The organism is Spirosoma knui, assembly GCF_054780635.1.
In genome coordinates this window covers 288358-346028 of sequence record NZ_BAAGVY010000002.1, presented here as the reverse complement: position 1 = coordinate 346028, position 57671 = coordinate 288358, and the positions used below count along the sequence as shown (strand labels likewise).

Below are 57671 nucleotides of genomic sequence, written 5' to 3'. Positions count from 1 at the left end.
CATACAGCCCATACGCATTGGCCGGAAAGGTTTTAACCGGGGCCGCTTCCGCATAACCATCCTCTAATGTGTTCTTTTGGGGAAAGGAGCCCTGATAAATATTGGCCCGCCACTTCCCGCCCGGCATAAGTTGATTACCCCAGTAGTAGGTCTGCGGTCTATTACCACCTAGGGCGGCCCATTCCCATTCGGCTTCTGTAGGCAGTCGTTTGCCAGCCCAGGTAGCGTACGCGGCAGCATCTTCATAACTGACCTGTACAACGGGTTCATCTTCGTGTCCTAGGATAGTGCTGTTAGGTCCTTTCGGATGCCGCCAATTAGCGCCCCCAACATAGTCCCACCACTGCAATGGATTGTTGAGCGACACCGGTTGAGCGGGTGGGGTAAACACGGCTGACCCCGGCACCAGTTGAGCGGGGGCGACACCTGGATAGTCCCGCGGATTCAGCGGGCGTTCGGCAACCGTTACGTAGCCGGTTTCGGCGACAAATTGAGCGAACTGCGCGTTGGTGACTTCGTGCTGATCCATCCAGAAGCCGTTCAACGTTACCGTGTGTACAGGGCTGGCATCCTCAAATGCATCCGTACCCATCGGGAAGGTGCCACCCGGTATCCACACCATGCCGGTTCTACTTGATTTTTGAGCCGCCGTGTCCGTAACGTTACGTTGACTCGTCACCAACACGGCTGATTTTGGACGTACTGCCCCCTGGTGTCCGCAACTCGTCATAGTAGCGCTGGGAGATTCGGACTGGTTGGCCGAGTGGCAGCCCCAGCAACCCAGGATGCTGCTAGTCAGAAGCCAACGAGCGGCCTGGCCAATTCCGGTCTTCCAGACGAATCCATCAAGAAGGTCATTGAACATACTATTACTTACGTTTGCGAATTACAGACCTGGAGTCATACGTGCCTATCCGACCGCAGGATTCCTGACTTTTAACTACCCTAAAAAGAACAAATACCTTATCTTTAACCGGCGCGTTTATTGAGTCAAGTTAACCTATATTGAGTAAATTTGACCCAATGTACGATAGAATCGCTCTAGCTACCAAAAAAAGACTCACTTTATGTCAAACGGGTCGCTGCCCAGCCAGGCTTTGTTGAATGGTCACGATTATTTTTTGCCGGCTGTATCCATTGATAACGTCATTTTTGGCTTTCACCAGAATGAACTGCGGGTGTTACTGCTACAGGCCAAAAGCAACCAGCAGTGGATGCTGCCCGGTTGGTTTGTTGGCAAAGACGAAGACCTGGACGAGGCAGCCGCCCGTATCCTTTGCGAGCGTACGGGCCTGAAGGATGTGTTCCTGCAGCAGTTTCAGGTTTTCGGCAGTGCCAAGCGGAACCGCAAGCAGCATCTGAAAGACGTACTCAAAACAATTGGGATCGAATTAACGGCGGACAGCTGGTTCATGCAACGCTTTATCACCGTTGGCTACTACGCGCTGGTTGACTCGGCCCGGGTAGTGCCCCAACCGGACGAAAGCTCTCTTACCTGTGCCTGGCAGGACGTGGGCAAGCTCCCTCCCATGCTGTTTGACCACGAATCTATTATTGCCAAAGCTTTACAGGCCCTGCGTTTGCAGCTTAACTACCAGCCGATTGGGTACAATCTGCTACCGAAGGAGTTTCCGCTGAAGAGCCTGCAAACGATTTACGAAGCCATTCTTGGCCGTAAGCTCGACCGGAGTAATTTTAATCGGAAAATTCTGTCCTACGGCATATTAGAACGGAAAGAAAAACACTATTCGGGAGCGGCTCACAAGGCACCTTTCTTATACTCCTTCAACGGGGAGACGTATTTTAAAGCTTTGCAGAACGGCCTGGAGAAAGATTTTTAGGCCCGCATTCCCTGGTATTTTACTCCGCCCCCCTCATTTTTGGGTAGAACCCCGTATTACCAAGTGACTTGGCAAGACAATTGTTCTCGGCGCTACGTCCCCATCCCGGTCCGCGAGTTGTTCGACCAATAGCCGGGCGGCCTGCTGCCCGATTTCATGCACGGGCTGCGCTACCGTTGTCAAGCCCGGTTCGATCAGAGCAGCCAGTGGGTCATTACTGAAACCCACAATCGCCACATCCTCTGGCACTCGTAAACCCCGACCTTTTATAACGGTCAGGGCCTCAATAGCCGTTGGGTCGTTGATGGCGAACAGCGCATCGGGCGGCTGGGGCAAATTCAGGAGATGATTGACGTAAATATTGGCTTTCTCAAGCGTGAGGTCATACGATATAATCAGGTCGGGTTCAGCTGGTAAGCCGTGTTTCTGCAGAGCGTCTTTATAGCCGTTCAACCGTGTTCGGCTGTTGGGCAACGTATTCGGACCGGCCAGGTGCGCAATCCGCCGACGCCCCGTCTGGATCAAATGCTCAACCGCTTCAAAGGCTCCGGCGTAATCGTCGACCACGACTTTCGGTACGTCCATATCTTCGCACACCCGGTTGAAGAAAACAACCGGAATTCCGTGCCGCTGAAACTGGCGGAAATGATCGAAGTTGCGGGTTTCCTTCGTATGCGATACAATCAGCCCATCGACCCGGCTGGCCAGTAACGCACGCGCGTTCGTAACCTCGGTTTCGTACGACTCGTTCGAGTGGCAGATCACTACGTTATACCCCGCTTCAGCCAGCGCTTCCTGGGCACCAATAATCACTTTAGGAAAAAAATACGAAATGAATTCAGGTACCATGATCCCAATGGTATGCGTCTGACTGGTCAATAACGAAATCGCAACCTGATTGCGCTGATAATTGAGCTGCTCAGCCAGTTCAAGTACCCTTCGTCGGGTCTCGGCATTGACATGCGGATGTCCGGTCAGGGCTCTCGACACCGTAGCATTCGATAAATTTAATTGCCGGGCGATGTCGATGATCGTCGTCTGATGCGATTTCATTTTTGTATTTTTCCTGTAAAAGACGAATAAACCCTAAAAATACTTTGAAAAGGTTACATAAAATTGGAAACGTTTCCAGAAAAAATTGGAAACGTTTCCAATAGAATAATTACAATAAATCTTGCTAAAAGCTGATAATTGATCTACATTCAAGCATATTGTATCGTACAGTCTGGATATACCCCATAAGGGCACTAAATAAGCCAGAACGGTTGCTTTAATTAGACTCTACGGAAACCAACCAAAAAAATTGCACTTTTCCCTTATTCCTTCTATGAAAAAAATCGTACAGATTCTTGTCTTCATGCAGTTGTTCTTCCTCGGGGCAGGAACAGATGCACGGGCGCAAGCGAACACAGTAAGCGGACGCGTCATTGGCTCTGACGGAGCCCCTTTACCGGGCGTTAGTGTCGTGTTGAAAAACACGCAGCGCGGCACAACCACAAATACGGAGGGCCGTTACTCACTACCCAATTTACCCGCCAACGCCGTGATTACGTTTTCGTTCATCGGCTACGTATCGCAGGATGTAACGGTCGGCAACCGCAGCAACATCGATGTAACGTTGCAGTCCGACGACCGTTCGCTGGGCGAAGTGGTAGTAGTTGGATATGGTACGCAGCGGAAAATTGAAACGACCGGCGCTATTGCATCGGTAAAATCGACCGAGCTGGTGCAAACGCCCGTTGCCAACGTAGCGCAGGGGTTACAGGCCCGCGTATCGGGCGTACAGGTAAGCCAGAATACGGGTGCACCCGGCGGCAACATCAGCGTCCGGATTCGAGGAACAAACTCCATCAACGGAAACTCAGAACCACTCTATGTCGTAGATGGAATTCAGATTTCGAATGGCTCGAGCAATAGCAGTGAAATCAACAGCGTCAGCCCGCTCTCGACCATTAACCCGAACGATATCGAATCGGTCGAAATCCTGAAGGATGCGTCGGCCTCCGCTATCTACGGCTCACGGGCGGCTAACGGCGTCGTACTGATCACGACCAAACGCGGTAAAACGGGCGCTACCCGCGTTACGTTGGATAGCTACTATGGCGTACAGAACGTAGCCAAAAAGCTGGATGTGCTCAATGCGGCTGAGTTTGCCCAGGTTGAAAACGAAACCTTCAAAAACAACTACTACGCGAATCCGTCGTCGCTGGGCGAAGGCACCGACTGGCAGAATATCATTTTCCGGCAGGCTCCCATTCAGAGCCACCAGCTATCAATCAATGGCGGTTCTGAGAAAACTCAGATGGCACTCTCGGCCAACTATTTCAACCAGGACGGTATTATCATTAACTCCAACTTCAAACGGTACTCCTTCCGTCTGAACGTCGATCACCGCATCAGCGACCGTGTAAAAGTCGGCACGAGTATTTTAGGGAGTTACGCCACCAATTCGGGTGTCACCACGGGTAACCAGAACATTGGCGATGCAGGCGTAGTGACGGGAACCGTGCTGGGCGCAGCCATTGGTGCCCCGCCAACTCTGAAACCCTACCGCGAAGACGGCACTATTTTCCCCTTCGGCGAGCAGGCAAACGGGCAGTACCGCGAGGTGATCAACCCACTAAACTACACGGCTATTCTGAACCAGACCGCCATTCGCCGGACGCTGGCCAATATCTACGGAGATGTCACGATCCTGAAAGGACTGACGTACCGCGCTTCATTTAATATCGACATGCAGAGTACCCTTCGCGACACGTATTCGCCCCGTTCGATCGTCAACAAGTCAGATTTAAACGACAATTCGGGTGCTGGTTCTAAAACGAATACCAACAACCTGGCGCTGCTCCACGAGAGCATTCTGACCTACAACACGACGTTCGCCAAAGATCATTCGCTGAAATTTACGGGCGTATTTGCCTCTCAATCCGAGAATTACAACCAGAACCAGATCAATGCTACAGGCTTCCCGAACGATGCGACGCAGAACGAAGCCCTGCAGCTGGCCCTGAACCGAACCGTAACCAGTAACCGCACGACCCAACGGCTCGATTCGTATCTGGGCCGGATCAATTACGGGTTTAAAGACCGGTATTTCCTAGATCTGACGGCGCGGGTCGATGGTTCGAGCCGGTTTGGGGCAAACCACAAATACGGGGTGTTCCCGGCGGTATCGGCTGGCTGGCGGATTATTGAAGAGCCCTTTATAAAATCGGTGAACTGGATTTCTGATCTGAAATTACGCGCCAGTTATGGGATCACCGGAAACGCAGCTGGTATCGATCCGTATCAATCACTGGCCACGGTTTCGGCTTCGGGCAGCGACTACAACATCAACCATACCTTCGTAACCGGAATCAATCCGTCGGGCATTGCCAACCCCGACCTGCGCTGGGAACGGTCGGCTCAAACCAACATCGGTCTGGACCTGGGCATCCTGAACAACCGCGTCAGCTTTATTGTGGATGTCTACAAAAAGACAACCCGCGACCTGCTCTACGTAAAAACGCTGCCGTTAAGCTCGGGCTACAGAGATATAACGGGTAACTTTGCCGCCCTCGAAAACAAAGGTCTTGAACTGGCCACCAATGCGCGGATTCTGGACGGGCCGCTGAAATGGAACGTATCGGCCAATGCTACGTTTAACCGCAACAAAGTGCTTGATCTGGATGGCGGCACCACGCAGGAGCGTTTCGTGACAACCTACACCGTCCTACAAGTTGGCAGTCCGCTGGGTCTGTTCAAAACCTATGTATTTGACGGTGTGAACCAGACCGGCGAAACCATTCTGCCGGGCTATGGGGGTACATTAGGCAGCCAGAAAGTAAAAGATCTAAACGGAGATGGCACCATTTCGGCGGCCGACCAGATTATTACGGGTAATCCAAATCCGAACTTCATTTACGGTTTCTCGACGAACCTGTCGTTCAAGAACTTCGATTTCAGTGCGTTTCTGTCGGGCTCGCAGGGTAACGACATCTACAACGCCAGCCGCCTGTCGTTTAGCCAGCCACTGGGCCAACGGAACATGCTGCAAGGTGTTGTGAATCGCTGGACACCAACCAATCCCAGCAACGAGTTTCCGGCTCCGGCGCAGGGTAGTCGTATGCCCATCAGCAACTACGTCGTGGAAGACGGTTCGTACCTGCGCTGTAAGAACGTAACGCTGGGCTATACGCTCCCACGGATCAAAGGCATCCAGAACATTCGGGTGTATGTGAGCGCCAACAACCTCTTCACGTTGACCAGCTACAGCGGCTTCGACCCCGAGGTGAATACCTACGCCGGTTCAAATACGCAGATTGGTATCGATAACCTGGTTTACCCACAAGCAAAGTCGTTCCTGGGCGGCTTGCAGATCACACTTTAATTGGCGAAAGAGTGAATGAGTGATTGAGCGAATAATCTCAGAAAAAATATTCGCTCAATCACTCATTCACGAAATCACTCAATACATTCATGAAAAAGACTCTCATCCCTATACTTGCAGCGCTGTGCCTGACTAGCTGCGAACTGGACGAAACCATTTATTCGTCGATATATACCGAAGCGTTCTACAAAACGGCGGCCGATGCCGAAAAAGGCCTGATTGCGGCCTATGATCCACTGGCCGATATGTACAGTGGTCCGGCCATGACGTTGGTCCCTGATTTCAGCGACGACCAAACGTATCCACGGGGCGTAGTGGGACGGAACACGCTGACGCTTTTCTCGTATGATGTCAACTACACCGTTCAGAAAAGTAACGGACGGGCCAATGAATCGCCCCAGCAAATCTGGACGTCGAGTTACGACGGCATCGAAAAAGCGAACTGGCTTATTGCCAAAGTGCCAGCCGCGAACATGGACGAAACGCGGAAGAAACAGATCATTGGTGAAGCTTATTTTCTACGGGCGTTCTATCAGTGGGCACTGGCCAAAAATTTCGGTGATGTCGCCATCAAAATAACACCCAGCTACTCGGAAGCCGACGCGGTTGTTGGTAAAAGCCCCAAAGCTGACGTCTACAAGCAAATCTACGCCGACCTCGATCAGGCCTTTGCGGCCGGATTGCCTTCGTATCCAGCCGTTGACAAAGGACGCCCATCGAAAGAAGTGGTAAACGCGCTGTATGCCAAAGCGGCTTTGTATAACGAAGACTGGGCCAAAGCTCTCGAAAAAGCGCAGGCGGTGATTACATCGGGCAAATATTCGTTGATGCCTGATGTACGTAACGTCTACAAATACGATCAGGAAGATGCGGCCCGTATCGAGAACATGTGGGCGTATGAAGTCGATCCGATTTCGCCCGGCCGCAGTCACCAGTTGGTCGGCCTATGCGGCCCCGCCGGTAGTGCCGGTGTCGAATACGCCCGCACGAGCTTTGGGTCGATGTTCGCTTATATGTCGTTCTTCAAATCGTTTGATCCGACCGACAAACGGCGTCAGCTACTCGATACGAACTACGTGGACAGAAGTGGCAAACTTGTTCCGCAACGAAACATCACGCCCATCACGCCTGATGGAGTACTGATCAAGAAGTATCAGGACCCGAACTCAACGCAGGGGAATATATCCAACATCCCCATCCTGCGGCTGGCCGACGTGTATCTGATCGCGGCTGAAGCCGAAGCCCGGTTAAATGGCGCAACGCCAGCCGCGTACGGCTACATCAACGTCGTACGGAAACGGGCCGGACTGCCAGATTTGCAAACCGGCCTGAGCAAAGACGCATTTATTGACGCCGTGATTCAGGAACGCGCCTGGGAATTCTTCGCCGAAGGTGACCGCTGGTACGACCTGACCCGCACGGGCAAATACCTGACCGTCATCCCCAAAGCGGTGAACAGCGTGTATCCATCACGTCCTGTAACGGCCAAAAATAAATATTTCCCCATTCCGCAGGACGAGCTAAACGCCAACCTGAAAATGGAACAAAACCCGGACTGGAAATAAAGAGCGAAAGAGTGAATGAGTGATTAACTACATCTACTAATTGCTCATTCACCGCTCCGGCGGCCCGGTCTTTCGCTCATTCACTCTTTACCATGCGCACTTGGCTCATACTTGCTGGCTGTTTCCTTCTTGGCTTTTCGGGCCGGTTGCTGGCGTTTGCCGATGATCCGGCACGCATCCGGGAGTTCCACATTCGCGAGAATGACACTACGTCGTACACACTCAAACTAGCCCTCAACGAAGCAGGTGAACCTGAATTTTTCTTTCGGAATATTTTCACGCCGGTTTGTCTGACCGGCGAGTGTAAGCCGGTGTATATCAATTTCTACTGGGACTTACTGGGCAACTACCTCCGCTATGATTTTCCGCCGGGGAAGGTGCTCACCAAAATGGACCATAAAGAGTTCAAGCCCGAAGACTACGAAAAGATACAGACGATTCTTCGGAACAGCAGTTCCCTGCTGAAAGACGTAAGCATGGAGGATCTGGTCGGGAAAGGCACCGAAAATCTGGCCGATTCGGTCGATGCGAAGGCGGGTGCTACGCTGAAAACCGTTAAAAATGAGGTGATCGACGGAGCCGTGTACACCTGTTATACGCTTTGGCACATTGCCCACGGCTACGTCGTGAATGAGATTCGGCGCATCACCGAAACCTACCAGAACGATACGTTACTACACCGGTTTCTGGGCAGCACCAACCACGATTATCAGTACTGGGCCATGGACCGGGCGATTACACCCGACGGCGAGATTTACCCCGGTTTTCTGCCCGATATATTGAATATCATTCAGGGGAAAAACCTGTTTACGGCCCGCTACGCCCTGCAAAAGCTAGGCGACAATTTTTTTCAGGCCGAGGCCCGACAGATGTGGTTGTGGGATACGTATCAGCAAGCCAGCTACCCATTCCAGACGGCGATCCTGAAAAAACTGACGACTATCCCGTTTCGCCCGGCGCTGACCGAAGCGATTGCGCTGCAACTGCCAAAAACGAATCAGGAACAGTCGACTTTACTGCTAAAACTGCTGGCCCAACAGCCGAAGCTCTCCGATAAAGCCCAGGTGCAGCTAGCCAGTCACCTCAACCGTTCAGACTCGGAGCAGGGCCAGGCGATATACCAGTTGTTAGCTAAGCAGAAACCAAGAAATCAGGAAGTTGTGGCGCAGTTAAAAACATTTGAACGTAACGCTACTCAAAATAATAAGTAATATGAAAACACTATTCAGCGTATTGGTTTGCCTGCTGATGAGCCTGACTCTATCAGCCCAGGACCACGTGTTCGTCGAAACAGAATCCTTCGAGAACAAAGGCGGCTGGGTGATCGACCAGCAGTCCTTCGTCGTACAGGGCTCGTCGTACATCATGGCGCACGGTATGGGCCGCCCCGTCAAGGACGCAACGACCATTGTGAAATTCCCCAAAAAAGGTAAGTACCAGATTTGGGTACGTACTAAAGACTGGGCACCGTTTCCGAAAGGGCCGGGTAAGTTTCAGGTGAAGCTCGACAACCGTCCGTTGCCGATGGTTTTCGGCGAAAGCGGCTCCGACGAGTGGAAATGGTACAACGGGGGCGAAATCAACGTAACGAACGAACAGATGGCACTCGCGCTGCACGACCTGACGGGTTTCAACGGCCGCTGCGACGCGATTCTGTTCACGAATGTGCCCAAATTTATGCCCCCCAACAAGCTGGAAGACCTCAACGCATTCCGCAACAAAGTACTGAACCTAACCGGCAAAACCGCCGAAGCGGGTCAGTTCGACCTGGTCGTGGTTGGTGGTGGTATTGCCGGTACGTGTGCGGCCATTTCGGGTGCCCGTATGGGCCTGAAAGTGGCGCTCATTCAGGACCGCCCGGTGCTGGGGGGTAACAACAGCTCCGAAATCCGCGTGCATTTGATGGGTGATACCGATAAAAACCATTACCCGAAACTCGGACGTATCGTGCGCGAAATGGACAACGGCGACCCCGGCAACGGCAACCCCGACGCCAAAGAATACGGCGATGCCCGCAAAACGAACATCGTGAAAGCTGAACGAAACATTACGCTGTTTCTTAATACGCACGTCTACAAAGTCGAGAAAGCAGCCGAAAAAATCGTGGCTGTTATCGGGCGCGACATCATAACTAACAAAGAAACCCGTTTCGAGGGCACCTACTTCTCCGACTGCACCGGCGACGGGACGCTGGGCCATCTGGCCGGGGCTGAATACCGCTTTGGGCGCGAAAGCAAAGCCGAAACAGGCGAGTCGCTGGCGGCCGAAAAAGCCGATCAGTTTACGCTGGGTACGTCGAATCTGTGGGCATCGCTGGAGCGCGACACCGTATCGTCGTTCCCCGAAACGCCCTGGGCTATTCCGTTTTCGGAGGAGTACCACATCGACGAACCCAAGGCGGATTGGCAGTGGGAAACGGGGTTCGGCAATTTCAACACCATCACCGACGCCGAAAAAATCCGCGACCATAACCTGCGCGCTATTTTTGGGAACTGGTCGTACCTGAAAAACAACAAGAAAGAAAAATACGCCAGGCGTGAACTGGCGTGGGTGGCCTACATCGGCGGCAAACGCGAATCGCGCCGGATCATCGGCGATCATATTCTCACGCAGATGGACATTCAGGAAGGCAAACAATATCCCGACGGAACCGCTACCGCCACCTGGACCATCGACCTGCATTTCCCCGACGCCAAAAACAGCAAATACTTTGAAGGACAGGAGTTTTTCGCGGGTACGAAGCACATCAAAGTGGCCCCGTATACGATTCCGTACCGCTGTTTGTACTCCAAAAATATTTCGAACCTGTTCATGGCAGGACGTAACATCAGCACCACGCACGTCGCGTTCGGCAGCACCCGCGTGATGCGGACCTGCGGCATGATGGGCGAAGTGGTAGGATTTGCCGCCTACGTAGCGAAGAAAAACAATACGTCGCCACGGGGGGTGTACGAGTCGCACCTGCCCGAATTGATGGGGATTATTAAAGATGAACCCGCCACAGCAAAACCATAGTCTGTTTCTCCTGGTCTGCCTGCCGTTTTTGTTCCTGTCAGCCGGAACAAAAACGGCAGTGGACGATCCGTTGATCAGTTTGTTGGGAGAAGCGCAGGGAACAACGTATCATATCAAATACCGCGACGAGCAGCAACGGAACCTCAAAGCGGAGGTGGATTCGGTACTGGCCCAAATTGATAAATGCCTGTCGCTTTACCGGGCCGATTCGGAGATTTCGCAGTTTAATCGGAGCCTGAAGCATCGGTTTCGGTCGCCTTATTTTTATCCAGTCTTAAGGAAGTCGGCCGTGGTGTTTCGGAACACGGACGGGGCCTTCGACCCGACCGTTTTGCCGCTCGTAGAAGCTTACGGATTTGGCGCAAACCGCACTGGACAGCTCGAACTGACGAACATCGATTCCATGATTCGACTCGTTGATTTTCGGAACATTACGTTCGATTCGACGAGCATACAGAAAACAAATCCGAACGTCAGAATTGATTTGAATGGCATCGCGCAGGGGTATTCGGTGGACGTGGTTGCGGAGCTATTGGAGTCGAAAGAGATTCAGCACTACATGGTCGAGATCGGCGGGGAGATTCGGACGAAAGGACAAAAAGGCGGGGGGCAATTCTGGACGGTCGGCATCACAAACCCGTTACGTCCCGAACAGCTTTATGTGACGATAAAACTGACGGGGCCGACCGAAGGCCGGGCCGTGACAACGGCGGGAAATTACCGAAATCACTACGTAGCGAATGGGCAGACGTTCAGCCACATCATTAACCCCAAAACGGGCCTGATGGAGCAAAGCGAGTTACTGAGCGTGACCGTTTTTGCCCCGGATGCCATCACGGCTGACGGCTACGACACGGCATTCATGGTGATGGGGCTCGAAAAAACAAAGCAATTTCTCGCACACCATACCGAGTTAGATGCGTACCTGCTGTATACCGACGCCGATGGAAAACTCCAGTCGTTCGCAACCGAAGGCGTAAAGAACTTATGAAAAACAACACGTTTCTTTTTATTGGTTTACTCATCAGCTCAGGCATTTGTCTCGGGCAAACCCCTCAGCTTGCGAACGACCATGTAAAGCTCGTCTGGGCAAAAACGGCGCAGGGCTTTGCCGTAAAACAAGTTCAGGTGAAGCAGGGCAGCCGCTGGCAAACGCTGGGAACGCCCTCGGGCGAACATACGCTGCTGTATTCGGCCGATAAGCCGTCTACCACGCCCGACACGACGTTCAACGACATCACCGGAGAGCCGTTTCCCGGCCCCAAATACCATTACCAGCGCGAACAATGGAATGAATGCACCAATCCGATTGCGCTCAATAAAGCCGGAAAAGCCATTCACTTTTTCCCGGCAACGGTTCAGACAACCGGCAAAACCAACGTAACGTTTCGGCAGGAAACCGACGTAGCTACCATCAGCACCACCTGGTCGCTGGACCCGACATTCCCGACGGACGTAGTCGTTAGCCAACAGCTCACGGCCAAGAAACAAGGCTATTTTTCGCTGGCCACGCCATCCATCGCCACAATCGCCGAATCGCAGTTGAGCTGGGCAACCGTACCGGGCTATTTCCAGGGCAATACGTTCCAGACCAATTTCGCACTTGCCTACGCCTATGGGCACGGCATCCCAACCCTTCCCGCCATTTATCGCGAACGGAGTGCCAGTACGTTGTCGCCGATGGTGAGCACCCGTAACGGTTTGACTTTATCGGTAATTCCGCAACCCGGCCTGGGCCGCGATCCGTGGAAATCCGACAAACTCACCCAGACCGATTGGGAGCTTGGGTTATCGCACATGAACCGCAAAGCCCAACTGTCGCCGACCTTGTATTTCCCAATTCTGGGCGAAGCAAAATCGGCGCTGAAAGCCGGGGAAACCGTAAGCTATACGTTCCAGTACAGCCTCACGAATGGCGACTGGTTCAAGGCGCTGAACCACGCGGTATATGATGTGTACCGGTTTAAAGAATCGCTGGCCATCCGGCAGAATAAACAGTCGCTGACCGACCGGCTCGAAAAAATGCACCACTACCTCACCGACCCGAAAACATCGCTGTGGAACGTTGAGGAATTTGAAGGCCGGAAAATTGGGGCGCAATCCTACCTGGGGGGCGTTGTCGGCTCCAATAAAGACGCCATGAAGAACTCGGACTATGGTGCAATGTGGATGCTCGCGGCATCGACGAACGATCCGCTGCTGACCCAGAACGTGTTGCCCTACGCCTTAAATTTCAAACTGGTCCAGCAGCAAACGACACCGGGCTTTTTTGAAGGGGCTGTTCGGGGGCAGTATTACCTGGCGAAATCCAAAAAGTTTGTCGAGGAGTGGGGCGACGTAATGGAGCCAATCGGCGTTACGTATTACACCCTGCTCGATGTGGGTAATATGCTGCTCTTCGAGCCGAATAATGCCGAACTGAAACAGCGGCTAAAACTTGGCGCGGAACGGTTATTGAGCTGGCAGAAACCCGATGGTAGCTGGGCCGTTGCCTACGACCATACCAGCAATGCGGAAATTTTCAGGGACATTCAGGATGTTCGCCCTACGTTCTACGGAATGATCGTTGCCTATCGCCTGCTGAACGATCCGAAGTACCTCACGGCCGCCAAAAAGGGAGCCGACTGGATGCTGAAACAGGCCATCGAAACCGGCAGCTACCTCGGCGTTTGTGGCGATGCCCGCTACGCTCCTGACTTCGCCACTGGTCAGACGGCGCAGGCCTACCTCGATTTATACGATCTGACGAACGAAGCCCGCTACAAAGAAGCTGCTATTACGGCCGCTAAAGTCTATACGACTTCGATTTATACGCACCCAATTGCCAGCCACAAGCCCAAAACGGTAAATGGTATCGCCCGCGAGGATTGGGAGATCAGCCAGACCGGACTGAATTTTGAACATGGCGGCATTTTCGGCTCGGCGAATCGACACGGGCCTATTCAACTGGCCAGTCATGCGGGCATGTTCATTCGCCTGTATCGCCTGACCAGAGAGCCTATTTTTGCCGATATGGCGCGGGCGGCTGCCGTCGGTCGCCATGCGTTCGTTGACCCGCAAACCAGCGTCGCTTCGTACTACTGGAACACCATGAACAAGGGTGCCGGGCCGTATCCGCATCATGCGTGGTGGCAAATCGGCTGGCTTACGGATTACCTGCTGGCCGAAGTCGAGTTGCGCTCTGGTGGAAAGGCTACGTTCCCGCGCGGGTTTGTTACGCCCAAAGTCGGTCCACATCAAACCTACGGATTCGCACCGGGCCGCATCTACGGCCAGGAAGCTCATCTGCTGATTCGGGAAGGTATCGTGCTGCCCGACAACCCGAATGTGGAATACGTCCTGGCGCAATCGGCCGACAAAAAACAGTTGTTCATCATATTGCTCAACAACCGGGCGCAAGCCACCAATGCCCTGGTTCAGCTAAAGCCGGAGGTGCTGCGGCCGGGCAAAGGCGTACTGAAATCGGTATCCGATACTCGTTCGCTGGATGCAGCTAAAGCAGCCGTTCAGTTGGCTCCGTTTGGTATAGCGGTCTGGTCGTACGAATGGCAGTAGCGGCACGCAACGTAACAATCTTAACTCGAACTAATTATGCATCTGAGAAATCTGATTCTTGTCCTGCTCAGTAGTTGGCTGCTGATAAACTGCCCACTAGCCTGGTCGCAGCAAACGCTGACTATTCAGAATGACACATATCAGATTTCGGTACCTGCCCGCCTGACGTCACAATCAACGCTGACGATTACAAAAGGCAATCTACGTCGGCAGGTCCGTCCGGAATTAGTGCTGCAATCCACGGTCCAGAACCCGAATCTGCAACACACAGCCGCCGAAAAAACGCGCTACCCGACTGCGGGCTGGAAGCGCTCAGACAAGGACATTGAGCGCGATGCTTTTAAAGCCGCTCCGACTGCGTATCATCGGGCGGCAAGCGTCCGGCAGGGCACGCGTAACGAGCTGATTTTCTCGTTTACCCAAACGCCCCAGGGTACCCTGGGGCTGCGCGTTACGTTGCCACCCGGCCACGATGCCCCTGTGATCGAGATGCAGCTCAGCCCGAAAAAAGAAGCCTATTACTCGCTTGGCTTCACGGGCGTAACGGCCACCGATACGGCTCAGGTGCAGTTTCTGTACCAGCCGATGGTCTGGTCATGGCGGAGGTTTCCGGCGAAGTCGTACCTGGCTCCCGAAGCCTTTGCGCTCACGGCCGCTACGTTCGTCAATACCAATGGTCTCACCGAAGGCGTAGCGCCCGACCCGTCCGAAATTCCGTACCGCTACGCCTTTACCAAAAATTCGCGCTTCGGGCTGGTACTCCGCGACGAAGCCGGGAAAGCCCGCCCGATGCTGTTCGCGCCGATTCTGGGGGGCGAAGAGTCGAAGATGACACCGGGGAAAACGTATTCGTTCAAACTTCGCTACGTCCTGCATCCGGGCGACTGGTACGCGGGCACACAGTACGTATTACGCGACATTTTCCGCTACAAAAAAGAACGGCAGAACGCCACCGTTTCGCTCAATCAGACGCTCCAGAACATGATCGACTACGCGATGGGGCCGTATGGCGGTTGGGTAGACGAACTGAAAGGCTCGGATTATGTGCAGGATGTGGTAGGCTCGGTCAAGAACGTATCGGCCCTGCACGCGCTGGGCGTCGCCTTGAGTACGGGAAGCATGGAAATTTACCGGCGTCGGGCCCTGCCGATGATGGAATACGTCATGTCGCGGGAGAAATACCTGTACGCCATTTCCGACACGATACGCCTGCAAAGTCCGTCGCATTTTCTAAAAGGCCCCTGCGTCGAAATCGGTGAATTATCCGGCTTGCACGACATGACGGGTGGCCGAACTTCAGCGTTCCGGCTCGAAACCGAACGCATTTTCGGCACCGCCCGCAAATTGAACCTGAACACTGCCACGGGTGGCGATTCGTGGCAGGATTTTCTGGCGCGTTACCGAATGGAACGCAATCCAGCCGACCTCGAAAAAGCGCGTCAGAAAGCGGATGCGGCCATTATACAGGAACTGGGCAAGTACCCGACCAACTTCCAGACCAACGCAGGTTTGAAGGACTCCGAAGCCTTGTTCTACACCGATTTCACCCCGCGCTGGATGGATCTTCTGGAGTTGTATGAGGAAACAAAGGAACCCCGGTATCTGGAAGCGTCGGTCGTCGGTGCGCGGCAGATGCTGCTCTGGTTACGATCCAATCCGATGGCTCCCGACTCGGCGATTACCGTCAATAGGGGGGGCGTCGTAAACGGCCAGGCGCATAAACGCTACAAGATCAACAGCCTCGACTTTCTGCCCGGTTTCGACGCCACCATTCAGGCTCCCGAACAGAAAATCGACGCCTGGCGCACGTCACTGGTAGGGCTTTCGCCCGAGCAGCCGCACACCTACGTCGGCAACGGTCCGATCATGTTAGCGCACTATGCCGCTGATTTGCTTCGACTGGCCCACCTAGCGAACGATACGTTGTTTCGCGATGCGGCTTACAACGCCGTGGTTGGGCGCTACGCGAATTTCCCCGGATATTATTTTACGACGTTGAATACCAACGTCTATCAATCACCCGATTACCCCTTGCATGACTATTGGGACATCAAATTCAACTTCATCTTTTTCAATCACATCTGGCCGCACATTGCGCTGGTAATGGATTTTCTGGTCAGCGACGCGTACCGGTTATCGAAAGGACAGGTCAATTTTCCGTCGGCCTACGCGCCCGGTTACGCATACCTGAGCAGCAAAGTCTATGGGCACAAAGCGGGCGAGGTATTTGGCAATAAAGACGTAAAGCTCTGGTTGCCCGCCCATGCCTTGCAGGTCGATGAGATTGCCTTGAACCATGTCCTTGGCGTGGGCGCAACCGACTTGTATGTCGTGCTGATGAATACGGCCAACCAGCCCATTACATCGATGCTGCGTTTGCAACCCGATCTAATTCCGTGGAACAAAGGGCAAACGTATAAGACTACTGTTTATCAGGCCGATGGTACGTCCACAGTGGGCACCATGACCGACGGAAAACTATCGGCAAACGTCCCTTCGCAGGGGTTGATCGCTATAAAAATTCATGGCTTGACGGTAGACGTACCCTTGCAGAAACAGGCCGCTCTAGACCCACAAACGCGCGCATCTGCGCAGCAGAGGTTTCACCGGAAGGAAACCGCCACGACGCTGGGCACCGTAACGGGCATACTGTTCAATCTGGTACCGCAGTTTTCGGATGCGTATATATTTACGGATGCCACCGAAAAAACGCTGAAACAGGTGACGCTACGCCATCGGCTGGGAAATGAGACCTGGAAAACCATTGAGGATACCCGCTATCCCTATGAATTCAGTATCCATCTGAACGACCCGAAACAACCGCTGGAATACCGGCTGGACGGAATTGGCCTGGACGGGAAAACCGTAACGCTCGACTCATTAACGCTACGTAACTAACGCATGAATACGACCATTGATACCACCGTTATCGTCATTTTCTCGGCGTTTGTGCTGGGAATTGGGATGCTGTTTGCCCGGACGGGCCGCAACCTGAAATCGTTTTTTGCGGGTGGCGAAGCCGTTCCCTGGTTCATTGGGGGCCTCTCGTTGTTCATGAGCTTTTTCTCCGCCGGTACGTTTGTTGCCTGGGGCAGTATCGCCTACAAATACGGCTGGGTGGCCATTACCATTCAGTGGACCATGTGCATCGGCGCCCTGGTAACGGGGCTGTATCTGGCGCCCCGCTGGAAAGCCACGGGCGCGCTGACGGCCGCCGAATTCATCCGCGAACGGCTCGGCCTCACGGTGCAGAAAGCCTATATTTTCATCTTCACACTGGTCAGCATTTTCATTAAAGGCTCGGTGCTTTATCCCGTAGCCAAATTGGTCAGTTCGTCCTTGAACCTGCCCCTCATTCCGACGACCATCGGGCTGGGCATTTTCATGATTGCGTACACGGCCGTTGGTGGTTTGTGGGCCGTGATGGTAACCGATATTTTGCAATTTGTGGTGCTGTCGGCCGCCGTATTCATTCTGCTTCCCCTCTCGCTCGACAAGGTGGGTGGCTTCGATGGCTTTTTGCAGAACGTACCCACCGATTTTTTCAGCCCGCTCAACGGCGAATACACGATTGGGTTCGTGTTGGCCTTTGTCGTGTATCATATCGCCTACATTGGCGGTAACTGGACATTCGTGCAGCGCTATACCAGTGTTGACAGTCCAAAATCGGCCCGAAAAGTGGCCTTCCTGTTCGCGGGCCTGTATTTGATCAGCCCGGTAATCTGGATGATGCCGCCCATGATTTACCGCGTCATTGATCCCTCATTAACCGGACTAGACACCGAAAACGCGTACCTAAAAATCTGCCAGTTAGTGCTGCCACCCGGTTTGCTGGGCCTCATGCTGACGGGTATGTATTTCTCAACGTCGGCCAGCGCGAATACGGCGCTGAACGTCGTATCGGCGGTGTTTACGAACGATATTTATAAAGGGCTGATGAACCCGAAAGCCTCCGACCGGCAACTGATTCGCGTCGCGCGGGGGTCATCGTGGTTTTTTGGGCTAGGAATGATTGTGATTGCCCTGCTGGTGCCGAAAGCAGGCGGTATTGTCGAAGTAGTGCTGAGTATTTCGTCGATCACGGGCGGGCCTTTGCTGGCACCTCCCCTCTGGGCCTTATTCTCTAAACGACTCACCAGCCGCGCTACACTCGGCATCACCAGCATCGGACTGGCGGTGAATCTGTTCTTCAAAGTGTTATCCCCCATTCTGTTCGACTTCAAACTGTCGCGTGGTGCCGAAACCGTTATTGGCGTTGGCCTGACGTTGGCCCTACTCATGATCTACGAACTCTACGCTCGCTCGAAAGGTCAGGTCGCCGATGAGCATTTGCAGTACGTAGCCGCTCGCCAACGCAAACGTGATGACGTATCGGATGCTACTTCCGAAGAAGAGAAACGAGCGATTGTCGCTCAAAATCAATTCGGCCTGAAAGTCATCGCGGGTTCGCTGGTCTTTACGGCACTGATGCTGTTCGGACTAGGCGTACTAGCCGATGTTGGTGGTAGTGTTACGTCGATCATCGGGGTCGTGATTCTGCTGGCCGCGCTGATTCCGTGGCGAGCCAGCCAACGTAAAGAAGCAACCGATGAACCCTTAAATCAGACGGAGAAATTCATCAATTCGAATAACTGAAACTTGAGGAAAATCAATGGTACGAAGAATGGAAAAATGGCGATCTTCTGAAACCAGATACGTAACATCTGCCGCTAAAGCACAGTCGACATACTTGTTATCATCAGTATCATTTTCCATTAAGCCCCAGTCAAAATAAATCGCTTGCAATATGCAGTTTTCAAGGGATAACAAGAGCTTTACTACATTGTCTGCAACGGAAGGAGAGGTTTTCTCCGCTAGTTTCTCATGGTATTCGAGAAGAATATCGTTACTAACCACAAGCTCAAAACGTCCAGTTCGCAACGCATCGAAAATTGGACGATACGGCGAGGCTACCGGCAGTGAAATCAATAATACATTTATATCAAGAACAACGCGCATCCTCAGGCTTTGGTCGAACGCAAATGTTCCTGTTTCCAATCTTGAATGGTCTGCTCATTCCAGCCCTTTTCTTGCCACAATTGATTCATTTCACTATCAATCTTCCGGGCGAAATAGTCAGCCAATAGTTGACGAATTTCCTGAATCTGGGCATCGGATACGTTATACGGATAGAGCTTCAGCAACTCCAGTTGCAGATTACTCAGTGAGGAAACGTTTTGAACAGCCATATCAGAACCTGTTTTTCACAAATTTACTTAAAATAACTTGTCTAATCCTGGGTTTAACGGCTTCTGCGTTTGCCCAGCAATCCACCCTCAACGGTACGTGGTTGTTCCGCACCGATCCCAACAACATCGGCGAGACCGAACGCGGCCCGCAGCAGGCCTGGTTCTGGCCCGAAGCCAACGTAACGGGCTGGGATTCGCTGCCGGTTCCGGGCAACTGGGATTTGCGAAACGAGTACGCCCAATACGTCGGGAAAGGCTGGTATCGGCGTACGTTCGCTACACCCGCCCACAACGCCAACACGGTAGTGCGGCTGTTGTTCGAAGCGGTTTATCACGATTGTACAGTCTGGCTCAACGGACACAAGCTGGGCGAAAATCACAGCGGTTTCCTGCCGTTCGAGTTCGACGTAACGAAGTTATTGAATCCCAACTCACCAAACACGCTGGTCGTTTGCGCGGATAACTCACTCACACGCGGGGCCATCTGGAACTGGGGGGGTATCCGTCGGCCGGTATCGCTGGTGGTTTCGAACCCCGTCCGAATTGTTCGGCAACACATCACGCCATCGGTCAATCTAGCCGGAAAATCGGCGAACGTAGCGGTGCGGGTCTTCCTGCAAAACCATACGGATCAACCCAGCGACGTATCAGGTACCGTAGCCCTTTCCTCGGCTAATGGTTTTACAAGATCGTTGCCGTTCAACGTGAGCGTACCGGCCAGCGGAACCACTTCGGCGTTGGTGCGAACTACGATTTCGCCCAAAGAAACGCATCTGTGGCATTTCGACGATCCGTTTTTGTATACCTCCAGCGTAACGCTTTCGAACCGGGCCGCCAGCGAGGGCGAGAAGCAAACCAACCGCTTCGGGCTGCGTAAAATCGAGATCGATAATAAAGCGTATACGCTTAAACTCAACGGCGAGGTGATTCGTCCGATGGGCTTCAATCTGGTGCCCGACGACCGCACGACGGGCAATACGTTGCCGACCTGGCGGATAAAGGAAGATATTGATTTGCTCAAAGGTGTGGGCTGCACGCTGACCCGGCTCTCGCACCTGTGCCTGCCCGACGAGGTGATGGACTACCTCGACGAACGCGGCATGCTGGTTATTTCCGAGATTCCACTCTGGGGATTCGACCAATTTGCCGACCCCGCCAGTGCTACCTCGCGCGATTGGCTTACCCGGCTCATAACGAATCAATACAACCACCCGAGCGTGATCGGCTGGAGCGTGGGCAACGAAAACGGCTATTTTCCAAAAGCCATTTCCTACGCCAAAGAAGCCATTCCGTACGCCCGAACGCTGGACAGCACCCGGTTTGTATCGGTCGTGAGCCATACAGGGCAATACACACCCGACGTTGTCGATTTTGGCGACATCGGGCTCCTGAACCGCTACGGGCAAAATTTAGGCCCGACTACGCGCCAGCAGCACGAAAAACATCCCGAGAAAACCTTGTTTTACACCGAATACGGCATTACGCAACTGGCCGAAAACCTGGACGCTACGTTCAATGCCCGGCTCTTGGTCGATTCGATACGAAACCTACCCTATCTCATTGGCGGGTCGCTGTGGACCTTCAACGATTATCGGAGTCGATTCAATGGCACGAAAGAAGGGTCTGGCAATCGTCCGTGGGGTGTCGTGGATGTGTACCGGCGTAAGAAACAGGCATATTTTGCAATACGTAACGAGTACAATCCAGTCCGAAAGCTGGACGTCAACGCGAGTGCTACGTCGGCAACGGTTACGCTGACACCACGCGGGATTCTCGATCTGCCCGCGTATCCGCTACATAATTATCGGCTGCTCTGGAAACGTACCGACGCAGCGGGTAAAATCGGTCAGGGTGGTTTGGTCAATCTCCCCGACATCCGCCCCGGCGACGCGGCCAAAACCTATTCGGTTAATTGGCAACCCGACAACGCCTTTTCGCTGACCGTTGAGTTGATAACGCCCACAGGCGATGTGCAGGCCGACACTACGTTGTTTCTGCAAAAGCCAGCAGCGCCAAAAGTCACGTACCTCAACGGCGGACGTTCGTATTATAACGGCACGAATGGCGGAGGAGTAATACGGATTCATTTCGAGAAAAGCCCCACCGCTACACAGTACAAAGCCCGCTACGGCGAAACCAAGCCCGATCAGGAAACACCCGCTACGCTCAACGATTATATTGATATTCCGAAGCTGGTACTGGGCAAAACGTATCAGGTAGCGCTGGTGGGCATGAACAACGCTGGCGAAACCCAGTCAACCGACATTCGTTCCGTGAAAGTCGATACGCTGCAGTTTGCCCCGCCGGTTATTCAACACGTAGAACCGGCCGACGGTGGATTTTACCTCGGCTACGCCAGCCCCGAAGCGGATTATATGTACCGCGTTCAGGTGACTACGCAACCCGGCAATTACGCCAGCGCCCGGCTGGTACAAGCCATGACGCCCGGTACGTTGTTTGTGCCGAATCTGACAAATGGACAAGCTTATTCTTGTCGACTTCAGCGTGTTACCGACAGTTGGAGCGACTCCGACTGGTCGGAAGAACGTAGCGTTACGCCCGATGGCGGTCAGCGGCCAGCGACTCCGGTTTTGCAGGGCATTGTCCGTTCGGGCCGCGATGCGATGATCTGCTTCGACCCCGTTCCGAAAGCCACTGGCTATGTACTGGACTACCGCCCGGCGGGTTCGCAAACCTGGCTTTCACAGTCTATTTCAGCGGCTCAGACCGGTCGGTTTATCCTCACCGGAATAGATCTAAAAAAGACGTATCAATACCGGCTCGCTACGACAAATCAGGTGGGTCAATCAACATTTTCTGTAAGCATATCCGATCAACCCAATGATAAAGTCCAACGCAACCGATAAACGTGCCCTCAAAACCATTTCTCGTTCCGCTGATCTGATTGTGGTTGGCGGAGGTCTATCCGGCGTTTGCAGTGCCATTACAGCCGCCCGGGCGGGTGCTCAGGTGGTGCTGGTGCAGGATCGACCCGTTCTGGGTGGCAATGCCTCCAGCGAAGTTCGCCTGTGGGTGCTCGGCGCTACGTCGCACATGGGCAACAACAACCGCTGGGCTCGCGAAGGGGGTGTCATTGACGAACTGCTGGTCGAGAACTGGTACCGCAACCCCGAAGGCAACCCCATCATTTTCGATACGATTCTGCTTGAAAAAGTAGTACTGGAACCTAACATTACACTGCTCCTCAATACGGTGGTATACGAAGTTGAAAAAGCTGCGGTCGGCGCTCAGGATTCCAACACGATCAGTGGTCTGAAGGCGTTTTGTTCGCAAAATAGTACATTGTACGACCTGGTTGCGCCCTTATTCTGCGACGCGTCGGGTGATGGCATCGTTGGCTTTCAGGCCGGAGCCGCCTTCCGAATGGGTGCCGAATCGTCGGACGAGTTTGGGGAGAAGTTTGCGCCAACGGCCGAATACGGGGAGCTGCTGGGGCACTCGCTTTATTTCTACTCGAAAGATGTGGGTCGGCCGGTGAAGTTTACGCCCCCGGCTTACGCGCTGGATGACATCACCAAAATTCCGCGGTACCGGCGGTTCAACGCCCAGGAATATGGCTGCCAGTTGTGGTGGATTGAATACGGCGGTCGGCTCGACACCGTTCACGAGACCGAAACCATCAAATGGGAACTCTGGAAAGTCGTGTACGGCGTCTGGAACCACATTAAAAATTCAGGGCAGTTTCCCGAAGCCGAAAATTTAACGCTTGAATGGGTTGGTACGATTCCGGGCAAGCGCGAAAGTCGGCGGTTCGAGGGCGATTACATGCTTATTCAGCAGGACGTCGTGGAGCAGCGCGAACACCCCGACGCAGTAGCCTTTGGCGGCTGGAGCATTGATTTGCACCCGGCCGATGGCGTTTTCAGCGAAAAACCGGGTTGCAACCAGTGGCACAGCAAAGGCATTTATCCCATTCCGTACCGCTGTTTGTATTCCCGAAATATCGACAATCTGTTTCTGGCCGGACGCATCATCTCGGCCTCGCACGTCGCCTTTGGCTCGTCGCGGGTGATGGCTACGGGTGCACACGTCGGACAGGCGGCTGGTATGGCAGCGGCTATATGCGCCCGCGATGGGCTGCGTCCGCGTGATTTGCTGGAACCGCAACGCATGACGTCTCTACAAACCGAACTGCTGAAAACGGGCCAGCACATTCCCGGTCTCACGTTGGCGGATGCGGATGATTTAACGCGAACCGCTACGGTATCTTCGTCCAGCGAGTTTGTACTGACGCAATTACCTGCTGATGGACCGCTGGAACCGCTGGCCGATTCAGCCGCGCAGATGCTGCCCCTACCCAAAGGGCCGGTTCCGCAGATGACCGCCTTCGTTACGTCGGCTGCCGATACGACCTTGACCGTTGAGCTCCGCAGCAGCAGCAAAACGAAAAACCACACCCCCGACGTAACGCTGCAAACGCTGACCATTCCAATTCAGAAAGGAAAGCAGGAAATCCGGCTGGCGTTCGACGTAACGCTTGATGAGCCGCAGTACGTGTTTGTCATGTTCCTCAAGAACGAGCACATTCAACTGCAATACAGCCAGCTGCGCGTCACGGGTGTATTATCGGTGTTCAACAAGACGAATCCGGCCGTCTCGAACTACGGAAAACAGGAACCGACGGAAGATATTGGCGTAGATGCGTTTGAATTCTGGTGCCCATCGCGTCGACCCAACGGCCATAACATAGCGCTCACGATTGACGGTGGAATTTCGGTCTTCGACGCCAGCAACGTAACGAATGGGTTGCAACGACCTACGAATCAGCCCAATGCCTGGGTAGCGAGTTTAACCGACACCAACCCGACCTTAACGGTACGTTGGCCGGAGAAGCAACTGATCAGCCGCGTCGAGTTATTTTTCGATACCGACTTCGATCATCCGCTCGAAACGGTAATTATGCTCAATCCCGAAACGGTTTCGCCGTTTTGTGTGCAGCACTACGTCCTTTGCAACGACCGTCAGGAGCGGATTCACGAAACGACCGACAACCACCAGGCAAGGAACACGATCCGGTTCAGCGAACCTGCCGAAACCAGTCAGTTAACGATCCACCTCAAGCCGCAACCGGGGCAGGCTCCGGCGGCCTTGCTGGAAGTTCGCTGCTACGCATAAAAGGCATCCGACTGGTACAACGAAGGGTATTCCTTAAACTAAGGGGGTTATGCATGAAAAGCTGAGTGCCAGTTTTTCGTGCATAACCCCCAATTGTTGTGTTACTTCAGATTTTTAAGATAGGCGATGCTTTGGGGCACCTGCACGTCTTCTTTATTACTTTCATCTTCAATGAAGTAGTGTTTCACGCCAACCTTTTTGGCCGTTTTCAGCACCGCTGGCATATCGATCTGCCCTTGGCCCAGCACCACATCATTTTCGGGCGGTGTTCCGCCACTCAAATCACCTTTAACCCCTTTTCTAAGGTCTTTCAGGTGCATCAGTTTCCAGCGGCTGCCATATTTGTTCAGCAGTTTAACCGGGTCGGCCCCGCCATGCTGCGCCCACATAATGTCCATTTCGAACGATACGTATTTCGGGTCGGTGTTTTTCACGATGTAATCAAATAACGTACCGTCCTGATACGGCTGAAACTCATAGCCGTGGTTGTGGTAGCAGAACGTCAGTCCGTTGTCGGCCAGGACCTTTCCTACACGGTTGAAATCCTCGACGGCCTTCTGCGCATTTTCAAGCGAGAAATTGCTCTTTTGATGCGGAATCCAGGCGACCATTACATACGATGCGCCCAGCGCTTTCGCCTTTTTGACCACAGATTCGGGATCTTTCACAATCTGTTCGTAGCCCGAACCGGTCGCGACTAATTTGATGCCGCGCTGATCGAGCATTTTCTTGAACTCCTCTTCAGTCAGTCCCTTGGGTGCTCCGCCTTCCATCTCCGTAAAGCCCAGCGATTTAATGAGGTCTAGCGTAGCGGTCACATCTTTCGGAAAGCTATTCCGATACGTATACGATTCAATACCCAGCGGAAACGTATAGACCGACTTACTGGATTGTGCAGAAACGGCAGTCAGGCCAAGCCCGAGCGCGGCAACCCCGAACAGGGCACTCTTAAGTTTATGTATCATAGACAGTTTACAGGTTTTTCTTTTTCAGTTCGCTCACGGCAAAATCGGCCGCCCGCGCCGTAAAGGCCATATACGTCAGTGACGGGTTCTGCGTGGCGGTCGAGGTCATGCAGGCCCCATCGGTCACAAACACGTTCTTCACCGCGTGCAGTTGATTCCACTTATTCAGCAACGAGGTTTTCGGGTCTCTGCCCATCCGAACGCCACCCATCTCGTGAATGTCAGACCCCGGAGCGGCATGCGAATCTATCGCTTTAATATCCCGGAAACCGGCCAGCGTGAACATTTCTGTCATCTGCTCGATGTAATCCTTTACCATCTTATCGTCGTTCCCGGTCCAGTCGGCAGACGTAATGAGCTGGGGGATTCCGTATTTGTCTTTCTGGTTCGGATCGAGCCGAACGTGGTTCTTCTCAATGGGTACCGTTTCGCCCATCATCCAGCCGCTGACGTTCCAAGGGCCGAGCTTGGGGTTCAGGAGTTGTTCTTTCAGGGTGAGGCCCATACCGTCGCGGTTCTGAATCGTACCCCGCCCTCCGCCAACGCCAACCGCATACCCCCGCAGAAAATCGGTTTCCTGCTTGTGCACGTTCCGGAACCGGGGAATGTAGCCATTGCTGGGGTTCTTTCCGTCGGTAGTTTTATCCGCAAACCCATCATACTGCGCCGAAATTTTGCCCCGGTAGTTATGCCAGGCGATATACTTACCCAGTAAGCCGCTGTCATTACCTAAGCCGTTTGGGAAACGGCTGGAAATTGAGTTCAGCAGAATAAGGTTACTGTTCAGCGCGGAGCCATTCACGAAGATGATTCTGGCGTAGAACTCCATCATCTGTTTGGTATTGGCATCGACCACCCGAACGCCCGACGCCCGGCCCTTCTTTTCGTCGTAAATGATCGAATGCACCACCGAGTGCGGCCGCAGGGTCATATTGCCGGTTTTTTCGGCCCACGGTAAAGTCGACGCATTGCTGCTGAAATACCCGCCGAATGGACAGCCCCGAACGCATAACGACCGGTGCTGACACTGCGCCCGCCCCTGGGCCGTATGGATCGGCTGCGGCTTGGTGATGTGCGCGCACCGCCCCTGAATCAGTTGACGATCTTTATAATGCTGGGCAATAACGCCCTGCAGGTGCGACTCCACGCAGTTCAGTTCAATCGGCGGCAGAAACTCCCCGTCGGGCAAGTGCGGCAAACCGTCTTTATTCCCGGAAATACCGGCGAACTTTTCAACGTAACTATACCAGGGTGCTATGTCGGCGTAACGAATCGGCCAGTCGACGGCATAGCCATCGCGAACCGGACCTTCGAAATCGAAGTCACTCAAACGCTGGGTCTGGCGCGCCCACAGCAATGATTTACCACCGACGTGGTAGCCGCGGGTCCAGGCAAACGGCTTTTCTTCCACAAAGGGCTGCTCATCGGGTTTGATGGCCCAGTGCAGGGTTTCTTCCCGCATGAACGAGCGGATATTCCCGTATTGTGCCCGTACTGCCAGCGGAACCTGACCGCGGTGCTCAAACTCCCAGGGGTTCAGGTTCGCCGTTGGGTAATCGACTACGTGCTTTACGTCGCGACCCCGTTCGAGCACCAGCGTTTTGAGTCCTTTCTCAGTCAGTTCTTTAGCAGCCCACCCCCCACTAATGCCCGACCCAATTACGATCGCATCGTACGTCATGCTCTTAGCGGCATCAATCGCAAAATTCGCCATATCGGTTCAGGTTATTTGGTGGCAATTGGAGCAGGTACACAGCCGTAGAAATGGCCGGGTATCATGGTATAGTTATAAAACTTGGTCATTACGTATTCCGACGTAGTGAACCCCTGAATCGTCAGGTTTTTGAGCAGGGCATAAAAGCTTTTCTGGTCGGTTTCCGGGGCCGTTTCCATCGCTTGCAGCACGGCGAGCCGCTGCGTGGTATCGCAGGCCAGAAACGACTGGTGAAAGCGCTCATCAGCAACCGTATCGACAGTATCAAGTCCTATTTTGAACGTTTCCTGCACGGGTGCTTCGTAGCAGTCGGCAATCATTTTCTGCACAAAATCCGCAACGCCCAGCGCTTTAGCACCTAGACTGTCGGACGCGGGAATCAGCGTATCCACGACTTCGGTCAGAACAGCTACCTGATTCGCCCCCAGCATGCGCTGGCTTACCTGAACCGAGGTCTTTGTCCAGGCATTTGCCCAGGTGGGCAGGACTAACAGGCCACCCGTTGCCAGGGCCATCTGTTTGAGTGCAACTCGTCTTTCCATTCGTCTCGACTGCGAGGTCGGTATTGGTACGTCCTTTTAAAAAGAGCCCCAGCCCGTCGGGCTACTAATCCAGACCGAATTATTTAAGAATTGGTCGAGCAGACGCGCTCCCTTAGAGTCAAAACAAATGCGCTCCCTTGTAGGTATAAACAGTGGTCGCAAACTGCGACAATGAATGCAAAGAATATTTGTTGAGTTCATCCCGAGCGGCTAATAAATAACGCACCGGTTACGTAATATTACAGGTAGTATACCGACCTTCCAGAGACGTGTGTGGTTACTACGATTATACGCTGTATTCTCTTAACATTGCTATTACATGCACAAAATACCTACCTGTATCAAAACTGTTATAGCTGGGTTAATCCTGTTGCCCATGCAGGGTATCCGGGCGCAAAACGTTCTGTCGCTGATCGGCAATAACGTATTTGCGGGCAACGGTGCCGGCATACAAAATACCACCGGTTCATCGAACGTTTTTGTCGGTAGCAACACCGGAGTTAGTAACACTGGCGGCACAGCGAATCTCTTCTTAGGTCAATTAGCTGGCTTCAGCAACTCAGTCGGAAACTACAATACCTTCATTGGCAACTCATCAGGAGAAGCTAATTCTGTTGGATCAAACAATAACTTTATCGGTAACGGAGCCGGCTTGTCCAACACTGAAGGAAACTTCAACGTATTTATTGGCTCTGCATCTGGGGCCAGAAATAGACAGGGAGGCTCTAATGTTCACATTGGCGGGTTTGCTGGCCGAGAAAATATAGACGGCAGCGCCAACACGTTTATCGGTCATAACTCGGGTGTACCAGCCGGGGCGACGTTAAATAATGTCACCGTTCTTGGGGCTAATGCGTTAGCAACGGCTAGTAATAGTGTCATTTTAGGCAACAACGCAAACGTAGGCATCGGCAATTCAGCACCCCGGAACAAGCTGGAAATTACCCAGGGAACCGCCAATAACAGTGGACTGCGCTTTACTAATTTGACCGGAGCCTCCCCGGCTTCATTGCTCAATCAGACTAAATTCCTGACTGTCAATGCGCAGGGTGACGTAGTGCTGGGTAGTATTAACGGATCGGGTCGGCTGGCCGCAGACGCCGAGGGGGCCTGGCAGGTCGTCAACAGCAACCTTCAGAATACCAACAGCGGTGGGGTAATCATCGGCGCGGGAATCAACACGACTCCCGCGGGATACCGATTGTACGTAGCCGACGGAATTTTAACTGAAAAAGTTAAGGTAGCCATTAAAAGTACGGATGACTGGGCCGATAAAGTGTTTTCACCAACATATCGTCTTGCCTCGCTGGCAACCGTTGAGCAGTTCATTAAGCAGCATCAGCACCTGCCGGGGATTTCATCGGCGGATGAGGTGGTTCGGGAAGGCATAGATGTCGCCCGGATGAACGCGAAACTGCTGGAAAAGGTAGAAGAGCTGACCTTATACAGCATTCAGCTTGAGAAAACGAATCAGCAGCAGCAGGCTATAAACCGGCAGCAACAGCAAGAGATTACAGAAATAAAGGCGATGCTGATCAAACTCCTGAAAAAACCAACGAGACAGCGTAAGTAATCTGCGTCACTACGTATACCAGCCTTGTCTGGCTGAGGTGCATTTCTCACTAAATTCAATACGTATTCGCCCACTTGCCAATCGATTGAGCAAAGCGAATTCGCTACGAACCCATTCCAGCGCCTGCTTGTTGAAAAAACAGCAGGCGTTTTGTTTATACCTTTGCCTGCACTGCCGGATAAATACCGGCCCAGCAAGCCATGATTCATCAACTTTCACTTACGCTTACGCCCGAACTCGCCTTCGACGATTCACTATTTCGGGAGCAGGCACTAGGTTCGTTACGTCTCGCTGACGATACGTCGGCGGTTGTGCGGAAGCGTCGGCAATCGATCGATGCCCGCGGGCGGCAAATTCGGGTTCACGTCGATGCCGAAGTATTCGTCGGTCAAACGCCCCCTCCCCTTATCCAGTACCAGAAACCGCAAACCGATGTCAGCCGGGCCGCGCAGGCGATTATCGTCGGGGCTGGCCCAGCGGGTCTGTTTGCCGCGCTACGTCTGATTGAACTAGGCATTAAACCTATTGTTCTGGAGCGCGGAAGCGACGTTCGTGCCCGTCGGCGCGACCTGGCGGCTATTAACAAAGATCATATCGTTAACCCCGAATCGAACTATTGTTTTGGCGAAGGTGGTGCTGGAACCTACTCCGATGGGAAGCTCTATACCCGCTCAACCAAGCGGGGCGATGTGCGTCGTATTCTCGAAATTTTTGTTGCCCACGGCGCTACCGACGAGATTTTGGTCGACGCGCACCCGCATATCGGTACTAACAAACTGCCTAACGTAGTGGCTGACCTCCGCGAGACGATACTCCGGGCGGGGGGCGAAGTCCGGTTTGATACCAAAGTAACCGATCTGCTGATTGAGAACAATGCGCTAAAAGGCGTAGTGACCGCCACCGGTGAAGCCTTGCCAGGAATTGGGGTAATTCTGGCAACGGGACACTCGGCCCGCGATATTTTTCACCTGCTGCACGATCGTCGTATTCTGATTGAGTCGAAACCGTTTGCGATGGGTGTACGGATTGAGCATCAGCAGTCCTTAATTGATCAGTTCCAGTATCACCGGCCCAACCGGGGAGATTATCTGCCGGCGGCTTCGTATAGTTTAGTCACACAAACTCGTTTTAACGGGGTAGAACGGGGCGTTTTTTCGTTTTGTATGTGTCCGGGTGGATTTATTGTTCCGGCCGCAACCGCTCCGGGCGAGTTGGTCGTTAACGGTATGTCGCCCTCCCGTCGGGATTCGAAGTACGCCAATTCGGGTCTGGTCGTAGCCATTACCGATACCGATCTGAAACCGTACGCCGACGAAGGGCCGCTGGCCGGACTCGCCTTACAGCAGGATCTGGAGCGCTGGGCCTGTCGGATGGGTGGGGGATCGGAGACGCGCCCGTCGCAAACGGCTCCGGCGCAGCGGGTGGCCGATTTCGTGGACGGGCGTGTGTCGAATGACCTGCTGCCGACCTCATACCAGCCGGGTTTAGCCTCGGTCGATATGGCCGAGGTGCTACCGGACCACATTACGCAGCCGCTTCGTCAGGGTCTGCGCGATTTTGGCCGTAAGGTACGCGGTTACCTGAGCAACGACGGGCAAATCATCGGTGTTGAAAGCCGAACATCGTCGCCGGTACGTATTCCGCGTGACCGCGATACGTGCGAACACGTAACGCTCCAGCGGTTGTTTCCATGTGGCGAAGGAGCGGGTTACGCGGGCGGAATTGTCTCGGCCGCTATGGATGGTGAACGCTGCGCGGAGCAGTTAGTTAAGTTATATAAGTCGCTTTAGAATGACGCGTATAGTTCGGGTTACCCTTTTGTTCGTCTGGCTGTTTCCTTCCTTTGTGCAGGCTCAACTGCACGTTCGGTCATTGTCTATGACTGGGCCAGACGTAGAGCGATGTGACTTAAAAGGGCCCGTCAGGCAGGTTACCCAGGTTCAATCGCCCATCACCAATCGAAAGGAAGATTTTCTGGATGGGTATTCGGGCCAGAACTTTACCAAAGTCTATACGAAAGAGGGCCTACTGCAAACGTATACCTCGCGTGACGACCATAACAAAGCAAGAAGTGTTACGTATAATGAGTATAATACTCGCAATCGGCTTGTCTTGCTTCGAACCGAGCAACTCGTTCCTGACCCTATCTGGGGCGTAATGGAGGCCGGGCAAATTGAGTACGCCTATAACGCAGCAAAAAATCGGGTTGTCGTTTTGGACAAGCGTACCATCATGGGAAAACCCGTTAATGGCCGTAAAGAACTATTGACGGATTCTTTAACCAGAACCTTTGTCGAAAAGGAATATAAGCAGGACACCTTGATTCGGGAGCAACGGTACAGGTGGGATGAAGGGGGGTATGTAGTCGAACAAATCAGCCGCTTTCGGAAGCAACCTCCTGAAATCAATGAGGTAGATACCGCTACGCTTGGGCGTTTCAAGCGTTCTTTAGAAGTCGATATACCACAGGTGGATAAGGCCGAGTTAGACAGTACGTTACGTAAGCTACAGGCAGAGCAGTTAGCTAGCTTCGACGCGAGCCCCGAATGGCGAGAAGATACGGTTCAATACCGTAATCAATACGACGCCAAGGGTCGATTAATCGAACAGGAATCCCGGAACCAAAACGGATCGCGCGAAACGATCCGGTATCAGTATAGACTTGAGGCTACTGAAGTTACCCGACAAAATTATAATAAAGCAGGCGACTTAACTTCGGAAACGATTAGTTTGCAGCATCCCGTTCACCATTACATTTTATCAGATCGGAGCCGTAGGAAAGTAGGAGATAAATGGAACGAGTTAACTTATGACTCAAAAGATTATCCTCATCCCACCTATCGTTATCGGTACGATAGGCACGGGAACTGGATCGAACAAAAGCAGGTGGACGCGAACGGAAAACAAATAGGCGTAGCGCTGATACGTACTATTGAATATTACCGGTAGCGTTGCGCAGAGCAATTCGTTACGTTGTATAGATAAGGTTTCGCAGTTGGGTTGATGACCAGTACGTTGACATCCATGCCGATACGCTGAAAACAGGAGACCAGACCATGATTGACACCACATTCCATTCGTTCACGGAGCAACTCCGTCAGCGGTTGCAGAAGCCCTTGCCGGGTGAGACAGCTCACGCGAAAATGGCGTCGGCGGCTCGTTACCGACTTGGTATCAAGCCCAATGAACGAACGCGACGGAGTGCGGTACTGATCTGTTTTTATCCGTATCAGGACTCAATCCTGCTACCCCTGATTTTGCGCCCCCAGTACGATGGGGTTCATGCCGGGCAAATGGCCTTTCCGGGTGGACGCATGGAACGTATCGACGAAAACCTGACCCGCACCGCCCTGCGCGAGGCTCAGGAAGAAGTAGGTATTCGGGTGACCGACGTAAAAGTGCTGGGGTTACTAACCGAACTATTTATTCCACCCAGTAACTTCTACGTTCAGCCGGTAGTGGGTATGCTGCCCTACCGACCCGATTTTTACCCCGACCCGCGCGAAGTCGAAGCGGTTGTCGAGGTCTCTCTGGATACGCTGCTCGACGAAACCATTGTAGGCGATAGTCAGATTGAAGTACGCGGGGTGCTGGTCGATGCGCCGTTCTACCAGATTCAGGGGTACCGCGTATGGGGGGCCACCGCCATGATGATCAGCGAATTGCTGATGGTGATGGACTCGTAGCTCATTGCGTGGTACCCGCCACAAAATACAGTTCGGCAATGGCTTTCTGGTATTTGGTTTTTAGCTCCTCTCCTTTCAGCCGCAGGTCAATCAACTTTGTTTCGCGGGCGTTGACCAGAAACAATGAGCTTTCGCCAAGTTCGAACTTCTGCTGTTCGGCCTGAAGTAGGCGCTCCTGATTCTGAATCGTTTGTTGCTGCAAAGCGACCTGACGGGCAAGCGCCTGAAGCTGGTTGTAAGCCGCCTGGACCGTAGTGCTGATGTCACGGCCGGTTTGTTGGCGCTCCAGTTCCGTCTGCTGGTTTTTAATCTGCACTTCGCGCAGTTTGCCTCGCTCTTTCCGCAGAAACAACGGAAACACAAAGTCTACACCTATTTTATGGTTCTGGGGTCGGAAGGCGTAATAGCTCGACCAGTCGTACGGTACGTCAACGGTTGGGGTCTGGCTAAGCAGGCTGGCCGTTACCGACACCTGAGGCTGAATCATGGCCTTTCTGAAACGCTCTTCCAGAGCGAGCTGGCCGAGCTTCGTATCCAGCTTCAGTAACTCAGGATGCTGACGAGCCGCCTGATTGGCCAGCATCTGCAACGTACTCTCAGTTAGAAGTGTCAGAGACGGCTCCTCAGGAATGGCCTGCGCGGGCAGTTCAACCGGTCGGGCGCTTGCATCCCACAAAAAATTGTTGACGCGAAGCCGGGCGTTCTGTTCGTCAATTTCCGCCTGCTGACGCTGCAACAGTCGATCCTGTACAGTGATGAACGCTTCTGTCGTATCGATACCAGCGGCATCGCCAATCAGCGCCCGTTCACGTAACGCCTGAAATCGACGCTCGGCCAGTTCAAAACCTTCGGTTACCCACCGGCGCTGCTGATAGGCCAGATACCAGTCCCAGTACGTTTTGGCGGCATCGAACAGCGTTTTGTTCACCAGTTTAAGCTGATCGGCTTTAGCCATATCCTGCGCCAGTCGCGCCTGCCGAACAGCATTTCGGCGCGCATCAATAAACAGGGCCTGCCCAACCGGCACACTCAGGCCAATTCCGGTCAGTCCCGAAGCAGGTGTTCGCTCTTCCGGATTTATATACTTTCCTTCGTTACGATCATACGATACATTCAGATCAATACCCGCCACCCACAACGGAACGGCCAGCTTGTTCTGCCAGTGGTTGTAATACAGATCCTGCCCAAACTCTTTCCGATCGTAGTACGACACAAGTTTGGGGTCAAAGGCCCCCCGCGCCTGAACCAGTACCTGTCGGGCTTCTTCGTTGTAGAGAGCCGCTTGTTTAACAATCGGATGGTGCTGTCGGATTATGTCGAAGAAAACCGGGGCGGGAAAGGCGGTCGTGTCGGGTTGTCGCTGCCCCGATACGACTACCGTCTGACTCGTTGCTGCGGGCGTCCACGCGGCTCCTGTTGAAGCCGTCACCAGCCCTGGCAGCAGCCAGCCAATGCCCAGCCACCACCGTATACCAACCCGCCCCCTCATTTGTCCGCTCCTTTCTCGGCTTTAGGCTCCTCCTGCAAACTTGGTGGGAAACCGTTTAGCAGCCGCCAGAGCTCGTACCAAACAGGCACATCGTCGAGCATCACCCAGCCATGAACCCCCGATCCTACCCGCAGCTGCGTCGGCCAGGGTTGGTCGCCTTTTTGCTGAAAAGGACGTACCAAAATCCGATACTTACCGCCAACGCTACTCACTGCATCGATAACCGCAACCTTTCCGCCAAACGTACCAACCGATACCGTGGGCCAGCCCGAAAACTGAATGGCCGGCCAGCCATCGAACTGTAGGCGAACGATTCGGTCCCGCTGAATCAGGGGTACATCCATAGCCCGCACATACAACTCCACAGCCAACTGCGGATTCGACGGTTGAAGCGTCGCGATGGGTTCCCCCTCTTTGATGGTTTCCCCAATCCCCGCTTTCGACGGACGAATCACGTAACCATCCTGCGGAGCGCGCACAACATAAAGCCCCTGACGGACGGCCACGCTGCTGATTTTGTTGCGCAGCTTGGACACTTCACCATTGGCATCGGCCAGGTACGAAACCGCCGAACTCCGGTCCGACTGCGCTTTTGCTAGCTTCTCCTGAAAATCAGCCTGAATCGTGTTCAGGTCAAGCCGGGCGTTCACCAGTTCCTGCCGCGATACGTTCAGCTTGTTTTCCTGCGAGATCACTTTAGCGTTGTCTTCCTGTACCTTCAGCCGTCTGGCTTCTAAATCAGTCAACGAGAACAAGCCGTTTTTATACCCCTTCTCGTAGCGCTCGAGTCGATCGAGCGCAATCTGATAGTTTTTACGGACAGCCACCAGATCCGCTTCGTCTGCCGTAACCTTAAATTCACTTTGCTGAACCTTGTTACGTGCGGCTGCCAGCTTCACCTTCAAACCCGTCTGCAACGCGGTAATCTGGCCATCGAGCGCCTGAATTTTAGCCTCAGTAGCCTCTTGGCTGCCTTGCTTGGCCGTTAGCTGCTCGCCCAGCCGCTGGGGCAGATTCGGATCAAAATATTCGTCTTTTATGTCGGAGATAACCATGAGCGTATCGCCCCGCTTAACGTAGTCACCGTCGCGAACTGCCCAGCGTTCGATGCGCCCGGGAATGGCATTCTGAATGGTTTGTGGGCGATCCTGCGGAGTCAGAGCTGTCAGCGTTCCTTCACCGTTGATGTTCTGTTGCCACGGCATGAACATGGCAATCAGGCCAACGATCAGGAAGAAAAGCATCCAGCGGCCCAGTTTTTGCCCCCCGTCCGATTGCGGTAATGTTCGGAGCGTTTTTAAGGGATAGCGGTTAAACAGTTCTTCGTCTACCCGTTGATTCGATAAGTTTAACATAAAATGTTCTTGAAGAAGAATACGGTTTTCGGATACAACAGCCTGTCCGGCTGTCTGTACGTACTCTCTGCTAGGTAGTCTCCAGCGGCATGTCGGTGATCGTACCAATTTTTTCTACGGCTGTCAGCAGATCAAATACAGTATCAATACCCGATATGAGCTTATCGACCGAGTTGGTAATCAAGACAATAACAAGTTCAGCCGCGACAAACTGTCCAAGCGACATTTCCCGACCGACTACCAGGGTCGTCCCCAGAATCAACAAGCCGCCCGTAACAATAGTTTTGAAGGCTACGGCGCTGTAAAAGAACCGCTTCAACACCTTAAAGTGCTGGTTGCGATGCTCAACGTAATTAGCTACGAGGTCGTCCATTTTGTCAATCGGCTCTAAACTGCCGGATTGCTGATAGCGATGGACGGGTAAATCGCGGGCTATATCTTCAAGCCAGGCGACTACCTTGTATTTATACTTCGACTCGTTCAGACTGGTCTTGACTCCCCGTGCTCCGTACGCCCAGCAGATTAACACGACGATCAGCGCGGTGAACAGGCCAAATCCAACAAAGATGGGGTGATAGGCCGAGAGCAGTATTAACCCAAAAACGATCTGTACCGTTGCGGCCGTCAGGTCAATCAATAACTTCGGCAATCCTTTCTGAATCGTTAGTACGTCGAAAAAGCGGTTCATTAACTCGGGTGGATAATAACCCGCCAGGGCGTCGGGTTGAATACGTGGTAGCCGATACGTAAACTCAAAGGCCGCTTTCGCAAAAATCCGCTGCTGTAACACCTCAACCAATGCCATTTGGCCAACCATCAATAAACCAGTTCCCAGTACGCCGATGATCACGAGCGAAATCAGCACGTAGACTGAACTGAATACGAGCCCTCCCGATACGAGTGTAAACACCGCCTGAATACCTAGTGGCAGCGACAAACTAATTATGCCCGTTACCAACGCATACAGATAAATATACCCAATGTCTTTCTTCTCGTTGGTCAGGAGCCGAATCAACCGTTGTGTCGGCGATGGTGGCGGCTCTACTGCGTTTACTATGGCCATTTTAATCCGTTTTTAATCTCACAAACAGTAATCTGCCCGTTTCCTCTCCCGTTACGCCCAATTTTTTAATAAATAATGTGTCTGGTAGTAAAAAGAGCGGACCTGATAGTATTACTATCTTTTTTATAAACACAACTTTTATTAATGTAAGTATGTTCCTGATAGTAAAAACTTTTGGTTGAACGGAAGAACAAGTTTATAAGAAGAACAAGTTTATAAATGGAGTATTCGGTGCAAGTCCGCATGAACGAGCGGCTGTTTTTACGTAATCCCGACGGGTCGGAACTGGGTCGGCGGATTGTGCGACAGGGGATTTTGCTATATGATGAAATTGGGTTTGAAGAAGCCACCTTCAAAAAGCTAGCCGACCGGCTCAACACCAAGGAAGCCAGCATTTACCGCTACTTCGAGAACAAGCACCGCCTGCTCATTTATCTGGTCGCCTGGTACTGGCAATGGCTCGAATATCAGCTTGTTTTTCAAACCAACAACCTGACCGATCCGGGCGAAAAGCTGGAGCGGCTGCTACGGCTTATTTTACTGAAAGACCTGGACACCTCATCCACCGATGATATTGACGTAAAGGCGTTGCACCGGGTTGTGATTCGGGAGTCAAGTAAAGTGTATTTAACGCACCACGTAACGGAAGATAACCGGCAGCAGTTGTTCAAGCCCTACAAAGATCTGTGCGGACGTATCGCTGCGCTTATTCTGGACTATCGACCTGATTACCCGTTTGCACGATCGAGGGCAAGTTCACTCATCGAAACGGCACACTACCAGGCATTTTTCATGCAGAACCTGCCGACTCTCACTGACTTCGAGATAAGTAAAGACGAAAATCAACTGCTCGACTTTCTGCGTCACGTCCTGTTCTCCAGCTTAAACGGCCCTATTTCTGAGTAAGTCGATTCCTGGTTGACAGATGCGGTAACTGGACCAGCTTTATGGATTTTGAGTAGACAAATCGCTCTGGCTAGTTTGGTACTGTATATGGATGCGGGCGAATACGTTCATTCATTAGGTAACCCGAAATTGTTAAGCCTGCTTTCCAGCCACTTATTGCTTGGGATAACTAAACTGGCCGGTCGATAAAGTCGCTTAATCCCTGTAAAATAGATTAATGATCGAGCATTTGAGGATTGATATAACCGTTTGGGCTCATAGTTTTGTAGTTCGTAACAAACGCGGTCATTCCGACGTTAAAAATTAAGTTTTATTGCTAATAACTCTCCTGTGAAAAGATGGATTGCTATCGTTCTCGTCGTTGTTGTCCTCGGCGGGATAATTGTGTACAATAAAGTATTACATCCGGCACCCGGCGCCACATCCGGTGCCCCCGGCGGGGGTGGAGGTGGTGGTGGCGGCAAAGGCGGAGGGCCAGGCGGCAAAGGCGGTCCTGGTGGCCCGGGCGGGGGCGGTCCCACCAACGTAAATGGCTTTGTCGTGATCACGAAGCGATTACAGGAAGATGTTGTATCCAGCGGTTCCCTGCTCCCCAACGAACAGGTTGACATTTATCCGGAAATATCAGCCCGTATTACCCAGTTAAATATTAAGGAAGGGCAGCCCGTGGCCAAGGGCGCGTTACTGGTGAAGCTTTTCGATGCCGACCTACGCGCTCAACTCCTGAAACTTCAGGCTCAGGCCGACAACGCCCGACGGACGGAAGAACGGAATAAGCAACTGCTCGCCAAGGGTGGAATTAGCCAGCAGGAATACGACATTGTTACCACGAACCTGCGTTCGTCACTGGCCGACATCGAACTGGTAAAAGCGAATCTTCAACGTACCGAAATTCGGGCACCCTTTTCGGGCGTAATTGGTTTACGTAATGTCAGTGCAGGCGCTGTGGTTTCCCCCAGTACGCTGATTGCCCGATTACAGCAGGTATCCTCCCTCAAACTTGACTTCTCGATTCCGGAAAAATATGGTCAGGCGGTACAAACCGGCGCAACCATTTCCTTCCTGGTGGATGGAACCAAGCAGCCAAGTCAGGCGGTAGTGTACGCCATTGAACCCGGTGTAGAACAGCAAACTCGTAACCTCAGGATTCGGGCCAGAGTGAACAACAATTCGGCTAAGTTCCGCCCCGGTACGTTTGCGCGGGTTACGCTGGCCATTCAGAACCAACAAAGTCTGGTTGTGCCTACGCAGGCGGTCATTCCACAAACGCGGACAAACCAGGTTGTGGTGATTAAAGGCGGCAAAGCTCAGTTCCGCGACGTAACAACGGGGCTGCGCACGGCGGGAACAATTCAGATCTTGTCGGGCATTCAGGCGGGCGATACAGTAGCTACAACGGGTCTGCTGTTTCTGAAACCCGATTCACCCGTTAAAGTAGGACGCGTAGTACAACTGCCAGGCGATGAATCGAAAGTGGCAACGCGGTAATCAGTTTACGTTACCAACGTTTCCTTTTTTGGTTTATACCCGAAAATGCCAGCCATGTTTGAAAGACCTGGCTGGCTCTTTAACCAATGAAACCTGTTAACTCAACACGTTTATGAGTTTACCCGAATTAAGCCTTAACCGACCTGTCTTTGCGATGGTAATGTCCATCGTCATTGTCTTGTTTGGTGTCATCGGCTTCACCTTTCTTGGCGTCCGCGAATACCCGGCCATTGACCCGCCGGTTATCACCGTTCGAACCAACTATACCGGTGCGAACCCCGACATCATTGAGTCGCAGATTACCGAACCCATCGAGAAATCGCTGAATAGCGTCGAAGGGATTCGGACGATCTCGTCGAACAGTGCCCTGGGAGCCAGCACCATCACGGTTGAGTTCAACCTTGACGCGGATCTGGAGCGGGCTGCCAACGACGTGCGCGATAAAGTAGCGCAGGCCCAGCGCCAACTGCCGCAGGACATCGACGCTCCTCCGGTGGTGACGAAGGCGGATGCCAACTCGGACCCAATTATTTTCATGACCGTTCAGAGTACGACGCGTAACCCGACACAATTGTCTGATTACGCCGAAAACGTGCTTCAGGAGCGGCTGCAAACCATTCCGGGTGTAAGCCAGGCCAACATCTACGGTCTGAAACGCCAGGCGATGCGCCTGTGGATTGATCCGATCAAGCTGTCGGCCTATCGACTGACGACGCAGGACATCCAAAACTCGCTGACGGCCCAGAACGTAGAACTGCCGGGTGGTAAAGTGTACGGCAATAACACGGAATTGACGGTTAAGGCCGTTGGTCGGCTGACTAGCGAAGATGATTTCAACAATTTGATTCTTCGCCAGACTAACGACCAGATCGTCCGCCTGAAGGATATAGGCTACGCTACGTTGGGGGCCGAAAACGAAGAAACCATTTCCAAGCAGAACGGGGCCGTAGGGGTAATCCTGGCCTTGATTCCGCAGCCGGGTGCCAACTACGTCAGCATTGCCGACGAGTTCTATAAACGGTTTGACCAGCTAAAGAAAGACCTTCCTGACGACATTATTGTCAGCATCGGCATCGACCGGAGTACGTTCATTCGCCGGGCGATTGAAGAAGTAGGCGAAACGCTCATTATCTCGTTTATCCTGGTTGTACTCGTCATTTATTTCTTCTTCCGCGACTGGCTGATCGCCTTCCGGCCCCTGATCGACATTCCGGTATCGCTGATTGGCGCGTTCTTTATTATGTACGTTGCCGACTTCAGTATCAACGTATTGACCCTGTTGGGTATCGTTCTGGCAACCGGTCTGGTGGTGGATGACGGTATTGTGGTGACCGAGAACATCTTCAAGAAAATAGAGGATGGTATGGAAACCCGGCAAGCGGCCAGAGAAGGGTCCAACGAGATTTTCTTTGCCGTACTGGCGACGTCCATTACGCTGGCCATCGTGTTCCTGCCGATCATCTTTTTGCAGGGTTTCGTAGGTCGCCTGTTCCGCGAGTTTGGTATTGTCGTAGCGGGTGCCGTTTTGATTTCGGCCTTTGTATCCCTAACGCTCACGCCCGTATTGAGTGTGAAGCTGACGAGCAAGAACCACGGCAAGGACTCCTGGTTTTACAAGAAGACCGAACCGTTTTTCCAGTGGCTCGACCAAAGCTATCGCGATTCGCTGAACAATTTCATGCGCAAGAAGCGGTGGGCCTTTGCGATGATTGCGATCTGTATCGCCTTGATTTTCGGCATCGGGTCAACGCTTAAATCAGAGCTGGCTCCGCTCGAAGACCGTAGCCGTACGCGCGTTTCCATTACATCACCCGAAGGCACCAGTTACGAAGCGCAGGCTAGCCTGACCGATCGGGTCATGCAGTTTGTGCTCGATTCGATTCCAGAAACCAAGCTGGCCTTTAGCGTAGTGGCTCCTGGTTTTTCGGGCGCCGGGGCGGTTAACTCGTCGTTTGTCATGATCAACCTGAACGATCCTTCCCAGCGGAATCGTTCGCAGCAGGAGATTGTAGACTACGTGAATAAAAACCTGAAAAAGTTCAGTGAAGGGCGCATGTTCGCTACGCAGGATCAAACGATTCAGGTAGGTCGGGGCGGTGGCTTACCCGTTCAGTTCGTTATTCAGAACCTGAATTTTGAGAAGCTGCGCGAAAAACTGCCCAAGTTCCTGGAAGAAGTGCAGAAAGATCCGACTTTTCAGAACAGTGACGTTGACTTGAAATTTAATAAGCCAGAGCTGAACATCAGTATCGACCGCGAAAAAGCGACGAGTCTTGGTGTTTCGGTTCAGGACGTTGCCCAAACCCTGCAATTAGCGCTCAGTAACCGTCGGCTGGCTTACTTCCTGATGAATGGGAAACAGTATCAGGTAATTGGTCAGGTTGCCCGTGGAGACCGCGACGAACCCGTCGATCTGGCTTCGTTCTATGTCCGCACGAATCAGGGTGAATTAATTCAGCTAGATAACCTCGTTCGGTTTGCTGAAGTCAGCAGCCCCCCGCAGGTGTACCACTACAACCGGTTTAAGTCGGCAACGGTATCGGCGGGTTTAGCACCCGGCAAAACGGTCGGCGACGGCGTAACGGCCATGCAGGCCATTGCCGCCCGTACACTCGACGATACCTTCCAGACGGCATTGTCGGGGCCTTCGCGCGACTACGCCGAAAGCTCCTCGAATACGTTGTTCGCGTTCGGCCTGGCCTTAATTCTGGTGTATCTGGTTCTGGCTGCGCAGTTCGACTCATTTGTTGATCCGCTCATCATCATGATCACGGTACCGCTGGCGCTGGCGGGTGCGGTATTCTCACTTTGGATGTTTAACCAGACCCTGAATATTTTCAGTCAGATCGGGATCATCATGCTGGTCGGTCTGGTAACCAAAAACGGGATTCTGATTGTCGAATTTGCGAATGAGCAGCGACTGACGGGCAAGAACAAATTCGAAGCCGCGGTTGAATCAGCTGCGTTACGTCTGCGCCCCATTCTGATGACGACGCTTGTGGCCGCTTTCGGTGCATTGCCGTTGGCATTAGCGTTAGGGTCGGCGTCGAAGAGCCGCGTTCCACTCGGTATTGTTATTGTAGGAGGTCTTCTCTTTTCGCTGGTGCTGACCTTGTACGTAGTACCCGTTATTTACACCTACATGACGCGCCGGAAGGACGCCGAAAAACGGCCACTTCCCCAACCGGAAGGACGCGAAACCGGCGACACGACCCGACCCGAGGAAATGGAAGTACGGGTATAAATCTGGAACAGTTTATAAGAAACGAAAGGCGCGAACTGATGTTGGTTCGCGCCTTTCGTTTCTTATAAGCAAATCAAGCCCGATTATTTGCGGTGTTTACGGGCGCTTATAAACTTTCCGTCGGCGTCGAACAACAGGTAGTACGTATCGCCCGTCTGCGTAATCGCCACGGCATACAGCGTAGCACCTTCGCGGGTAGTGGCCTGTTCAGCGCGTACGAATGTGTATCCGGCGTAGTTCGTTGTCAGGTAATCCAGCGTTGCCTGTGGCAGCTTATCCTGCGTAACACTCGTAGCCATTGGCGGCTTGCCCGGTCCACCCGGCCGACCTTTTGGTCGCTCCAGGAGTTTACCCGTTGCATCAAAGTTCAGCCGGATTGCTTTGCTGTTCTGGGTAATCTCCACCTCGTAATACAGCACCACACCTGATGCATCGGCACCTTGTTCAGCCCCTACAAAAGCATAGCCTGCGTATGTCGTGTTCAGATAATCCAGAATAGTCTGCGGGAGCTTGTTCTGCGCAATCGTCGTCTCGTTGGCTTCGCGCGGCCCTGGTCCGCCTTTGTGGCCACGTCCCGGCAGCAGCGTACCGTTCGCGTCGAAGTGAAGATGATAACGGACTCCCCCCTGCTCAATAACAACGGCATAGAATGTAGCACCCGCCCGGTCTGTGCCCTGAACGCCCTGCACGAAGGTATAGCCCGCGTAGGTCGTGTTCAGGTAATTCAACACGGCCTGCGGCAGCTTGTCCTGCGTAATCACGGTACCTTTCCCGAAACCATCCACGGCAGTTGCGCGGGCAGCCGATGCGGTTGTCTGATCGTCTGGTGTTACGTTCGTACCAGCCTGATTACAGCCCGCTGCCAGCGCGGCAACGAGCGCGATAAACATCCATTGTTTTTTCATAAGAAAACGTAGCGAAACGAGACTAAGAGTTAAGAACGTATTGCGGTAAAGCGTGAGCCCTTCAAAGGCTATCGTCCCGGGTCGGCCATTGGTCATCGCCATTTCGCCTGACCGCCTGAATTGTGACAATAGTCGGGGATGACTGGTAAAAATCGAACAGCGCCCGTCCCAGCAGTTCGTGACTAACGGCACTCAGGTGCTCCGGGTCATTCGTCAGAAAATATTCATCGTGGGGCCGCAGCACCAAACTCGAATCGAACACGCTGAATAACTGATCGCCCGCCTTTCGGAGTAACAGCGACCGGCACCGCCTGCGCAACCATCCCTCAACGGGGTCACGATGCGGCAGTGGAGTCAGCAGGAGTACGTGATGCCGGTACGGACGTAACGTTCTCAGCAAAGCTGATACGAAAAGAGACCTTGAGCGGGGCCGGGTCAACGCCCGTATGCCGATGGTTGCCCATTCCCGCAGGCGCTGCATGGCTCGACCTGCCCAATGCCGTTTTGGAGACGTAGCGTTTCGGCCCAGTCGGGGTAAGGGTAGGTGCCGCATTGAAGGCTGCCCCGTCGCATAGTCCAACTGCAACAGGATGAGGTCGTACTGGTTTAGCGACAGTCGATCTAACGTGGCCAGCACCTGCGTCGGCGTTAAGTGCGCGTAGGCCTCAACCGACACCGCCCGTCCGGGGCGGCTCATCTGGCGAATAAAGTGTCCTACATAACTCAGTTGCCCCGACGATAGCCCGTATCCATACGTATGACCATCGCCAATTACCAACACATTCATCAGATAACGAACCGAAAACGAGTGATTGTTTTCTGGTCTTTACGAAGGGCTGCAGTGAAACGTGGCAGGGCGTTCTAAATTTTAATCAACCAAACGAAAGGGTGCAACGTTGTGTAGTCGGAAGGCGTATTGTTTTTTACCATCACGGGTGTTTACGTTAATCCGACCGAACTTTGTTTTTCCGAAAATCGTCCCCGTTCGCCGAAAATGACCTCATTAGTGTCATTCGGGCCTGTCGTGCTAACGATCCGCGAGCACAACGTACGCTATTCAAGCAGTTTTTCGGGTACGCGAAAAGTATTTGTTTGCGCTACACGTCAAACGTTGAAGAAGCCGAAGACGTCCTGAACGAAGGGTTTCTGAAAGCCTTTCAGCATCTGGACAGCTACGACGAATCGCTGCCGTTCAAAGCCTGGCTTCGAACCATCCTGGTGAACACCGCCATCAGCCATTATCGAAAGAATCACCGGCATGAACAGCACAGTTCGCTGGAATCGGGCGAGCAGGTTACGTTTGACGATGACATTGTTGATCAGATTGCGGCCGAGGAGATTCTGGCGTTGGTACAGCAGCTTAGCCCAACGTACCGAACGGTATTTATGATGCACGTCGTGGATGGCTACAGTCTCCACGAGATTGCGGGCTTACTGAGTCATAACGAAGCAACGGTTCGCTCCAACTTCGCCCGTGCCCGCCAGAAATTGCAGCAACTCATCAAACAGGCGTATCCGTTCCACCAGAAACCTCTTCCGTCGACACCCATCCGATACCATGAAAACTGACCGATTTACCGATAGTATCCGGCGAAAACTGGAGAGCATTCGGCCGGAATTTTCCGAGAACGACTGGTTACGTATGCAGGCAACTCTGCAGCAGGCTAGTCCCTCTCAACCCAGTCCGACCGGGAACAGCCCTTCTCCCGTTGCTCCTAGCTGGACGGCCCAGCCCTGGTTAATGGCAGCGGCTACGATCAGCACGGTCGCCCTGATTACGCTCAGTGTGTGGCAACGCCGGGAGATTACGCAGCTTCGCGAAACCATTGCCCAGGCCAACCAGCAGAAGTCAACGGCACCTGCCCCTACCCCAGCAAACGCTAACGACAGACCAATAGAGCGCTCTGAACAGCGGGAGCCATCAACCGATGGACTACGTCCTGAGGCCTTAAACGCAGCGCCGTCTGGAGGGAATCAGTTGGGACAAACCGTTCGTTCGGGTCGCGATACCGTTTACATAACCCGGTACGTTCCCATGCCTACCCAGCAGAAGGCTACCGAGCCAACTTTGCCTGTACAGCGTGAGGCAATCGCCCGTCAGCGCTACGCGACAGCCAAGCCTAAACCGGCCGGAGTCGACAATGAGGTAGCCTATAACACCCCTATTCCTAACCAAAACCTTGACCTGAATGATAAACTTTCTACGCCAAATTCTTTAAGTAGACGTACCCGTAATAACCAATCGACAGCCTCGAACCGGGAAGCGAACCGAATCGAGACAGGCCAGGAGCGTCCTGAAGAGCGCGTTACGTACAACACATCACAATCAACACCGTCTTCTGATACACCAGGCGTAACTGCAACAACTTCTTCAGCAATTTCGTCTGCCAATTCACCGTCCGAAGTCGTTGTGTCTGCTCCAACAGCTCCGGTTGAGTTAGCCGCCAGTCGGCCGCTGGCGCTGCAATCCATTGATTGGAATACGGTACTAAGCAATCGGGCCAGGCGCCTTCGTCCTGCACGCGCATCTGTACCTGCTACGCAACCCACAGTCAGCAAGCCGGTTGAGCAACTGGCGTTCAAGCTCCGCCTGGGCGCTGGCGGAGACGTAACGGCGCACATGTGGAGCGTAGGCGGACTCGCCGAAGTAGCGGTAGGCGACCACTTTACGCTGAGTGCGGGGCTGAGTCGGAGTACCTACCTGATGGGGACGTTCCTCACCGACGAGGATTTTAATGTACGTACGCACCGGGATTTCCGTCGGCAGATTGCACGGGGCATCGACCCGAGAAGCGATATTCTGAACATCGATACGCGAATGATACGTATCCAGATTCCGATCAGCCTGGGCTACCGGATTCCGATTAGTCGCTCGTTTACGTTACTGCCCTCAGTGGGTACGTATTTGAATCTGTCCAACACAGAAAATGTGACGTTTTACTACCGGATGATGCCACTCCGTGGTTATGATACAGCCAATTTCAAGAACCGCTGGCCCGTAGACGTACTCAATAACATAAATCTCGCCACCAGCCTGGAATGGCATGGAGGCCATTGGGCGGCTCAGGCCGGACCGATTGCTACGATGCGGCTACAGCAACCCAACTTTCCGAATTCGCAGCAAGAGAATGGCATTGGTTTACGGGCTCGAGTGTTTTATCAGTTCTAAAATCTGACAAAGGCCAGAAGTGATTCATCTTCTGGCCTTTGTAATTACATTTCTTAACCTGATTCCTACGGGTTATCTTTCTTTGCCGATAGTTCGTTGCCCTGCACAGCCATCGTTAAACCGGTTATGGCTTTTGTGGCCGCGTCCCGCCTAAACGTAATGACGGAGCCGTACGAACTGGTTGACTGATACGTATCTGCCTTTGCCTGCTTCAGCAGTTTGTTCTTCCCGTAGCTATCAGCCTCGCCGTATAAATCGCCTTTCTCGCTGGTTACGGTAAACTTTTGAATCGGGCTACCGCTGGCGAAGGTATACGCGCCGGTGTACGCCTTGGTAGAATCAGTAGCTGCGCCGGTCGTTTGCGCCTTTGTAGTCGTTGCAGCAAACAGAAGACCGATGATCAGAAATAGGTTTCGATACATTTTCATAGTATAAAGGACTTAGGTTCAATCGGTTTACAAGGTAAGCGAAAATTTGGCATAGGGAACCAGTCCTTTATAAAACACTTCGCTAACGGCTTCCATACCAAATCGCCGGTAGAAGTCGGCCGCATCGAGCCGGGCATCACACCAAAGCTGGGTTGCTCCTGCCTGTTGTGCTTCCGCAATCACCCGAGTTAACAGCATCGTGCCGATGCCCTGTCGCTGACAATCCGGACGGGTAGCAAATTTCCGAAAACGCGCCGTCTGACCATCGACGAAGAGCGAGATCACTGCCACTAAATCTTCGTGCTGGAACGCGCCGAAATGCTGGCCTTCGGCATCATTGTCAACTTTAACGTACTCCAGCGGCTTATCGGGCCACAGCACCGCATGGCGTAGCGGATAGGTTTGTTCGGGCGAAATAGATTGAATCGTAATCATGTCGGCACGCTTGATTCGGCAAACGGCAAAACTAAGGGTTTCTAAAATTAGACAATCCGTTGTTAAGCATTGCGACCAAGCTACTTACGCTTCATTGCTGTAGTTGTAACTACAGCAAAAGGAGTTTACGCTACGTCTGTTTTTGACATACTGCGGAACTTTGTGCCTATAAAAAAAGCAGTGCGCACACCGTATTGACCAGCTCGCCAGGTAACATTGGCCAGGTTCAGAATAGACATGCCGTAACGCTTATCAGCAGTATGCGCTTAATCAGCTCTCTCTAATTAAACGACCGTCGGAAAGCCAGGGGCGATAGATGCGTTTTCGTTTTAAAGAGTTTACTAAACGATTGTGAGTGTTCAAAACCCAACGTATAAGCGACTTCACTGACTGATAAATTAGTCGTAGATAAGATCTCTTTCGCTTTGTCGATGAGTTTACCATGAACGTACTGCTGCGCATTCTGACCGATGAGCGACCGCAGCATGTCACTCAAATAACTCGGCGATAGGTTGACCTGCTCGGCCAGATAATGAACCGTCGGTACCCCCTGGTTCACCGATCGCTGGTCGGCAAAATAAGCCTCTACGACCTCTTCCAGCTTCTGTAACAGATCACTATTAACGGCTTTGCGGGTAATGAACTGCCGTTTGTAATACCGATTGGCGTAGTTGAGCAGCAACTCAATCTGGGCTATAAGTACATTCTGGCTGGAGTCGTCAATCCGGCTGTTCAGTTCGTGCTCGATCATCGTAAAGATATCGAGGATGGTTCGCTTCTCGTCCTCCGACAGATGCAGGGCTTCATGGGTGGCATACGAGAAAAAGCCATACTGTTTAATGGATCGGGCCAGTGGATAGCCTAAGAAGAAGTCGGGATGAATCAGTAACGTATACGCCGAACACGCAGTGGCTTCATTGTCGTGGTTGCCGATAAGTTGACCCGGCGCAGCGAACAGCAGACCGCCTTCATCAAAATCATAGTAATGCTGGCCGTACTTTAATTTACCGCTCAGTTTTGGTTTATACGATATTTTGTAGAAGCCCAGCACATGGTAAGGAGGAAGTCTGAGCTCTTCTACCTGCGAATGAGGGCCATTGATCAGACTAACCAACGGATGCCGGGGTTGAGGCAAACCAAAGGCCCGGTGTGCCTCCGTGAGTGATTCAATTTTATAGGGACTGTTCTCTTCTTTTTTCATGATGTAGTCCGAAATGGCTACCCGATAACCGGTTGGCTATCGAGTAGCATTAATATGTTGGTAAGCAATTTTTGGGGGTTCCGGGTTCCTGAGCTGGATTACCCCTGAGCCGAGTTGGAAACGGCTTCCCAGGCTTCCCAGGTGGCCAGTCGCTCCGTAAAGGCGGCACGTACCGCTGGTAAATTATGGCTACCCAGAAAGAAGCGTAACGGGGGATTTTGGGCATCGACCAGTTGAAAAAGTGCACCTGGAGTTGCAGCCGGATCACCGCGCTCCAGCGCTCTTAAACCCTGGAAAAAATTGTCTTTGTAATCAGCGTAGATGTCCATGCCTTCGGCGAATTTCAGGGATTCCTGACTGCCGAATTCAGTGGCGTAAGCTCCCGGTTCAATAAGGGTTACGTTGATACCAAAGGGTTTAACCTCGGCAGCCAGACTTTCGTGAATGGCTTCGAACGCCCATTTCGACGAACAGTAATAACCAATCACAGGCATGGTAACCTGGCCTAGGTTGCTGGATACGCCAACAATGTGACCACCTCCCTGCTGTCGGAGCAACGGCAGAGCTGCCTGAATGACGGCAACCGGGCCTAACACATTCGTTTCATAAAGGGCGCGAATGTCCGTCGCGCTGGCTTCTTCAATAGTGCCAACCAGTGAATATCCGGCGTTGTTGAGCACAATATCGAGCCGGCCGAAATGAGCGTGGGCTTGTTTGACAACGGTCGCAACCTGCTCAGGATTGGTCACGTCAAGCTCCAGGGTTAGTACGTTTTCGCCGAATTTTTCATTCAACTCGGCCAGGCTGGACAGCTTGCGGGCCGTAGCAACCACCTTGTCACCCCGCTCAAGAGCGGCCTGGGCCCAGATTCGTCCAAAGCCCCGGGAAGCCCCCGTAATAAACCATACTTTAGAAGCTGTTCCAGCTGCCTGCGCCTGGCTGGGAGCTGCCGTTTCGTTTTGCTGTATCATAAAACTACATTGATTAATGATGCAACAAAGGTCATCGGGCGTGAGCTGTCATTTGTAGGCTAATCGGGGAGATTTGTAGTCGAAACGGGTACTCAAAAACTAGGGAACTGTTTTCTCATATAACCTAATTCTGGTAGACTACCTCTCAGGAGATTGATAGCCTCAGGCACGCTACACAAAAGCCGTTGCAGATTTTATATCTGCAACGGCTTTTGTATAAGAACGCACACATTAGGGAATTACCAGCGGACTATACCTGGGGACGATCCCAGAACGCAGGCGGTTCAACGCCCAGACTGCGTAGGTAGACATACGCCTGACCCCGGTGATGAATCTCATTATCGATCAGGTAGAAAAGAAACCAGTAGATCGGGCCTTCATACAGACCAAAAGCCTTGTCGACCTCCTGGAACCGAGCGGGTGGAATCTGCGGCCAATAGGTGTTGATCTTCTCGGTCACCCGATCCCACTGCGCCAGCACCTGCTCTTTTGCCGTCGCTTTGGGTGGTGCCTCCGCACCATCGTCAAATGAAGGCCACTCGCCCGATATAACACCCTGCATACTCTGGTCAGCCATCTGCATGATTTCATCGATTAGTGCCGAACAAGGCCGCATGCCGCCGAGGGAATACGTAAAGAAGTGCTCGTCGGGATAGACTTCAATCAACCGTCGGGTGAGTCCCCGGTGTCCCTGCCAATGGGCAAGAAGTTGCTCGGGAGAGATGACGATCTGATCCGTCATTTGGCTACGTTGCGCTGTGTTTTCCATGATCTGCTAGTGGTTGAAGTTGTCAATCAATTGACAATACAAAGAAAAGCCGGGAGAGTGACAGCAGTATGTCAGTAGTGAACCCAGCCGACTGTACTTAATCAAGCTTAGCAGCACGGTTTATGATACGAGTAGGTCGAAGCGATCCACGACTGCGAACGCAGTCGCAATTAAGATGACCTTCCTTTTTGTCATCCCACGAACAAAATCCTCCGCATTGCAAATTTTCAGCGGACGTAGCGGCCCCATGCCCTGATTATTAAGAAGGAAAACATACTCTTCTCAAAATGAAGCCGGTTTCTGCTGTCTAGCAAGAGCGTAATCTCCGGCTCAGCGATTGTGTGCTTGCTTTGAGCAGTCATTTTCAAAAAAGTGATGGTTTCTTTTCGTTGGTGATGGTGCGTTTCATAGGTATCAAAGGAGTAGCCGATCAGTTCATAAATTCGTTGAAGGGCTAACTATCTGAACGCCTAAGCAGCCCCCAGCCAGGTGAGAATGGCTGGCCCCCAGTAGTAGCGGGTAAAATAATAAGTACCTACGCCCAGGAAAATCGTTGCGAGTAGTAACAGTCCGGAGGTTAATAGCTTTAGGGTCGCCGAAGCCCGGTATGTCCCGGATCGGCTAAGGGCTTCGACAACCAGCAGATTAGGAAAATAAAAGAAAAAGGCCATCACCTGATCAAAAGGGCCATTAAAGGTGCGGGTATGCCCCAGCCCGTCGGTGAGCATCAGCCAAAAGCCATAGTCCATGCGGTAGAGCCAGGAGCCGATGGCCAGCGCGTAAAGTCGAAGAGCCCAAATACGGTGCCGCTCAACCTGTCGCTTAACGGCGTACCGATAGGTTTCCAGAGCCGCCCAGCCCATCAGAAAGCCGTACAGGGCAAACCCAATGTTCATCACAGGCCCGCCAATGGTGCCTTTGAGAGCAATAAATACGAGTCCCCCTATAGCAGCTAGCAGGCAAGCTCCTACATACACCCGACCTATCCAGCGGTGTAGGACCGGGAAACGAATCCGAACCGAGTCAAGTAGTTGGATACTGCCTAAAATAAGGATGATGCCCCCGGCGGCAAAATGAAGGCCAATGCCAGTGGTAGCCGTTGTTGTTCCAGACTCATACAAACGAGGGAGTACGCCATTCCAGCGCTGCATGTCTCCTTGATACAAGGCTGCAGCATAAAAGGCTAGTATGTAGAGACCGAATAAAAAAGCGCTGGTCCATACCGTAGTGACCAGAATGCGGCTTGACCAACGCAGAACGTCTCCACTCAGCTTGGAGAGGAATAACCGGGGGGTGGGCTGTGGAAGATCATTACTACTGATCATGTCCGTTGTTAAGTTGATTAGTTAGCAGAGGAGGGTAAAGAGGACTTCTTTTGCAAAATAAAGATAGTGATCGGAACTCAAAACGGCAGTTTACCTAGGTCTACATTTCCCCCCGTCAGGATGATCCCGACTTTTTGCCCGGCAAATTGATCGGGTTGCTTCAGTACGGCGGCTAATGGGACAGCACACGACGGTTCAATCACAATTTTCATCCGCTCCCAGACCAGTCGCATAGCCGCTATGATCTCTTCATCCGATACAGTAATGATATCCGATACGTGTTCCCGAATGATCCCCAGCGTTCGTTCGCTGAGCGTCGTCATCAGCCCATCGGCAATCGTTTTAATGTAGGGGGCTTTCTCCACCCGACCGCTCCGAAAGGAACGTACCGTATCGGCAGCGCCCTCGGGCTCCCCGGCAACAACGCGCGTTGTTGGGGATAAATAATGTGTAACCAAAGCCGTACCACTGAGCAGACCGCCCCCACCAACCGGAGCCAGTATTACGTCGAACGGGTTCTGACCAAAATCCTCGATGAGTTCCTTAGCGGCCGTCGCCTGACCAGCTATTACGCGATCATCATCGAAGGGATGCACGAGCACGGCTCCAGTACGTTTTATTACGTCCTGTACCCCGGCTTCGCGCGCTTCGAGCGTTGGCTCGCACTCGATCACCTCGGCCCCGTAGCCCAGTACAGCCTCTTTTTTCACCTGCGGAGCCGTGCGAGGCATAACAATGTACGCCGGTAAACCCACCTGACGAGCGGCAAACGCTACTGCCTGCGCGTGATTACCCGACGAGTGTGTGGTTATAGCCTGTCCTTCCTTATTCTGGGCGACCTGTAGCACGGCATTCAACCCACCCCGCGCTTTAAAGGCCCCTACTTTCTGGAAGTTTTCGCACTTGAAATAAACGTCAGCTCCGGCTAGCCGGTTGATCGTTTGATTGGTCAGAACGGCTGTGCGGTGAATATGAGGTCGAATCCGTTCGTGGGCATCGCGAATCGTGTCGAGAGAAATCATGGATGAGTATATTGTTTGTAGTTTGAGGTTTGAAGTTTGTAGTTTCGCAGCTGACTTCAACTCGTGGGCCGCTCTGGCGGACCATTACAAACATCAGATAATAAATCATAAACCCCAAGCCTATTTTCGTTATGACTACCAACCGTCGTACGTTTATCAAACAGGCCACCGGAGCCCTAGCCGGAATGACTCTCTTACCAAGTGCGTTTGCTGACATTTCGAAAAAGAAAATGTTTTTTGATATTTCCCTGGCAGAATGGTCGCTGCATAAATCGCTGTTCGCTAAAAAAATCACGAACCTCGATTTTCCGGCCATTGCGAAAAAGGAATTCGACATCAGCATTGTTGAGTACGTAAACCAGTTCTTTAAAGACAAAGCCCAGGATAAAACCTACCTCAACGACTTGTTAACCCGCTGCAAAGACAATGGCGTGACCAATCACCTGATCATGATCGATGGCGAAGGCGGCATGGCGGAACTGGATGCAGCCAAACGCAACCAGGCGGTTGAGAACCACAAAAAATGGGTGGAGTGCGCGAAGTACCTAGGTTGCAAAACGATCCGGGTGAACGCCTACGGTCAGGGTTCGGCCGAAGACGTGCAGAAAGCGGCTGTCGAAGGACTAGGGAAATTAGGTGAGTTTGCTAAGCCGATGAACATCAACATTATCGTTGAAAACCACGGCGGTACCTCATCGAACGGACAATGGCTATCGGGCGTAATGAAGCAGGTAAACATGAAAAACGTCGGTACATTACCCGATTTCGGCAACTTCTGCATCAAGCGCAGTTCAACTGGCTGCGACGAGCAATATGACCGGTACCAGGGTACGAAGGAGCTTATGCCCTTTGCGAAAGGAGTATCAGCCAAAACGTACGATTTTGATGAAAACGGCAACTGCATCGAAACGGACTACAACCGTATCCTGAAAATTGTAAAAGAAAGCGGTTTCAAAGGCATTGCCGGCATCGAATACGAAGGCAGTAAACTTGATGAATACGAAGGTATCCGCAAAACCAAAGCGCTGCTCGAACGCGTAGGCGCAATTGTTTAATCGTCATTGGCAGTCATGCAGAGTTATTTTGCTTTCATAACGAATGCCCCTGCATGACGATCAATCACTATAATGACCAGTAGATGACCACTGAATATCAACTCAACGTCAGTTTCGTTGGCAACGAAGCCGTCCTGGGCGAGGGCGACTCGTTTTACAGCTATGCTCCCGCTCGCAATGAGCAATTGACCGATTCGTTCACCAACGTATCGGTTGAACAGGCGAATCAGGCCGTTGAAAAAGCAGCGGCTGCTTTTTCGCCTTACGCAAAACTTCATCCTGGCCAGCGCGCTGATTTTCTGGACGCTGTTGCGGCCGAAATTGAGGCACTGGGCGATCAGCTGATTGAACGGGCTGTGCTGGAGAGTGGCCTTCCTACAGGCCGTATTTCGGGTGAACGGGGCCGCACAACGGGGCAGCTCCGGTTATTTGCGAACCTGCTGCGCGAAGGCTCCTGGGTGGATGCCCGCATTAACCCGGCCCTACCCGATCGTCAGCCGATGCCCCGTCCGGATCTGCGCCAGATGCGCGTACCACTTGGGCCGGTTGTGGTGTTCGGTGCCAGCAACTTTCCGCTGGCGTTCTCCGTGGCTGGTGGCGACACGGCTTCGGCCTTAGCTGCCGGTTGTCCGGTCCTCTTTAAAGCGCATCCTTCGCATCCCGGTACGTCGTCGTTAGTTGGTCAGGCCATCACAACGGCGGCCCAGAAAACGGGGATGCCCGATGGCGTGTTCTCGTTGCTTCACGCCGACAATGAGGTTGCCCAAAGTTTAGTAGCTCATCCGGCAGTTAAAGCCGTAGGGTTCACGGGCTCCCGTCGGGGTGGACTGGCCTTGTTGAAAATTGCCCAGGAACGCGAAGAACCGATCCCGGTTTATGCGGAGATGAGCGCTGTAAACCCGGTGGTCATCATGCCGGGGGCTATTCAGGAGAATTGTAATAAAGTAGCCGAAGGCCTAGCCGCATCAGTAACGCTCGGCGTTGGCCAGTTCTGTACGAACCCCGGTCTGGTGTTTCTGTTGGATTCGGCTCAAACTAACGACTTTCTCGACACGGTTGCGGCCAAGATTCAGGCGACAGCACCTGCCACTATGCTAAACTCGGGCATCCATCAGGCGTACACCAAAGCGGTTCAGCACATTCGGGTATTGCCCGGTGTGCACGTACTGGCCGAAGGCGAGGTTGAAGCCGAAACCGACCGCACCGAAGGACGAGCCACTGTGTTGACCACTACGGCCCCGCTGTTTCTGAGCAATACCGAATTAAGTCAGGAGATCTTCGGGCCCAGCTCACTGGTCGTGCTTTGCCAAACCGAAAACGAATTAGCCGAATGCCTGGAGTCGCTGGAAGGCCAGTTGACGGCAACGCTCTACGCCACCGAAGCCGAACTCCAACAATCGGAGTTCGATTGGGTAGAACTGCTACAAACGAAAGCCGGGCGCGTCTTATTCGGCGGTTTCCCGACCGGCGTTGAAGTCTGCGAAGCCATGACCCACGGAGGACCGTTCCCGGCTACCACCGACAGCCGCACCACATCGGTTGGTACAGGTGCCATCCTTCGCTTTGTGCGGCCCGTTACGTATCAGAGCTTCCCAGATTCGCTGTTACCGCTGGCGCTGCAAAATGCCAACCCGCTGGGCATCTGGCGTAACGTGGACGGAAAGACGACAAAAGAATCCATCTAACAGCGTAGTGAATAAAGAAAAAGGGACGAACTCAGGCAGTCGTCCCTTTTTCTTTATTTAAGAGTACCCATTCCTCCATCAACCCCAATCACCTGACCGGTAATCCAACTCGCCTGATCGGACAGGAGGTAAGCCGCCATGCTGGCAATATCGGCGGGTGTACCGTAGCGATTAAGTGGATGTCGTTTATTGCCCGCTTCTCGCTTAGCGTCGTCAGCTAAGAGAAACTGGGCTAAAGGCGTATCGGTTAGTGAAGGCGCAACCGCATTTACGCGCACGTTATAAGGAGCAAATTCAGCCGCTAGCGACTTAGCCAGGCCCTCAACAGCTGATTTGGCGACGGATACCGAAGAATGCAGGCCCATGCCTAATTTGGCCGCTACGGTGCTGAACAGGACAATGCTGCCTGCCTTCGACTTTTTGATGGCCGGGTAAGCTGCGTGAATAGCCGCTACGGCACCAAGCACGTTGATTTCCAGATCAAGGCGGTAGTCCTCAATTGTGAGCCGCTGAAATGGCTTGAGATTAATGGTGCCAGGACAATACACCAATCCATGAAGAGTATCGGGAAGTTGATTGAGTGCGTCGGCAGCGGGCGTCTGGGCGACATCCCAAACCATGTGGGTCGACTGAATGCCCTCGGGTTGCCGACGACCGGCGGTGAAGAGCGTAGCGCCCTGCGTTTGAAGCTGCTGAGCCAGGGCATGACCGATGCCCGAGCTGGCACCAATAATGAGAATGTTTTTATCCTGCATGATCAGTTAGGTTGTTTATCAGTTTGTTTAAGTTTTCATTAACAAACTGATAAACAACCTAACCGCCGAATAACTTAGATTGTTACGTTCGATTGGGCAATGTAGCGCAGCAGTTCCTGCCGGGTTGCTTCCTGTTCGAACTTGCCGCCATAGGCCGACGTAATGGTTGAACTGTTTACATCGTGTACACCCCGCGTCGATACGCACAAGTGTTTCGCGTCGATGATAACGGCCACGTCTTCGGTTTCAAGTACTTTCTTAAGCTCGTCGGCAATCTGTACTGTCAGGCGCTCCTGCACCTGGGGCCGCTTACTGAAATACTCGACGATACGGTTCAGCTTCGATAGGCCGATCACTTTCCCGCTGGAGATATACGCTACGTGTGCTTTCCCGATAATCGGCACAAAATGGTGCTCGCAGTACGTCTGCACGGTAATGTCTTTTTCGACCAGCATTTCGTTGTACCGAAACTTGTTGTCAAATAGCGTGGCCGCTGGCTTGTTAGCGGGGTTCAGCCCACTGAAAATTTCTTTTACGTACATTTTCGCCACGCGCCGGGGAGAACCTTTCAGGCTATCATCGGTCAAATCAAGGCCAAGTACGCCCATAATTTCCCGAAAATGTTCTTCAATCAGGTCAATTTTCAGGTCATCGTCGAGATCGAAAGCGTCGGGCCGCATCGGCGTATCGATCGAAGAAGCACCGTGCGCATCGCCCATCTCGTCAATTAGTTCGTCGGCAGCGTGACCGTTTAAGGCATGACCGTTGATGTGGCTTCCGTTAAGCGGGGTATTCGACGAAGTTCCGTTCAGTTTCATACAATCTGATTTTAAGGTCTAAGCCCTCGCTTAGCTGGTTGCGTAAAATGTTGTAAATAACGATGGCAATGTTTTCGGCTGAAGGGTTCAGATCAGCGAACTCCTCCGTATCCAGGTTGAGATTTTTGTGGTCGAAACGCTCCGTTACGTGGTCTTTGATCAGATCGCCGAGGTATTTCATATCGATAACGTAACCCGTTTCTGGATCAATAGGGCCAGTCACCTGTACGATCAACTCGTAATTATGCCCATGATAATTCGGGTTATTGCATTTGCCGTAAACACGCGTGTTTTTTTCGTCCGACCAGTTCGGATTGTTAAGACGATGAGCCGCGTTGAAGTGCTCTTTGCGAAACACAGTAACCCGTGGGGCTTCTGCCCGGGAACTATTCATATAAG

At 52.7% G+C, this 57671-nt stretch carries 44 protein-coding genes (1 of these 44 running past the window's edge); 22 read left to right on the top strand and 22 right to left on the bottom strand.

Annotated features, from left to right (window positions below; genetic code table 11):
• On the bottom strand, window positions 1-622 hold the 5' portion of the coding sequence (locus tag ACYVIY_RS06110) for a formylglycine-generating enzyme family protein (RefSeq protein WP_460975917.1). The gene continues 260 nt to the left of window position 1, outside the view; the window shows 622 of its 882 coding nt (coding positions 1-622); it begins with the start codon at window positions 620-622; its stop codon lies off the left edge, out of view.
• A gap of 445 nt (window positions 623-1067) precedes the next feature.
• Between ACYVIY_RS06110 and ACYVIY_RS06105 the strand changes: the two genes are divergently transcribed.
• Entirely contained in the window at window positions 1068-1841 is a 774-nt protein-coding gene (locus tag ACYVIY_RS06105; RefSeq protein ID WP_460975411.1) for an NUDIX hydrolase, read from the top strand.
• Between the two features lie 33 nt (window positions 1842-1874).
• Here ACYVIY_RS06105 and ACYVIY_RS06100 read toward each other — a convergent pair whose 3' ends face one another.
• Entirely contained in the window at window positions 1875-2894 is a 1020-nt protein-coding gene (locus tag ACYVIY_RS06100; protein WP_460975410.1) for a LacI family DNA-binding transcriptional regulator, read from the bottom strand.
• A gap of 274 nt (window positions 2895-3168) precedes the next feature.
• Between ACYVIY_RS06100 and ACYVIY_RS06095 the strand changes: the two genes are divergently transcribed.
• The 8 genes from ACYVIY_RS06095 (at window position 3169) to ACYVIY_RS06060 (ending at window position 18980) form a co-directional block, all read left to right on the top strand.
• Window positions 3169-6210: a SusC/RagA family TonB-linked outer membrane protein gene (locus ACYVIY_RS06095; protein ID WP_460975409.1), complete on the top strand. Its 3042-nt coding sequence runs from the start codon at window positions 3169-3171 to the stop codon at window positions 6208-6210.
• Window positions 6211-6299: 89 nt separating this feature from the next.
• Window positions 6300-7775, top strand: coding sequence for a RagB/SusD family nutrient uptake outer membrane protein (locus ACYVIY_RS06090; RefSeq protein ID WP_460975408.1), 1476 nt, complete (start codon window positions 6300-6302; stop codon window positions 7773-7775).
• A 92-nt stretch (window positions 7776-7867) separates the two neighbouring features.
• Window positions 7868-8986, top strand: coding sequence for a hypothetical protein (locus tag ACYVIY_RS06085; RefSeq protein WP_460975407.1), 1119 nt, complete (start codon window positions 7868-7870; stop codon window positions 8984-8986).
• A gap of 1 nt (window position 8987) precedes the next feature.
• Window positions 8988-10790 (top strand): FAD-dependent oxidoreductase, encoded by a 1803-nt coding sequence (locus ACYVIY_RS06080; protein ID WP_460975406.1) that lies wholly within the window; start codon window positions 8988-8990, stop codon window positions 10788-10790.
• Entirely contained in the window at window positions 10765-11781 is a 1017-nt protein-coding gene (locus ACYVIY_RS06075) for an FAD:protein FMN transferase (RefSeq protein WP_460975405.1), read from the top strand. Before ACYVIY_RS06080 ends, ACYVIY_RS06075 begins: the two co-directional genes overlap by 26 nt.
• Entirely contained in the window at window positions 11778-14345 is a 2568-nt protein-coding gene (locus ACYVIY_RS06070; RefSeq protein WP_460975404.1) for a glycerophosphoryl diester phosphodiesterase, read from the top strand. Before ACYVIY_RS06075 ends, ACYVIY_RS06070 begins: the two co-directional genes overlap by 4 nt.
• 36 nt (window positions 14346-14381) lie before the next feature.
• Window positions 14382-17243: a hypothetical protein gene (locus tag ACYVIY_RS06065; RefSeq protein ID WP_460975403.1), complete on the top strand. Its 2862-nt coding sequence runs from the start codon at window positions 14382-14384 to the stop codon at window positions 17241-17243.
• A 3-nt stretch (window positions 17244-17246) separates the two neighbouring features.
• Window positions 17247-18980 (top strand): sodium:solute symporter family protein, encoded by a 1734-nt coding sequence (locus ACYVIY_RS06060; RefSeq protein ID WP_460975402.1) that lies wholly within the window; start codon window positions 17247-17249, stop codon window positions 18978-18980.
• Here ACYVIY_RS06060 and ACYVIY_RS06055 read toward each other — a convergent pair.
• Both ACYVIY_RS06055 and ACYVIY_RS06050 read right to left on the bottom strand, forming a co-directional pair.
• A complete protein-coding gene (locus ACYVIY_RS06055; protein ID WP_460975401.1) occupies window positions 18942-19343 on the bottom strand; it encodes a PIN domain-containing protein in 402 nt (133 codons plus the stop codon). The genes ACYVIY_RS06060 and ACYVIY_RS06055 overlap by 39 nt on opposite strands.
• Before the next feature lie 2 nt (window positions 19344-19345).
• The gene (locus tag ACYVIY_RS06050; RefSeq protein WP_460975400.1) at window positions 19346-19573 is read right to left on the bottom strand and encodes a hypothetical protein; all 228 of its coding nucleotides are present in this window, start codon (window positions 19571-19573) and stop codon (window positions 19346-19348) included.
• Here ACYVIY_RS06050 and ACYVIY_RS06045 point away from each other — a divergent pair.
• Both ACYVIY_RS06045 and ACYVIY_RS06040 read left to right on the top strand, forming a co-directional pair.
• Window positions 19549-22440 carry a sugar-binding domain-containing protein gene (locus tag ACYVIY_RS06045; RefSeq protein ID WP_460975399.1) on the top strand — a complete coding sequence of 964 codons (2892 nt, stop codon included), beginning with the start codon at window positions 19549-19551 and terminating at the stop codon, window positions 22438-22440. The genes ACYVIY_RS06050 and ACYVIY_RS06045 overlap by 25 nt on opposite strands.
• On the top strand, window positions 22415-24709 hold the full coding sequence (locus ACYVIY_RS06040; RefSeq protein ID WP_460975398.1) for an FAD-dependent oxidoreductase: 2295 nt from the start codon (window positions 22415-22417) through the stop codon (window positions 24707-24709). The genes ACYVIY_RS06045 and ACYVIY_RS06040 overlap by 26 nt, the downstream gene beginning before the upstream one ends.
• 101 nt (window positions 24710-24810) lie before the next feature.
• Here ACYVIY_RS06040 and ACYVIY_RS06035 read toward each other — a convergent pair whose 3' ends face one another.
• Genes ACYVIY_RS06035 through ACYVIY_RS06025 form a run of 3 tightly spaced genes read right to left on the bottom strand, consistent with a single transcriptional unit; the run spans window position 24811 to window position 27930 of the window.
• Entirely contained in the window at window positions 24811-25674 is an 864-nt protein-coding gene (locus ACYVIY_RS06035; protein WP_460975397.1) for a sugar phosphate isomerase/epimerase family protein, read from the bottom strand.
• Between the two features lie 7 nt (window positions 25675-25681).
• Entirely contained in the window at window positions 25682-27388 is a 1707-nt protein-coding gene (locus ACYVIY_RS06030; RefSeq protein ID WP_460975396.1) for a GMC oxidoreductase, read from the bottom strand.
• An 11-nt stretch (window positions 27389-27399) separates the two neighbouring features.
• Window positions 27400-27930 (bottom strand): gluconate 2-dehydrogenase subunit 3 family protein, encoded by a 531-nt coding sequence (locus tag ACYVIY_RS06025; RefSeq protein ID WP_460975395.1) that lies wholly within the window; start codon window positions 27928-27930, stop codon window positions 27400-27402.
• A gap of 319 nt (window positions 27931-28249) precedes the next feature.
• Between ACYVIY_RS06025 and ACYVIY_RS06020 the strand changes: the two genes are divergently transcribed.
• The 4 genes from ACYVIY_RS06020 to ACYVIY_RS06005 all read left to right on the top strand — a co-directional run bounded on the left by ACYVIY_RS06020 (window position 28250) and on the right by ACYVIY_RS06005 (window position 33189).
• Window positions 28250-29503: a bZIP transcription factor gene (locus tag ACYVIY_RS06020; RefSeq protein WP_460975394.1), complete on the top strand. Its 1254-nt coding sequence runs from the start codon at window positions 28250-28252 to the stop codon at window positions 29501-29503.
• Between the two features lie 200 nt (window positions 29504-29703).
• Complete coding sequence (locus ACYVIY_RS06015; RefSeq protein ID WP_460975393.1) at window positions 29704-31293, top strand: NAD(P)/FAD-dependent oxidoreductase; 1590 nt, start codon at window positions 29704-29706, stop codon at window positions 31291-31293.
• A gap of 1 nt (window position 31294) precedes the next feature.
• A complete protein-coding gene (locus ACYVIY_RS06010; RefSeq protein WP_460975392.1) occupies window positions 31295-32452 on the top strand; it encodes a hypothetical protein in 1158 nt (385 codons plus the stop codon).
• A 107-nt stretch (window positions 32453-32559) separates the two neighbouring features.
• Entirely contained in the window at window positions 32560-33189 is a 630-nt protein-coding gene (locus ACYVIY_RS06005) for an NUDIX hydrolase (RefSeq protein WP_460975391.1), read from the top strand.
• A 1-nt stretch (window position 33190) separates the two neighbouring features.
• Here the strand turns inward: ACYVIY_RS06005 and ACYVIY_RS06000 are convergent, their stop codons facing one another.
• The 3 genes from ACYVIY_RS06000 to ACYVIY_RS05990 form a co-directional block, all read right to left on the bottom strand.
• Window positions 33191-34678, bottom strand: a complete 1488-nt coding sequence (locus ACYVIY_RS06000; protein WP_460975390.1) for a TolC family protein — start codon at window positions 34676-34678, stop codon at window positions 33191-33193.
• A complete protein-coding gene (locus ACYVIY_RS05995; protein WP_460975389.1) occupies window positions 34675-36033 on the bottom strand; it encodes an HlyD family secretion protein in 1359 nt (452 codons plus the stop codon). The genes ACYVIY_RS06000 and ACYVIY_RS05995 overlap by 4 nt, the downstream gene beginning before the upstream one ends.
• Before the next feature lie 70 nt (window positions 36034-36103).
• Complete coding sequence (locus ACYVIY_RS05990) at window positions 36104-37096, bottom strand: ATP-binding cassette domain-containing protein (protein WP_460975388.1); 993 nt, start codon at window positions 37094-37096, stop codon at window positions 36104-36106.
• Window positions 37097-37315: 219 nt separating this feature from the next.
• Between ACYVIY_RS05990 and ACYVIY_RS05985 the strand changes: the two genes are divergently transcribed.
• The 3 genes from ACYVIY_RS05985 to ACYVIY_RS05975 all read left to right on the top strand — a co-directional run bounded on the left by ACYVIY_RS05985 (window position 37316) and on the right by ACYVIY_RS05975 (window position 42734).
• Window positions 37316-38002: a TetR/AcrR family transcriptional regulator gene (locus ACYVIY_RS05985; protein WP_460975387.1), complete on the top strand. Its 687-nt coding sequence runs from the start codon at window positions 37316-37318 to the stop codon at window positions 38000-38002.
• Between the two features lie 330 nt (window positions 38003-38332).
• Window positions 38333-39490 carry an efflux RND transporter periplasmic adaptor subunit gene (locus ACYVIY_RS05980; protein ID WP_460975386.1) on the top strand — a complete coding sequence of 386 codons (1158 nt, stop codon included), beginning with the start codon at window positions 38333-38335 and terminating at the stop codon, window positions 39488-39490.
• Window positions 39491-39602: 112 nt separating this feature from the next.
• Window positions 39603-42734 carry an efflux RND transporter permease subunit gene (locus ACYVIY_RS05975; RefSeq protein ID WP_460975385.1) on the top strand — a complete coding sequence of 1044 codons (3132 nt, stop codon included), beginning with the start codon at window positions 39603-39605 and terminating at the stop codon, window positions 42732-42734.
• 83 nt (window positions 42735-42817) lie between these two features.
• Here the strand turns inward: ACYVIY_RS05975 and ACYVIY_RS05970 are convergent, their stop codons facing one another.
• Window positions 42818-43639 carry a PepSY-like domain-containing protein gene (locus ACYVIY_RS05970; protein WP_460975384.1) on the bottom strand — a complete coding sequence of 274 codons (822 nt, stop codon included), beginning with the start codon at window positions 43637-43639 and terminating at the stop codon, window positions 42818-42820.
• A gap of 61 nt (window positions 43640-43700) precedes the next feature.
• Window positions 43701-44426 carry an SGNH/GDSL hydrolase family protein gene (locus tag ACYVIY_RS05965; protein ID WP_460975383.1) on the bottom strand — a complete coding sequence of 242 codons (726 nt, stop codon included), beginning with the start codon at window positions 44424-44426 and terminating at the stop codon, window positions 43701-43703.
• A gap of 173 nt (window positions 44427-44599) precedes the next feature.
• Here ACYVIY_RS05965 and ACYVIY_RS05960 point away from each other — a divergent pair, with 173 nt between their 5' ends.
• Window positions 44600-45208, top strand: a complete 609-nt coding sequence (locus ACYVIY_RS05960; RefSeq protein WP_460975382.1) for an RNA polymerase sigma factor — start codon at window positions 44600-44602, stop codon at window positions 45206-45208.
• Window positions 45198-46808 carry a hypothetical protein gene (locus tag ACYVIY_RS05955; RefSeq protein ID WP_460975381.1) on the top strand — a complete coding sequence of 537 codons (1611 nt, stop codon included), beginning with the start codon at window positions 45198-45200 and terminating at the stop codon, window positions 46806-46808. Before ACYVIY_RS05960 ends, ACYVIY_RS05955 begins: the two co-directional genes overlap by 11 nt.
• Window positions 46809-46873: 65 nt before the next feature.
• Here the strand turns inward: ACYVIY_RS05955 and ACYVIY_RS05950 are convergent, their stop codons facing one another.
• The 7 genes from ACYVIY_RS05950 to ACYVIY_RS05920 form a co-directional block, all read right to left on the bottom strand.
• Window positions 46874-47236 (bottom strand): DUF3471 domain-containing protein, encoded by a 363-nt coding sequence (locus ACYVIY_RS05950; RefSeq protein WP_460975380.1) that lies wholly within the window; start codon window positions 47234-47236, stop codon window positions 46874-46876.
• A gap of 27 nt (window positions 47237-47263) precedes the next feature.
• Complete coding sequence (locus ACYVIY_RS05945) at window positions 47264-47671, bottom strand: GNAT family N-acetyltransferase (protein ID WP_460975379.1); 408 nt, start codon at window positions 47669-47671, stop codon at window positions 47264-47266.
• 280 nt (window positions 47672-47951) lie between these two features.
• On the bottom strand, window positions 47952-48872 hold the full coding sequence (locus tag ACYVIY_RS05940) for a helix-turn-helix domain-containing protein (RefSeq protein ID WP_460975378.1): 921 nt from the start codon (window positions 48870-48872) through the stop codon (window positions 47952-47954).
• 98 nt (window positions 48873-48970) lie between these two features.
• Window positions 48971-49843, bottom strand: a complete 873-nt coding sequence (locus ACYVIY_RS05935; RefSeq protein WP_460975377.1) for an SDR family NAD(P)-dependent oxidoreductase — start codon at window positions 49841-49843, stop codon at window positions 48971-48973.
• A gap of 250 nt (window positions 49844-50093) precedes the next feature.
• Window positions 50094-50612: a DinB family protein gene (locus ACYVIY_RS05930; RefSeq protein WP_460975376.1), complete on the bottom strand. Its 519-nt coding sequence runs from the start codon at window positions 50610-50612 to the stop codon at window positions 50094-50096.
• 470 nt (window positions 50613-51082) lie between these two features.
• Window positions 51083-51937, bottom strand: a complete 855-nt coding sequence (locus tag ACYVIY_RS05925; protein ID WP_460975375.1) for a DUF2306 domain-containing protein — start codon at window positions 51935-51937, stop codon at window positions 51083-51085.
• A gap of 77 nt (window positions 51938-52014) precedes the next feature.
• A complete protein-coding gene (locus ACYVIY_RS05920; protein WP_460975374.1) occupies window positions 52015-52959 on the bottom strand; it encodes a threonine ammonia-lyase in 945 nt (314 codons plus the stop codon).
• Between the two features lie 131 nt (window positions 52960-53090).
• Here ACYVIY_RS05920 and ACYVIY_RS05915 point away from each other — a divergent pair, with 131 nt between their 5' ends.
• Both ACYVIY_RS05915 and ACYVIY_RS05910 read left to right on the top strand, forming a co-directional pair.
• A complete protein-coding gene (locus ACYVIY_RS05915) occupies window positions 53091-54014 on the top strand; it encodes a sugar phosphate isomerase/epimerase family protein (RefSeq protein WP_460975373.1) in 924 nt (307 codons plus the stop codon).
• A gap of 83 nt (window positions 54015-54097) precedes the next feature.
• A complete protein-coding gene (locus ACYVIY_RS05910; protein WP_460975372.1) occupies window positions 54098-55699 on the top strand; it encodes an aldehyde dehydrogenase (NADP(+)) in 1602 nt (533 codons plus the stop codon).
• 53 nt (window positions 55700-55752) lie between these two features.
• Here ACYVIY_RS05910 and ACYVIY_RS05905 read toward each other — a convergent pair whose 3' ends face one another.
• The 3 genes from ACYVIY_RS05905 to ACYVIY_RS05895 form a co-directional block, all read right to left on the bottom strand.
• Window positions 55753-56454: an SDR family NAD(P)-dependent oxidoreductase gene (locus tag ACYVIY_RS05905; protein WP_460975371.1), complete on the bottom strand. Its 702-nt coding sequence runs from the start codon at window positions 56452-56454 to the stop codon at window positions 55753-55755.
• 74 nt (window positions 56455-56528) lie between these two features.
• Window positions 56529-57272, bottom strand: a complete 744-nt coding sequence (gene folE / locus ACYVIY_RS05900; RefSeq protein ID WP_460975370.1) for a GTP cyclohydrolase I FolE — start codon at window positions 57270-57272, stop codon at window positions 56529-56531.
• Window positions 57235-57666 carry a 6-pyruvoyl trahydropterin synthase family protein gene (locus ACYVIY_RS05895; RefSeq protein ID WP_460975369.1) on the bottom strand — a complete coding sequence of 144 codons (432 nt, stop codon included), beginning with the start codon at window positions 57664-57666 and terminating at the stop codon, window positions 57235-57237. The genes folE and ACYVIY_RS05895 overlap by 38 nt, the downstream gene beginning before the upstream one ends.
• Window positions 57667-57671: the final 5 nt, after the last annotated feature.

Bases quoted from the DNA above. Each gene is read 5' to 3' on its own strand.
- ACYVIY_RS05925 (WP_460975375.1), bottom strand. From the start codon at position 51,937: ATGATCAGTAGTAATGATCTTCCACAGCCCACCCCCCGGTTATTCCTC.
- ACYVIY_RS06035 (WP_460975397.1), bottom strand. From the start codon at position 25,674: ATGATACATAAACTTAAGAGTGCCCTGTTCGGGGTTGCCGCGCTCGGG.
- ACYVIY_RS06085 (WP_460975407.1), top strand. From the start codon at position 7,868: ATGCGCACTTGGCTCATACTTGCTGGCTGTTTCCTTCTTGGCTTTTCG.
- ACYVIY_RS06100 (WP_460975410.1), bottom strand. From the start codon at position 2,894: ATGAAATCGCATCAGACGACGATCATCGACATCGCCCGGCAATTAAAT.
- ACYVIY_RS05955 (WP_460975381.1), top strand. From the start codon at position 45,198: ATGAAAACTGACCGATTTACCGATAGTATCCGGCGAAAACTGGAGAGC.
- ACYVIY_RS05985 (WP_460975387.1), top strand. From the start codon at position 37,316: ATGGAGTATTCGGTGCAAGTCCGCATGAACGAGCGGCTGTTTTTACGT.
- ACYVIY_RS05965 (WP_460975383.1), bottom strand. From the start codon at position 44,426: ATGAATGTGTTGGTAATTGGCGATGGTCATACGTATGGATACGGGCTA.
- ACYVIY_RS05970 (WP_460975384.1), bottom strand. From the start codon at position 43,639: ATGAAAAAACAATGGATGTTTATCGCGCTCGTTGCCGCGCTGGCAGCG.
- ACYVIY_RS05920 (WP_460975374.1), bottom strand. From the start codon at position 52,959: ATGATTTCTCTCGACACGATTCGCGATGCCCACGAACGGATTCGACCT.
- ACYVIY_RS06075 (WP_460975405.1), top strand. From the start codon at position 10,765: ATGAACCCGCCACAGCAAAACCATAGTCTGTTTCTCCTGGTCTGCCTG.
- ACYVIY_RS06050 (WP_460975400.1), bottom strand. From the start codon at position 19,573: ATGGCTGTTCAAAACGTTTCCTCACTGAGTAATCTGCAACTGGAGTTG.
- ACYVIY_RS06020 (WP_460975394.1), top strand. From the start codon at position 28,250: ATGCACAAAATACCTACCTGTATCAAAACTGTTATAGCTGGGTTAATC.
- ACYVIY_RS06005 (WP_460975391.1), top strand. From the start codon at position 32,560: ATGATTGACACCACATTCCATTCGTTCACGGAGCAACTCCGTCAGCGG.
- ACYVIY_RS05935 (WP_460975377.1), bottom strand. From the start codon at position 49,843: ATGATACAGCAAAACGAAACGGCAGCTCCCAGCCAGGCGCAGGCAGCT.
- ACYVIY_RS06065 (WP_460975403.1), top strand. From the start codon at position 14,382: ATGCATCTGAGAAATCTGATTCTTGTCCTGCTCAGTAGTTGGCTGCTG.
- ACYVIY_RS05940 (WP_460975378.1), bottom strand. From the start codon at position 48,872: ATGAAAAAAGAAGAGAACAGTCCCTATAAAATTGAATCACTCACGGAG.
- ACYVIY_RS05975 (WP_460975385.1), top strand. From the start codon at position 39,603: ATGAGTTTACCCGAATTAAGCCTTAACCGACCTGTCTTTGCGATGGTA.
- ACYVIY_RS06000 (WP_460975390.1), bottom strand. From the start codon at position 34,678: ATGAGGGGGCGGGTTGGTATACGGTGGTGGCTGGGCATTGGCTGGCTG.
- folE (WP_460975370.1), bottom strand. From the start codon at position 57,272: ATGAAACTGAACGGAACTTCGTCGAATACCCCGCTTAACGGAAGCCAC.
- ACYVIY_RS06095 (WP_460975409.1), top strand. From the start codon at position 3,169: ATGAAAAAAATCGTACAGATTCTTGTCTTCATGCAGTTGTTCTTCCTC.
- ACYVIY_RS05910 (WP_460975372.1), top strand. From the start codon at position 54,098: ATGACCACTGAATATCAACTCAACGTCAGTTTCGTTGGCAACGAAGCC.
- ACYVIY_RS05990 (WP_460975388.1), bottom strand. From the start codon at position 37,096: ATGGCCATAGTAAACGCAGTAGAGCCGCCACCATCGCCGACACAACGG.
- ACYVIY_RS05915 (WP_460975373.1), top strand. From the start codon at position 53,091: ATGACTACCAACCGTCGTACGTTTATCAAACAGGCCACCGGAGCCCTA.
- ACYVIY_RS06025 (WP_460975395.1), bottom strand. From the start codon at position 27,930: ATGGAAAGACGAGTTGCACTCAAACAGATGGCCCTGGCAACGGGTGGC.
- ACYVIY_RS06070 (WP_460975404.1), top strand. From the start codon at position 11,778: ATGAAAAACAACACGTTTCTTTTTATTGGTTTACTCATCAGCTCAGGC.
- ACYVIY_RS05905 (WP_460975371.1), bottom strand. From the start codon at position 56,454: ATGCAGGATAAAAACATTCTCATTATTGGTGCCAGCTCGGGCATCGGT.
- ACYVIY_RS06105 (WP_460975411.1), top strand. From the start codon at position 1,068: ATGTCAAACGGGTCGCTGCCCAGCCAGGCTTTGTTGAATGGTCACGAT.
- ACYVIY_RS06040 (WP_460975398.1), top strand. From the start codon at position 22,415: ATGATAAAGTCCAACGCAACCGATAAACGTGCCCTCAAAACCATTTCT.
- ACYVIY_RS06080 (WP_460975406.1), top strand. From the start codon at position 8,988: ATGAAAACACTATTCAGCGTATTGGTTTGCCTGCTGATGAGCCTGACT.
- ACYVIY_RS06055 (WP_460975401.1), bottom strand. From the start codon at position 19,343: ATGCGCGTTGTTCTTGATATAAATGTATTATTGATTTCACTGCCGGTA.
- ACYVIY_RS06060 (WP_460975402.1), top strand. From the start codon at position 17,247: ATGAATACGACCATTGATACCACCGTTATCGTCATTTTCTCGGCGTTT.
- ACYVIY_RS06010 (WP_460975392.1), top strand. From the start codon at position 31,295: ATGACGCGTATAGTTCGGGTTACCCTTTTGTTCGTCTGGCTGTTTCCT.
- ACYVIY_RS05950 (WP_460975380.1), bottom strand. From the start codon at position 47,236: ATGAAAATGTATCGAAACCTATTTCTGATCATCGGTCTTCTGTTTGCT.
- ACYVIY_RS05995 (WP_460975389.1), bottom strand. From the start codon at position 36,033: ATGTTAAACTTATCGAATCAACGGGTAGACGAAGAACTGTTTAACCGC.
- ACYVIY_RS06090 (WP_460975408.1), top strand. From the start codon at position 6,300: ATGAAAAAGACTCTCATCCCTATACTTGCAGCGCTGTGCCTGACTAGC.
- ACYVIY_RS06030 (WP_460975396.1), bottom strand. From the start codon at position 27,388: ATGGCGAATTTTGCGATTGATGCCGCTAAGAGCATGACGTACGATGCG.
- ACYVIY_RS06015 (WP_460975393.1), top strand. From the start codon at position 29,704: ATGATTCATCAACTTTCACTTACGCTTACGCCCGAACTCGCCTTCGAC.
- ACYVIY_RS05895 (WP_460975369.1), bottom strand. From the start codon at position 57,666: ATGAATAGTTCCCGGGCAGAAGCCCCACGGGTTACTGTGTTTCGCAAA.
- ACYVIY_RS05930 (WP_460975376.1), bottom strand. From the start codon at position 50,612: ATGGAAAACACAGCGCAACGTAGCCAAATGACGGATCAGATCGTCATC.
- ACYVIY_RS05945 (WP_460975379.1), bottom strand. From the start codon at position 47,671: ATGATTACGATTCAATCTATTTCGCCCGAACAAACCTATCCGCTACGC.